The sequence below is a fragment of the Flavobacterium sp. genome, assembly GCF_028689845.1.
GTDB lineage: Bacteria > Bacteroidota > Bacteroidia > Flavobacteriales > Flavobacteriaceae > Flavobacterium.
The window spans coordinates 1-55,275 of record NZ_JAQVCH010000020.1; the positions used below are offsets into that span (position 1 = coordinate 1).

The 55,275-nt window shown below is 33.7% G+C and carries 50 protein-coding genes, 1 other RNA gene and 2 pseudogenes; 30 read left to right on the plus strand and 23 right to left on the minus strand.

Annotation, left to right across the window (positions count from 1 at the left end):
* The 3 genes from PHR76_RS08730 to PHR76_RS08740 all read right to left on the minus strand — a co-directional run.
* The coding region (locus PHR76_RS08730; RefSeq protein WP_300061108.1) for a S8 family serine peptidase at positions 1-1,003 on the minus strand (1,003 nt) is incomplete at its 3' end.
* A gap of 20 nt (positions 1,004-1,023) precedes the next feature.
* Positions 1,024-2,211 carry a tRNA 2-thiouridine(34) synthase MnmA gene (gene mnmA / locus PHR76_RS08735; RefSeq protein ID WP_300061111.1) on the minus strand — a complete coding sequence of 396 codons (1,188 nt, stop codon included), beginning with the start codon at positions 2,209-2,211 and terminating at the stop codon, positions 1,024-1,026.
* A gap of 43 nt (positions 2,212-2,254) precedes the next feature.
* Positions 2,255-2,992, minus strand: a complete 738-nt coding sequence (locus PHR76_RS08740) for a hypothetical protein (RefSeq protein ID WP_300061114.1) — start codon at positions 2,990-2,992, stop codon at positions 2,255-2,257.
* Positions 2,993-3,097: 105 nt separating this feature from the next.
* Here PHR76_RS08740 and PHR76_RS08745 point away from each other — a divergent pair, with 105 nt between their 5' ends.
* From PHR76_RS08745 to PHR76_RS08755, 3 genes are all read left to right on the plus strand, one after another.
* Positions 3,098-3,751 (plus strand): alpha/beta hydrolase-fold protein, encoded by a 654-nt coding sequence (locus tag PHR76_RS08745; protein ID WP_300061116.1) that lies wholly within the window; start codon positions 3,098-3,100, stop codon positions 3,749-3,751.
* Positions 3,726-4,469, plus strand: a complete 744-nt coding sequence (locus PHR76_RS08750) for an alpha/beta hydrolase-fold protein (RefSeq protein ID WP_300061119.1) — start codon at positions 3,726-3,728, stop codon at positions 4,467-4,469. Before PHR76_RS08745 ends, PHR76_RS08750 begins: the two co-directional genes overlap by 26 nt.
* Before the next feature lie 221 nt (positions 4,470-4,690).
* The gene (locus PHR76_RS08755; protein ID WP_300061122.1) at positions 4,691-5,647 is read left to right on the plus strand and encodes a fasciclin domain-containing protein; all 957 of its coding nucleotides are present in this window, start codon (positions 4,691-4,693) and stop codon (positions 5,645-5,647) included.
* Positions 5,648-5,868: 221 nt separating this feature from the next.
* Here PHR76_RS08755 and yidC read toward each other — a convergent pair whose 3' ends face one another.
* From yidC to PHR76_RS08795, 8 genes are all read right to left on the minus strand, one after another.
* Entirely contained in the window at positions 5,869-7,761 is a 1,893-nt protein-coding gene (yidC, locus tag PHR76_RS08760) for a membrane protein insertase YidC (RefSeq protein ID WP_300061125.1), read from the minus strand.
* A gap of 33 nt (positions 7,762-7,794) precedes the next feature.
* On the minus strand, positions 7,795-9,414 hold the full coding sequence (locus PHR76_RS08765) for a CTP synthase (protein ID WP_300061128.1): 1,620 nt from the start codon (positions 9,412-9,414) through the stop codon (positions 7,795-7,797).
* 151 nt (positions 9,415-9,565) lie between these two features.
* Positions 9,566-9,799, minus strand: a complete 234-nt coding sequence (locus PHR76_RS08770; protein WP_300061131.1) for a DUF3820 family protein — start codon at positions 9,797-9,799, stop codon at positions 9,566-9,568.
* A 24-nt stretch (positions 9,800-9,823) separates the two neighbouring features.
* Positions 9,824-10,225, minus strand: a complete 402-nt coding sequence (locus PHR76_RS08775) for an OsmC family protein (RefSeq protein ID WP_300061134.1) — start codon at positions 10,223-10,225, stop codon at positions 9,824-9,826.
* On the minus strand, positions 10,225-12,111 hold the full coding sequence (locus PHR76_RS08780) for a LysM peptidoglycan-binding domain-containing protein (RefSeq protein ID WP_300061137.1): 1,887 nt from the start codon (positions 12,109-12,111) through the stop codon (positions 10,225-10,227). The genes PHR76_RS08775 and PHR76_RS08780 overlap by 1 nt, the downstream gene beginning before the upstream one ends.
* A 25-nt stretch (positions 12,112-12,136) precedes the next feature.
* Complete coding sequence (locus PHR76_RS08785) at positions 12,137-12,883, minus strand: LysM peptidoglycan-binding domain-containing protein (protein WP_300061140.1); 747 nt, start codon at positions 12,881-12,883, stop codon at positions 12,137-12,139.
* Between the two features lie 15 nt (positions 12,884-12,898).
* Positions 12,899-14,428 (minus strand): glutamine-hydrolyzing GMP synthase, encoded by a 1,530-nt coding sequence (gene guaA, locus PHR76_RS08790; protein WP_300061142.1) that lies wholly within the window; start codon positions 14,426-14,428, stop codon positions 12,899-12,901.
* A gap of 260 nt (positions 14,429-14,688) precedes the next feature.
* Positions 14,689-15,906: a porin gene (locus PHR76_RS08795; protein ID WP_300061145.1), complete on the minus strand. Its 1,218-nt coding sequence runs from the start codon at positions 15,904-15,906 to the stop codon at positions 14,689-14,691.
* Between the two features lie 80 nt (positions 15,907-15,986).
* On the opposite strand from PHR76_RS08795, the gene prmA reads away from it, so the two are divergent.
* The 4 genes from prmA to PHR76_RS08815 all read left to right on the plus strand — a co-directional run bounded on the left by prmA (position 15,987) and on the right by PHR76_RS08815 (position 19,139).
* Positions 15,987-16,823, plus strand: a complete 837-nt coding sequence (gene prmA / locus PHR76_RS08800; protein ID WP_300061149.1) for a 50S ribosomal protein L11 methyltransferase — start codon at positions 15,987-15,989, stop codon at positions 16,821-16,823.
* Positions 16,824-16,833: 10 nt separating this feature from the next.
* Entirely contained in the window at positions 16,834-17,109 is a 276-nt protein-coding gene (locus tag PHR76_RS08805) for an ATP-dependent Clp protease adaptor ClpS (protein WP_300061151.1), read from the plus strand.
* Between the two features lie 98 nt (positions 17,110-17,207).
* Positions 17,208-18,479, plus strand: a complete 1,272-nt coding sequence (locus PHR76_RS08810; RefSeq protein WP_300061154.1) for a sterol desaturase family protein — start codon at positions 17,208-17,210, stop codon at positions 18,477-18,479.
* Entirely contained in the window at positions 18,480-19,139 is a 660-nt protein-coding gene (locus PHR76_RS08815) for a lysoplasmalogenase (RefSeq protein WP_300061157.1), read from the plus strand.
* A gap of 33 nt (positions 19,140-19,172) precedes the next feature.
* Here the strand turns inward: PHR76_RS08815 and PHR76_RS08820 are convergent, their stop codons facing one another.
* The 4 genes from PHR76_RS08820 to PHR76_RS08835 form a co-directional block, all read right to left on the minus strand.
* Positions 19,173-19,598, minus strand: a complete 426-nt coding sequence (locus PHR76_RS08820) for a lipocalin family protein (RefSeq protein WP_300061160.1) — start codon at positions 19,596-19,598, stop codon at positions 19,173-19,175.
* 46 nt (positions 19,599-19,644) lie between these two features.
* The gene (locus PHR76_RS08825; RefSeq protein WP_300061163.1) at positions 19,645-19,914 is read right to left on the minus strand and encodes a heavy metal-associated domain-containing protein; all 270 of its coding nucleotides are present in this window, start codon (positions 19,912-19,914) and stop codon (positions 19,645-19,647) included.
* Between the two features lie 191 nt (positions 19,915-20,105).
* On the minus strand, positions 20,106-20,519 hold the full coding sequence (locus PHR76_RS08830) for a DUF6691 family protein (RefSeq protein WP_300061166.1): 414 nt from the start codon (positions 20,517-20,519) through the stop codon (positions 20,106-20,108).
* Between the two features lie 3 nt (positions 20,520-20,522).
* On the minus strand, positions 20,523-21,071 hold the full coding sequence (locus PHR76_RS08835) for a YeeE/YedE thiosulfate transporter family protein (RefSeq protein WP_300061169.1): 549 nt from the start codon (positions 21,069-21,071) through the stop codon (positions 20,523-20,525).
* A 110-nt stretch (positions 21,072-21,181) separates the two neighbouring features.
* On the opposite strand from PHR76_RS08835, the gene PHR76_RS08840 reads away from it, so the two are divergent.
* From PHR76_RS08840 to PHR76_RS08905, 14 genes are all read left to right on the plus strand, one after another.
* Entirely contained in the window at positions 21,182-21,643 is a 462-nt protein-coding gene (locus PHR76_RS08840; protein WP_300061172.1) for a 2-dehydro-3-deoxyphosphooctonate aldolase, read from the plus strand.
* 58 nt (positions 21,644-21,701) lie between these two features.
* A complete protein-coding gene (gene kdsA / locus PHR76_RS08845) occupies positions 21,702-22,520 on the plus strand; it encodes a 3-deoxy-8-phosphooctulonate synthase (protein ID WP_300061175.1) in 819 nt (272 codons plus the stop codon).
* A 14-nt stretch (positions 22,521-22,534) separates the two neighbouring features.
* Positions 22,535-23,380, plus strand: a complete 846-nt coding sequence (locus tag PHR76_RS08850) for a hypothetical protein (protein ID WP_300061178.1) — start codon at positions 22,535-22,537, stop codon at positions 23,378-23,380.
* A gap of 353 nt (positions 23,381-23,733) precedes the next feature.
* Positions 23,734-23,907, plus strand: coding sequence for a hypothetical protein (locus PHR76_RS08855; RefSeq protein ID WP_300061180.1), 174 nt, complete (start codon positions 23,734-23,736; stop codon positions 23,905-23,907).
* A gap of 228 nt (positions 23,908-24,135) precedes the next feature.
* Positions 24,136-24,546 (plus strand): hypothetical protein, encoded by a 411-nt coding sequence (locus PHR76_RS08860; RefSeq protein ID WP_300061183.1) that lies wholly within the window; start codon positions 24,136-24,138, stop codon positions 24,544-24,546.
* A 243-nt stretch (positions 24,547-24,789) separates the two neighbouring features.
* On the plus strand, positions 24,790-25,053 hold the full coding sequence (locus tag PHR76_RS08865) for a DUF2024 family protein (RefSeq protein WP_300061186.1): 264 nt from the start codon (positions 24,790-24,792) through the stop codon (positions 25,051-25,053).
* Positions 25,053-25,661: a MarR family winged helix-turn-helix transcriptional regulator gene (locus PHR76_RS08870; RefSeq protein ID WP_300061189.1), complete on the plus strand. Its 609-nt coding sequence runs from the start codon at positions 25,053-25,055 to the stop codon at positions 25,659-25,661. Before PHR76_RS08865 ends, PHR76_RS08870 begins: the two co-directional genes overlap by 1 nt.
* 351 nt (positions 25,662-26,012) lie before the next feature.
* Positions 26,013-26,813, plus strand: coding sequence for a T9SS type A sorting domain-containing protein (locus PHR76_RS08875; protein ID WP_300061192.1), 801 nt, complete (start codon positions 26,013-26,015; stop codon positions 26,811-26,813).
* A 310-nt stretch (positions 26,814-27,123) separates the two neighbouring features.
* Positions 27,124-28,392 carry a T9SS type A sorting domain-containing protein gene (locus PHR76_RS08880; RefSeq protein ID WP_300061195.1) on the plus strand — a complete coding sequence of 423 codons (1,269 nt, stop codon included), beginning with the start codon at positions 27,124-27,126 and terminating at the stop codon, positions 28,390-28,392.
* A gap of 2 nt (positions 28,393-28,394) precedes the next feature.
* Positions 28,395-28,766, plus strand: a complete 372-nt coding sequence (locus PHR76_RS08885) for a PH domain-containing protein (RefSeq protein WP_300061198.1) — start codon at positions 28,395-28,397, stop codon at positions 28,764-28,766.
* 44 nt (positions 28,767-28,810) lie between these two features.
* The gene (locus tag PHR76_RS08890; protein WP_300061201.1) at positions 28,811-29,296 is read left to right on the plus strand and encodes a hypothetical protein; all 486 of its coding nucleotides are present in this window, start codon (positions 28,811-28,813) and stop codon (positions 29,294-29,296) included.
* A 26-nt stretch (positions 29,297-29,322) separates the two neighbouring features.
* On the plus strand, positions 29,323-29,889 hold the full coding sequence (locus PHR76_RS08895) for a GNAT family acetyltransferase (RefSeq protein WP_300061203.1): 567 nt from the start codon (positions 29,323-29,325) through the stop codon (positions 29,887-29,889).
* 82 nt (positions 29,890-29,971) lie between these two features.
* Positions 29,972-30,301, plus strand: a complete 330-nt coding sequence (locus PHR76_RS08900; RefSeq protein WP_300061206.1) for a metalloregulator ArsR/SmtB family transcription factor — start codon at positions 29,972-29,974, stop codon at positions 30,299-30,301.
* Positions 30,302-30,318: 17 nt separating this feature from the next.
* On the plus strand, positions 30,319-31,152 hold the full coding sequence (locus tag PHR76_RS08905; protein ID WP_300061209.1) for an arsenite methyltransferase: 834 nt from the start codon (positions 30,319-30,321) through the stop codon (positions 31,150-31,152).
* 180 nt (positions 31,153-31,332) lie between these two features.
* On the opposite strand, the gene PHR76_RS08910 is transcribed toward PHR76_RS08905, so the two are convergent.
* From PHR76_RS08910 to PHR76_RS08940, 7 genes and pseudogenes are all read right to left on the minus strand, one after another.
* On the minus strand, positions 31,333-31,683 hold the full coding sequence (locus PHR76_RS08910; RefSeq protein ID WP_300061212.1) for a DUF1801 domain-containing protein: 351 nt from the start codon (positions 31,681-31,683) through the stop codon (positions 31,333-31,335).
* Between the two features lie 294 nt (positions 31,684-31,977).
* Complete coding sequence (locus tag PHR76_RS08915) at positions 31,978-33,411, minus strand: MFS transporter (protein WP_300061216.1); 1,434 nt, start codon at positions 33,409-33,411, stop codon at positions 31,978-31,980.
* 231 nt (positions 33,412-33,642) lie between these two features.
* On the minus strand, positions 33,643-35,400 hold the full coding sequence (locus PHR76_RS08920) for a discoidin domain-containing protein (RefSeq protein ID WP_300061221.1): 1,758 nt from the start codon (positions 35,398-35,400) through the stop codon (positions 33,643-33,645).
* A gap of 68 nt (positions 35,401-35,468) precedes the next feature.
* Positions 35,469-36,113: pseudogene (locus PHR76_RS08925) on the minus strand (fibronectin type III-like domain-contianing protein); the annotation flags it as partial.
* Positions 36,082-36,684, minus strand: a complete 603-nt coding sequence (locus PHR76_RS08930; RefSeq protein WP_300061224.1) for a carboxypeptidase-like regulatory domain-containing protein — start codon at positions 36,682-36,684, stop codon at positions 36,082-36,084. The gene PHR76_RS08930 and the pseudogene PHR76_RS08925, both read right to left, overlap by 32 nt.
* 253 nt (positions 36,685-36,937) lie before the next feature.
* Positions 36,938-39,682: a histidine kinase gene (locus tag PHR76_RS08935; protein WP_300061227.1), complete on the minus strand. Its 2,745-nt coding sequence runs from the start codon at positions 39,680-39,682 to the stop codon at positions 36,938-36,940.
* 78 nt (positions 39,683-39,760) lie between these two features.
* On the minus strand, positions 39,761-40,966 hold the full coding sequence (locus tag PHR76_RS08940) for an NAD(P)-dependent oxidoreductase (protein ID WP_300061230.1): 1,206 nt from the start codon (positions 40,964-40,966) through the stop codon (positions 39,761-39,763).
* A 161-nt stretch (positions 40,967-41,127) separates the two neighbouring features.
* Between PHR76_RS08940 and ssrA the strand changes: the two genes are divergently transcribed.
* The 8 genes from ssrA (at position 41,128) to PHR76_RS08980 (ending at position 54,058) form a co-directional block, all read left to right on the plus strand.
* Positions 41,128-41,526: a transfer-messenger RNA gene (ssrA, locus tag PHR76_RS08945) on the plus strand.
* A 273-nt stretch (positions 41,527-41,799) separates the two neighbouring features.
* Positions 41,800-44,337, plus strand: coding sequence for a two-component regulator propeller domain-containing protein (locus PHR76_RS08950; RefSeq protein WP_300061233.1), 2,538 nt, complete (start codon positions 41,800-41,802; stop codon positions 44,335-44,337).
* Between the two features lie 8 nt (positions 44,338-44,345).
* Complete coding sequence (locus PHR76_RS08955; RefSeq protein WP_300061236.1) at positions 44,346-45,707, plus strand: response regulator; 1,362 nt, start codon at positions 44,346-44,348, stop codon at positions 45,705-45,707.
* Positions 45,708-45,908: 201 nt separating this feature from the next.
* Positions 45,909-46,124, plus strand: coding sequence for a hypothetical protein (locus tag PHR76_RS08960; protein WP_300061239.1), 216 nt, complete (start codon positions 45,909-45,911; stop codon positions 46,122-46,124).
* A gap of 104 nt (positions 46,125-46,228) precedes the next feature.
* Entirely contained in the window at positions 46,229-46,513 is a 285-nt protein-coding gene (locus tag PHR76_RS08965) for a hypothetical protein (protein WP_300061242.1), read from the plus strand.
* Positions 46,514-46,784: 271 nt separating this feature from the next.
* A complete protein-coding gene (locus PHR76_RS08970) occupies positions 46,785-52,184 on the plus strand; it encodes a MopE-related protein (protein WP_300061245.1) in 5,400 nt (1,799 codons plus the stop codon).
* A 201-nt stretch (positions 52,185-52,385) separates the two neighbouring features.
* Positions 52,386-52,856 carry an acyl-CoA thioesterase gene (locus PHR76_RS08975; protein WP_300061248.1) on the plus strand — a complete coding sequence of 157 codons (471 nt, stop codon included), beginning with the start codon at positions 52,386-52,388 and terminating at the stop codon, positions 52,854-52,856.
* 251 nt (positions 52,857-53,107) lie between these two features.
* The gene (locus tag PHR76_RS08980) at positions 53,108-54,058 is read left to right on the plus strand and encodes a tRNA-dihydrouridine synthase family protein (RefSeq protein ID WP_300061251.1); all 951 of its coding nucleotides are present in this window, start codon (positions 53,108-53,110) and stop codon (positions 54,056-54,058) included.
* A 30-nt stretch (positions 54,059-54,088) separates the two neighbouring features.
* On the opposite strand, the gene PHR76_RS08985 is transcribed toward PHR76_RS08980, so the two are convergent.
* Complete coding sequence (locus PHR76_RS08985; RefSeq protein ID WP_300061254.1) at positions 54,089-54,436, minus strand: hypothetical protein; 348 nt, start codon at positions 54,434-54,436, stop codon at positions 54,089-54,091.
* A 210-nt stretch (positions 54,437-54,646) separates the two neighbouring features.
* Between PHR76_RS08985 and PHR76_RS08990 the strand changes: the two are divergent.
* Positions 54,647-55,275, plus strand: a pseudogene (locus PHR76_RS08990) (hypothetical protein); the annotation flags it as partial.

The window sequence follows — 55,275 nt, forward strand, 5'->3', positions numbered from 1 at the left end:
GTGTTGTAATGTATTGCCAAGAATTATTACCCGAATTTCCAGCAGAAGTCACACAAATCATCCCACGGGTAAAAGCTAAATCAGCACCACGAGCACTAAAGGTTGTGGTTCCGTTCATATTGGCATACGTATAATTATAATTAGGATTATCAAAAACGGAATAGCCTAATGAAGTAGAAATAATGTCAACTCCTAAGCTATCTGCCAGTTCTGCAGCTTCCACCCAAAATGATTCTTCTAACGGATTTTCATAAGGAGCTTCCGTTTTAAATAAATAGTAGGATGCATCGGGAGCGGTTCCAACTAACTCCCCTTCTTTAAATCCGCCCATCGTAGAAAGCACTAAGGTGCCATGGCTACCTCCCTCATATACGTCTTCATCCCGATTCACAAAATCATATCCTCCTAAAATTTGGTTATTGTCTCGCAAACGCTGAAAAGCTTCGGTTGTATTAACGCCAGGAAACCCATTATCCATGACTGCGATTATTTTTCCGCTACCTGTAAAATTAGCTTGATGCAGTAAGTCGCCACCAATCATTTCTATTTGATTTGTCGAATTACCATACATAAAAGAAACTTGAATTTCTAAATTTTTGGTCACTTTAGCCTCACTGTTTGTTTGACTAAGCCTTCCGTTTTGATTTAAACTCGCATTAGCAAATTGTATAGAACTTACAAATGAAAATTCACTTAAAGCTTCGACCTCAGTTTGCAAACCTCGTACATGTAAACAATTCATCCACTTGGATTGAGCCAAAACTGTGATTCCAGGTTGAGCAGCAATTTGGGTTATATAGGCTTCATAAATAGGCACATCTAATAAATCCAAAGAAATATTTTGAACCATTCTTCTATCTAATGCCCGTTGAGAAAGCATCTCTAGCGGATTCTGAAAATAATATTCAGCATTTGGTTTGTCTGTCAAATAAATCCAAGCATCTTCTTGAGCAAAAACACCATTAGCTACAAAGAGAAAAAGTAAAAAGTAAATCTTTTGCATATTCTAAAATATAAAGCAAGTTATGAAATTACACCCGAACCAACTAATTCGTCACTATCATACCATGCGGCAAATTGTCCCGCAGTAATTGCCGATTGTGGCTGTTCAAAAACAAGGTAAAGGCCGCTTTCAAATTGATATAGCGTTGCTTTTTGAAGTGGTTGACGATAGCGAATTCGAGCTACTACTTCCCTATTTTCACCATTTTGAAGTTTTAAATCTTTGCGTATCCAATGTATTTCTTCGGGCTGAATTCGTAAGGTAGTTCGGAATAATCCTGGATGACTTTGTCCTTGTCCCGTATAGATTGTATTGGAATCAATAGCAGTAGCAATCACGAAAAGACCTTCTTTGGTTCCTCCAACATTCAACCCTTTTCGTTGGCCAATCGTAAAATAATGAGCTCCTTGGTGAACACCCACTTTTTTACCCATTGTGGTTTGATAGGGCAAGGCTTTCGATTCAAATTGTAATTTTTCTTCAAGCGAAGTAAATGAAGGTTTTGGCAAACTATAAATTGAATCTTCAGCTGAAATTTCAATAATTACACCTTCTTTTGGTTGTAATTTTTGTTGCAAAAATTCAGGTAAACGCACTTTTCCAATAAAACAAAGTCCTTGGGAGTCTTTTTTTTCTGCAGTGATTAAATCCATTTGCGAAGCAATTTCACGTACTTCTGGTTTGGTTAATTCGCCGATAGGAAATAACGCTTTAGCCAATTGATCTTGCGATAATTGACACAAAAAATAGGATTGGTCTTTATTGGTATCTACTCCGGCTAGTAATTGAAAAATTTCTTTACCGTCTTTTTCTATCATTCCTTTTCGGCAATAATGTCCCGTTGCCACAAAATCTGCTCCTAAAGAAAGAGCGATTTTCATAAAAACGTCAAATTTAATTTCGCGATTGCACAAAACATCTGGATTTGGCGTTCGTCCTTGCTCATATTCTTTGAACATATAATCAACGATACGTTCTTTATATTGTTCGCTCAAATCGACGGTTTGAAACGGAATACCTAATTTTTCGGCCACCAATAGGGCATCATTGGCATCTTCTAACCAAGGACATTCATTAGAAATAGTCACAGAATCATCGTGCCAGTTTTTCATAAACAGCCCGATAACTTCATATCCTTGTTCTTTTAGCAAATAGGCTGCCACACTAGAATCGACACCACCCGATAAGCCAACCACTACTCTTTTCATCAAAAAAACTTTTTACAAAGGTATTACTTCAAAAACAAAGCATTTAATTCTTTAACTTTTCTTTCGGTTTCAAATTTTTGCTTTTAGGTCGAGCTCGTTTATGCTCACTACGATTTTCGGTTTTAACTAATTTCCCGTTTTTATAAAAATACCATTTTCCTATTGATTTACCGTTTTTATATTGTCCTTTGGTATAGTTATCGCCTACGGCTTCTCTAAAAATGACAGGCCCATCATATTCCCCATTTTTATAAGTTGATTCTTCTAAAACAGTTCCGTTCTCAGCTACTTTTTGATAAGGCCCTTCTTTAATACCTTTATCATAAGTCGTTAATTCGGCCAATAAGCCCGTATTGTAAAACACTTTTTTTGTTCCGTGCAATTTTCCTTTTTTGTAATGCTCCAAAGTCATCAAGGTATCTGAACGCAAATGGTAAAATTTCCATTCTCCTTCATATATTTTATCAATCATTTTTCCTTCGCTTACTTTGAATTTTCCGTTATAAATAATGGTATAACAAGAGCCATCTTTTGCAGAAAAGTCACGTGTTGCAACTATTTTCTTTGTTTTGATATTGTCATAAAAAGTAAAAACACCAACTTCTTTTCCGTTTTCAAAAACACCTTCATATTTCAGGTTTTTAGTATCTTCATAATAGCCTTTCCATGGACCATATTTAGTACCGTTTTCATCTATTTGATTGGTCTTTTCTTGTGCAAAAAGGAAACATTGGCTAAATAAAAGAAAGAAGCCTATTTTTTTAATGTGAAACGTATTCATGAATATCTTTTTTAATAAAAACTGTATTGTTACAAAAATAGTATAAGTTGCCTGAAAAAAGTATAAAATACATTAAATTTGAAAAATATCAATTGGAAATCTATTATGAAAAATTTATTTTACACCTTGTTTCTCTTATCTTTTTTTATTGGAATGAGTCAGGTGACACTTCGAATCACTTCTATCCCCGGAAATACGCCACCAAGCTCTACTATTTATTTAGCTGGAAGTATCAATAATTGGAATGCCGGAGATGCTAATTATATTATGCAACCTGATGGATTAGGAGCGTATCAAATTATTATACCACAAGGAACTGGCAGTGTTGAGTATAAATTCACACGAGGAAGTTGGCCAACTGTTGAGGGAAATGCTTCAGGAGGCTTTTTGCCTAATCGAACGTTTACATTTACAGGTTCACCACAAACCATTTCGCTAACCATCCTATCGTGGGAAGACCTCACGGGCGGAGGTACCAGTACAGCTGCTTCCAATGTTCAAATTTTGAGTCCGAATTTTTATATCCCCCAATTGGATAGAAATAGAAGAATTTGGTTGTATTTACCACCCGATTATTTTACCTCTTCTAAAAATTATCCTGTTTTATATATGCAAGATGGGCAAAATTTATTTGATAATTTGACTTCTTTTTCTGGAGAATGGCAAGTTGATGAAACCTTAAACAACCTATTTAATCAGGGCGATTACGGAGCGATTGTTGTTGGAATTGACAATGGGTGGAGGCAATCGTTTAAATGAATATTCACCTTGGGTAAATGCCGAATATGGTGGCGGTGAAGGCGATGAATACATGGCGTTTTTGGCAGAAACCTTAAAGCCTTATATTGATGCTAATTTTAGAACCCGCACTGAACCGACAATGAATGCCTTAGTTGGCAGTTCAATGGGAGCATTGATTGCCACCTATGGAGCTGCAGAATACCCATCATTATTTGGAAAAATAGGTTCGTTTAGTCCCGCTTATTGGTTTGCCATGTCTGAGTTGAATACCTATTTGAATTCGGCAACAAGCTACACTAACCACCGTGTCTATTTTGTGGCAGGGCAAAATGAATCCACTACTATGGTTCCTAATATTAATGCCATTCGGAATACGATGCAAAACAATGGATTAACTTCATCCAACACTTTAACCAAATTTGATTCCTATGGAACGCATACAGAAACCTATTGGCGAGGCGAATTTGCAGCAGCCTATCAATGGTTGTTTCAAAATGAAAATTTATCGATAAACAATTCAGAACTAAGTCGCCCACATTTATTATCCTTAAAAAATGGCAAAATTTGGGCTGATGGATTTGATCACGACACTGTTTTTGATATATATAATGTAGCTGGGCAAAAAATAAATAGTCTTTTAATTCAAAACGGAATGAATACGCTATCACAAACTATCCCAATTGGTATATATTTTTTAAAATCAGGAGAACTAAATTTTAAAATAATTGTAAACTAAATCGCATTTTTTGAAATACTGTTTATTAAATTTTTGTTAAAGTTAAACAAGTTACTGACCTACATTTTTTTTTAAAAACAATCTAAACCCACTATAAATACTGATATTTTAATTTTTATTTGATTTCAAATAATTTTATATTGTTTATTCTTTATTAAAAATGTTTAAACAAAATTAAATAATTATTCTATATTTGCATAGAACAATTAAAAACTTATCAAATGAAAAAAATTAATGTATTAAAATCAATGCTTTTTGCATTTTTAGCATTTTCAACCTTATCATGTAGTGATGATGATGAAGTAGGTGTACCACAATCGAATACAATTGCTGCTATTGCTCAGCGTACAGATGACTTAAGCATCTTAGTACAAGCTTTAGTAAAAGCAGATTTAGTTACTGTTTTAGATGGAACAGATGATTATACTGTATTTGCACCTACAAACGCCGCTTTTACTGCTTTTTTAACAGCTAACAACATTCCAAATCTTGATGCAGTTCCGGTATCTGCTTTAAGAGAAATTTTATTAAATCACGTTGTTGTTGGTACTGTAACAGGTGATCAATTGCCAATGGCGGGTTATATTAAAACGTTAGGTAAAGGAGCCGCTTCTTCTTCAAACATGTTAAATATGTATGTAAACAAATCAAGTGGCGTTCGTTTAAACGGTGTATCAAGTGTTACTACTGCTAATATTGCAGCTTCAAATGGTGTAATTCATATTGTTGATGCGGTAATTGGTTTGCCAACAGTGGTAACTTTTGCAACGGCTGATCCTACGTTTTCAACTTTAGCTGGTGCATTAACGTCACAAGGATTAGTGCCAACTTTAAACGGAACTGCTGGTTCTCCATTTACTGTTTTCGCACCAAATAATGCTGCTTTTGCTGCATTAGACGCTGAAATTCCAGGGGTTTTATCAACATTATCTTCAGACCAGTTAACTTCAGTATTAACGTATCATGTTGTGGCTGGTGCTAACGTATTAGCTGGAAGTTTAGTAGACGGAATGGAAGTAACCACTTTTGAGTCTGGAATACTTACGGTTAATTTACAAGGTGGAGCAAATTTAATTGATGAAGCGGGAAGAACTACTGCTATCATTGCTACAGACGTTCAAGCTGCAAACGGAGTTATTCACGTTTTAGGAAACGTTTTGATTCCTGCTTTTGACTAAATAAAATTTAAATTGCTATGAAAAAGTAAGCCTCGACATGTCGGGGCTTTTTTTGCACTTCTAATTTTTTCATTACCACATTAGAAGCGAAATTTGGTTAATAGTAACTTCCACAAAGTTTGAAAATCCAAAAAGACATATCAGTAAGGATTAACAATGTAATCCATAAAAAAAAGCTCCAATATAATTGGAGCTTTTTAAGTAGTATAAAAAAGTTACTTTTATTTCTTAGCATTCTTTTGTTTTTCAGCCTCTTCCATCATTTCCTGCATTTTGCGTTGAAAACGATTCATTGTTTTTGGCTTTGTTTTATTTTCTTGAATTCGTGCATGAATTCTATTTTCATCAATGATATAATTTTTAATCACTAACATAATTCCAATGGTAATGGCATTCGAAATAAAATAATACAAACTCAAACCAGAAGCAAAATTATTAAAGAAAAACAACATCATTAAAGGAGAAATATAAATCATGATTTTCATGATTTTACCCATATCGGGCATTCCTTCTTGTGGTGGTGCACTCATAGCCTGATCTCCCGTTGTCATTTTCATATAAAAGAAAATTGCAATCGAAGCCAATATTGGGAATAGACTCACGTGATTTCCATAAAACGGAATGTAGAAAGGCAAATTAATAACCGAGTCAAAAGAAGATAAATCGTTTGCCCAAAGGAAACTTTTTTGTCTTAAATCAATAGCCGAGGGAAAGAAACTAAACAAGGCATAAAACACCGGAATTTGCATCACAGCAGGCAAACATCCCGCCATGGGGTTCACTCCTGCTTTAGAATACAACTTCATTGTTTCTTGTTGTTTCTTCATCGGATCTTTTCCAAACTTGGTGTTTAATTCTTGAATTTCCGGACGCAGCACTTTCATTTTTGCTTGAGACAAATACGATTTATAAGTAAAAGGCGACATCACAATTCGAACTAAAATTGTTAAGAAGATAATGGCTAATCCGTAAGGAAAAAACCCAATCAATAAGTCGAAGGTAGGAATAAATACATAGCGATTTATCCAACCAAAAATCCCCCAACCCAATGGCACAATTTCATCTAAATTTTTGTCATATGCATCTAAAATATGATAGTCCGTTGGTCCATAATACCAATTCATATTATAGTTCACTTCGCCGTTTTTAAACGCTAAAGGAAACGAAGCTTTAAATTGTTTAGTGAAAAGCGTATCTACTTTTTCATCTTTTACTAAATTTTCTGAAAGAATCGCTACTTTCTCAAAAGGCGTATCGGTTAATAAAACGGATGAGAAAAAATGTTGTTTAAAAGCAACATAGCTTACATCTTTAGGATCGTCAGAAGTAGAAGTTCCTTGACCTAGGTAGTCATCTTTTCCGCCTTCATATTCAAAAATTAATTCGGTATATCGATTTTCATAGGTAACACTTTTTTCATTTCGATATGATTTTAAACTCCAATCTAAATTTAATGGATTACTTGAATTTAAAACCGTATTTAACCCTTGGGAACGAATAGCAAAATCAAGCATGTATTCATTCGGTTTCATCACATATCGATATTCTAAATACTTATCATTTGCCGATTTTAATCGCAAGGTTAAGATTTGATTTGCTCCTTCTTTAGTTAGAACAGGTTCAAAAAATAAATCTTTCGTGTTTAAAGTTCGGTTATCAGCCGTTTTTAATTCGATATTAAAATCAGCATTTCCGTCTTTAATAATTTTTACTTTTTGACCAGAGCCTTTTTTGAATTGCTCAAACTGTTTTAATTCCGCTTCAACAATATATCCGCCTTTATTGGCAATTTTTAAACGAACTAATTCATTTTCTAGTGTTGTAAAAGCTGCTTTTGCGGATGGAAGAGAAGCTGAATAAGCAAATGAACCTAAACTACTTTGTAGTTGTGTCATTTGTAGCGAATCTGAAACTACCGCTTGTGGTGCAGAAGGTGTGGCAACCGCTGTTTCTGAAGGAGCAGCTTTTTGAGTCGTTTCAACTTGTTCTTGTTGGGGCTTTTTTAATTGCTCGGCAGCATCTTTCTGCTGGCTGTTATACATCACCCAAACCAGGATTATAAATATCAATCCGAATCCGATAAGGGAGTTAACGTCTAATTTTTTTTCTTCCATTTACGTTTTAATTTCTAGTTCTGAGTTTCAAAATTAGTTTGAAACTGATTTATGTAAAACAGCGGCCTTTACAAATCCAACAAAAAGCGGATGTGGATTGGCTACTGTACTTTTATATTCTGGGTGATATTGCACACCAATAAAAAAGGGATGATTAGAAATTTCAACAATTTCTACCAATCCTGTTTCAGGGTTTACACCACTTGCTTTTAGACCTGCCTTTTCAAATTCAGTTCGGAAACGATCATTGTATTCATAACGATGGCGATGACGTTCTGCAATTTGGCTTTTTCCATAAATAGAAAAAGCTTTAGAATTAGGTTCTATCGCACAAGCCCAACTTCCTAAACGCATGGTTCCACCTTTGTCTGTAATTGTTTTTTGCTCGTCCATTAAATCAATGACTGGATAAGGAGTTGCTGGATTCATTTCGGTAGAATTGGCCTCTTCATAACCCAAAACATTTCGTGCATATTCTATAACGGCCATTTGCATTCCCAAACAAATACCAAAAAAAGGCACTTGATTTTCTCGCACATAACGAACAGTTTCAATTTTTCCTTCGATGCCGCGTTCTCCAAAACCTGGAGCAACTAAAATACCGTCAAAAACTTTGAGTTTTTCGGCAACATTGTCCTTATCAATATATTCCGAATGCACGCTTACAATATTTACTTTGGTTTCATTGGCTGCACCGGCATGAATAAACGATTCTAAAATAGATTTATACGAATCTTGTAATTCTACATATTTACCGACCAAACCAATTGTAACCGTATGCTTTGGATTTTTTAATTTGAATAAAAACTCATTCCATTGTTTTAAATCTGGAGTAGCTTTTTCTGGCAAATTTAATTTCTTCAACGCTACTTTATCCAAGCCTTCTTCTAGCATTAAATTAGGCACATCATAAATGGTAGAAGCATCAATAGATTGTATAACCGCTTCGCGTTTTACATTACAAAATAAAGCTAATTTTTGACGCAATTCATCTGATAATTCATGTTCTGTACGACACACTAAAATGTCAGCTTGAATTCCGCTCTCCATTAATGTTTTAACAGAATGTTGCGTTGGTTTTGTTTTTAATTCACCCGCTGCGGCTAAATAAGGAATTAATGTTAAGTGAATGACAATTGCATTTTCATCGCCTAATTCCCACAATAATTGACGAACAGATTCTATATAAGGCAACGACTCAATATCGCCAACGGTTCCGCCAATTTCTGTTAAAACAATATCATATTCACCTGAATTGCCTAACAATTGCATGCGTTCTTTGATTTCATTGGTAATATGCGGCACGACTTGTACTGTTTTTCCTAAAAACTCCCCTCTTCGTTCTTTTTCTATCACAGAAAGATAAACTCTACCGGTAGTTACATTATTTGCTTGCGAAGTTGGCACATTTAAAAATCGTTCATAATGGCCTAAATCCAAATCGGTTTCTGCTCCATCATCTGTTACAAAACACTCGCCATGTTCATAAGGATTAAGCGTTCCGGGGTCGACGTTAATATACGGATCAAACTTTTGAATAGTCGTTCGATATCCTCGTGCTTGCAGCAATTTTGCTAGTGACGCAGCGATAATTCCTTTTCCTAAGGAAGAAGTCACACCGCCGGTAACAAAAATATACTTGGTTTGATTCATTGTGTTGTTGTTTGTAGTTGTAGTTGTGTGTGTTTTAAAATAAACCGAATTATTTCATTTCAAAACGGGGCAAAAATACGATTATAATTTGTCAATTTGACAATTAATCGTTGCGAAATTTTTATTTAAAAATGATGTTGAAATTGAAATACTAAGATGGTTTAGCAAATTTTTTACGGATATTTCGAACCAACTCTTCTAATCCATTTAGTTTTAACTCATAAACCAACTCCAGTTGCTTTCCTAGGGTTCCATTCGGAAAACCTTTTGTACGATACCAAACGACATAATATTCGGGTAAATCGATCAAATAATAACCCTCATATTTGCCAAATGGCATTTTGGCATGAGCCAATTGAATTAAAATTTTTTGTTGGTCATCCATAATTTTAAGTAAGAACAGAATGATTTATGACCACTGGAATTGAATCTTTTTTTCGATATCCGGATGCAAACTAAACCATACGGGACAAGTTAAAGCCGTTCGTTCTAAAATAGTCTTCGTTTTTTCATCTGGATGAATGGAAAACTTAAAATTGACTTCAATTGTAATAATCCGACGTGGCTCTATTCCCATAATCTTAGTAACTTCGGCCGTTGAACCAGAAAAATCCACCTCTAAATCGCGGGCTTTAATTCCCATCACGGTAAACATACAACTCGCTAATGCATTGGCAACGGTATCGGTTGGTGAGAAAGCTTCTCCTTTACCGTTATTATCTAAAGGAGCATCTGAAATGATTTCATTTCCTGATAAAACATGAATTGAAGAAGTGCGAAGCTCTCCTAAATAAGTTACTTTTGAAGTCATTATTCTACTGGTTTTATGGTTAAGTCTTCATCGTAATACAAGATATAAATTCCTTTATTGGAATAACCCGTAGCTAATTTTTTCTCGTAATCAAATTTATTTTCAACACCTGCTGTTGCCGTATTTTCGATGGTTTCTTCAAATGAACTGGTTTGTGATAAACGTAAAAGGGTATCAAAAACTAAATCAAAACCACGAATGGCATATTGATTTGGGTTCACGTTATTAATTTTTCTGTAATGACTTGCAAACAGAATAGATTCTGGTGTTTCTTTATAATTTGTTACCGATGGAAAGATGAGATTTTGTTTTAGTATTTTTTGAAAAACTTCCGTTGTTTCAAACGTGTCATTCATATCCAAGGCCACCAAAGCTACTTCATAGCCTTGTTCTTTAGCAATATTACATTGAGATAAGGCATTGAAAATCATACTTGTAGAAGCCGTTTCTAATAAAAAATAATTGGTTTTATTTCGAACTAATCTTGGCGTAATACTATCAGAAATTAATCCGCCTTTTTCATTTAAGGGAACAACATAAACATCCTTATGATTGGTTTCAATAAATTGTTTAGAAGAACTTTTCTTTTTATCAATCATCGCAATCATATTTCCTTTTTTGTTTCGAATAAAATCCAACATCGAATTCTTTACTAAATCACTTGAAGGCAACGATTGATATAAATTAGGATAGGTTCGAGAAGTTTCCCGTAAGGGAGAAATAACCGGAACATTTGCATTTTGTAATAATTCGGCTGTTTTTTCAACATATTGTGGATAAAACGGACCAATAATGGCATCAGCATCTTCTAAACCTTTGTTTCGAACGATTGCTTCTACCGCCGATGAGCTTTTGGTTTCCTGTGAGTCATAAATCTTAACTTTAAAATTTAATCCTATTGTTTTAGCTGAGTCGATGGCCATTAACGCACCAGAATAAAAATCTAAAGTCATATTTAAAAAACCATCACGTTTTAAACGAGCTTGTGTGGATAGTGTTGTGTCGCTTTCGATATTTGAAATATTAAAAGGCAATAACAGCACTAATTCTTTTTGTTCCGCCTTATAAATTGTTTTTTGCAAGTCTTTGATTTCTCTATTCTGACCTGTATTTAATGAGGCATTTAAAGGAACTCTTAAAACCATTCCTTCTTTCACTCCTTCTTTTAATTCGGGATTTAAACGAATTAATTCTTCTGCATTCACTCTAAAAAGTTTTGTTAAACCATAAAGTGTTTCTTTTGGCTTTACTTCATAGGTTAGAAAATCATTAGCCGTTTTGTTTTCTGAAGGAAACGATTGATTTTTGACCTTATTCCCTAAATTAATAATCAAAGGATAACCAATAGTTAAACCATTTTTAGTTTCTGGATTCAACATTTCCAATACTTCAACCGAAGTTTCATATTTTTTAGCAATACTAAACAAGGTTTCTTTTGGTTGAACTTCATGAATTAACGCTTGATTAGGTTTGACTGGTGTCGCAATTGAAATAGGCTTTGAGGCCGTCAATTGAATAATCTGACCTATTTTTAAACCATCTTTTAATTCTGGATTCAGCTTTTCTAATTCTTGTACAGAAATACTATATTGCTTAGAAATACCATACAACGTTTCTTTAGGCTGAACTTCATGCGTTTTTACAGAAGTGGTGCTGGTTGAAGCGATTATTGAAGACGGAATAATCAAGACCGCATTTTCTTGAATTCCATTTTGTGCGTCCGGGTTTAACCGATAAATATCATAGGGAGTGACTTTATACTTTTGAGCAATTTGTGTAATAGTCTCTCCTTTTTGAACGGTATGTTTCTTTAAATTGTTGGGTTGAGCAAATACTATTTGTCCAATACTTAAAAAAACAAGAGCAATTTTAAATCCTAAATTCATTTTTTGGGGCTGTTTTAAAAAACAGTTAGTTTGTTTTAATGGTGATTACTTGGCCAATTTGCAATCCGTTTTTTAATAGTTTTTCATTTTGTGACAGAATTTCATCCACGCTAACATTATACTTTTTAGACAAACCATATAAGGTTTCTTTTGGAGCAACTTTATGTTTAATTATTCCGCTAGTAGCTATTTCTTTGGTAACAGGAGGAACTTTATTAGGAATTGATTCCTTATTAACCTTATTATTTGGTATACCAATAAGTATGCCATCTGGGATTTTTAATTTTTGACCAGCTTGCAAATTATTTTTCATTAAAATGGTATTGGTACTTTTAAAATCATCTACCGTAACTTGATATAACTTTGACAATCCGTATAAAGTTTCACCAGGTTTTACTATATGAAATCCGCGGTTGGTCACTTTTTCTGGCTCTGGCATTTCACTTCTTTTTATTTCAGAAGAGGAAGCCACATGAACAACTTCTTTTGGTTCGCTATTCGTTACATATTTCTCAGGTTTGATTTCGATTTCAGTTCCTTTTTGAGGAGCATAAAAGGCAAGAACCATTCCTTCATTTATACCATCAATCGCAAAACGGTTTGCCCGATAAATCTCTGCAGGATCAACGGCATATTTTTGAGCAATCGACAAAACGGTTTCTCCAGAAGCAACGTGATGGTTAATCTCGTTCATTCCTGGTTTAATTGTGGTTTGGGAAAAAGTGATTGGGGCGGCTAGCAATAAAATTGCAATGGACAAAAACTTTCTCATTAAAAAAAACTTAAATTATTCCCATTCTATAGTTGCTGGCGGTTTTGAACTAATGTCATAAACCACTCGGTTTACTCCTTTTACTTTATTGATAATTTCATTCGATATTATCATTAAAAATTCATACGGCAAATGCACCCAATCTGCGGTCATTCCGTCCGTAGATTCTACGGCCCGCAAGGCAATTACTTTTTCATAGGTACGTTCATCTCCCATTACTCCTACGCTATTTACGGGTAGTAAGATGGCTCCTGCTTGCCACACTTTATCATAAAGGCCATGGGATTTTAAACCTTCAATAAAAATGGCATCAACTTCTTGCAATATACGAACTTTTTCTTTTGTGATATCACCTAAAATTCGAATCGATAATCCGGGTCCAGGGAAAGGGTGCCTACCCAATAATTCAGGATCAATTCCAAGGGTAGCTCCTACTCTACGCACTTCGTCCTTGAATAACATTCGAAGTGGTTCTACAATTTTTAACTTCATATAATCGGGTAAACCGCCCACATTGTGATGCGATTTAATGGTTGCCGATGGTCCTTTTACAGAAATAGATTCGATAACATCAGGATAAATTGTTCCTTGTGCCAACCATTTGACTTCTTCAATTTGATGAGCTTCATCGTCAAAAACTTCAATAAAAACACGACCGATGGCTTTTCGTTTTGCTTCAGGTTCTTCAATTCCGGCCAATTGATCTAAAAACCGGTCTTCGGCATTAACGCCTTTTACGTTTAAACCCATTCCTTTGTATTGATCTAAAACACTTTGAAATTCATTTTTACGCAACAAACCGTTATTGACAAAAATACAATACAAATTTTTTCCGATTGCTTGATGCAATAAAACAGCCGCAACAGTAGAATCTACTCCGCCTGAAAGTCCTAAAACGACTTTATCGTTTTGTAATTTTTCTTTTAATTCTGCTACAATTTCTTCGACAAAGGCATTGGGTGTAAAATTTTGAGGAACGGCTGCAATTTTAACTAAGAAATTTTCTAACATTTGTTTTCCATCCGTCGAATGATACACTTCGGGATGAAATTGAATGGCATAGGTTTTTTCACCGGCAATACGATACGCCGCATTTTCGACATCTTTGGTGCTCGCAATTCGCACCCCGTTCGTCGGCAATTTTTTGATAGTATCGCTATGACTCATCCAAACTTGACTATGCAAATTAACCGCTTCAAAAAAAGTATCATTGGTATCTATATAATTCAAATTGGTTCGACCATATTCTCTAATGGCAGAAGGAGCGACTTCGCCACCATCAAAATGTGCCAAATATTGAGCTCCATAACAAACAGCTAACAAAGGCATCTTTCCCCTAATTTGTGACAAATCAGGGTGTGGAGCATCCGCTGCACGAACAGAAAAAGGACTTCCCGAAAGGATAGTCGCTTTATAACTCGATAAATCGCTTGGAATATTATAATAAGGAAAAATTTCGCAAAAAATATTTAATTCGCGAACGCGGCGTGCAATAAGTTGTGTGTATTGCGAGCCAAAATCTAAAATAAGTACGTTGTGTTGCATGAGCAAAAATAGCGATATTCTTGAAAAGCAAAAAAGAAAAGCGGTAAAAAAAAATTAAATCGTTTCGTGTTCTAAAAAAGAGTGTCAGACTCTTCAGGAAATCCTAAATTCTTTCTCCATCGCGTTGAAAGTATTTTTAGCTATAGAACACCATTTAGCACGAAAAAACGTCATTAACTTTAGAGTTTATACTCCATAAATAAATTAGGCAACCTTATTAACCGATGCGATAAATCCAATCGTTTTGGCCAACTTGAAGACTAGATACCGATTTCAACTTGAAAACGAACAAGCCAGTTATTTTTGGTCGTGCCGTCAAAATAATTCAGTTGATCATAAGTCAATTCTGTTTGAATTTTAAAGGAATGTTCCCAAATATATTTAGTAAAACCTAATGTATAAGTTTGTACATCTGGCGTAAAAGCCTGAATCTCAGGATTGACATTTTGAGTAGAAAACCGTCCGACCACTTCCATATTGTTCAAGAAAATATAACTCAACTGATAATCTAAACCTTCGCCAACAAATACATAGTTAAATTCGGTGGTATCTAAAGGATTTCGGGCAATCGGATCATTTGCCATCCGATTCATATAGGCCGTCATAAAAGCCCAACCTTTGTATTTTAACATGGCATCGAGCAGAACCGATTCCATTGTTTTCTTTTCATATAGTTCAAATCCAAGCTGTCCTTGCGTTAATCGAGCATTGACATTTCTATGAAAAACACCAGAAACCATTAATTTTGGTTTGGGTTCCCGTACAATATCACCTTCAAAAAACGAACCATCTTTAGTAAAAGCACCTAGCGGATATAATTCTACTTTTCCCGTCACGGCAAACCCATTATCGGGTTCTTTGGTCACATTTCGGCCGTTTCCGGTACTTAACGCCGTTTTAATATTATAAGAAAATTGGTCATTTTGACTTTGCAAATAATATGCTTGCCAACCAAAATCACGGTCGATGTTAAATCGGGCGTTGTTAATAGAACGGTCGGTTAATTGCAATGCTCCAGAAGAGTTGATTCGCTGTCTATTTCCTGGTAATTTGGTTTGTCCGAATGCAAAACTCCAATTCCGATTAGGACGATAAAAAACTACTGCATCACGAATTATATTAACGTTATCACCTTCTTGGACAGTTCCTATATCGCCCGGAGCAAAGGAAAGCTGAATTGCATATAAAAATTTTGGATTTCCAACATAACCATCAAAACGGAGGCGTAAACGGCGAATTTGTCCGTCATAAATTTCATCTCCTGCATCATTTTGTAAATACGTCATTCTGTTTTGCATCCGAAAACGGATATTAAATTGAAATAAACTATCCGGAGCAGTGAGTCCTAAACCCCTTCCAAAATTATAGTACGGTAACGAAGCTAATTTTATGTCATTGTCTTTTGTGCTAAACTTAATGTCTTGTGCCCAAAAAGAAAAAGAGGATAAAATAAAAAGGAAAAGAAAATATTTTTTCATTGTTTTGGTCATGTTGTTTACAAAAATAAATTATTTTTTTGCAATCTGAAAGGATTACTACCTTTGTGAAAAAATAAATTATGTCGAATACCTATTTAGGATATCATTTTACGGTAGAACCCAAAGAGCTAGGATGTGAAATTTTAGTGGCCGAATTAGGACAAAAAGCGTTTGAAAGTTTTATCGAAACCGATTTTGGCGTATCCGCTTTTGTACAAAAAGCATTATGGGACGAAACTATTTTAGAAGACATTTATATTTTGACTTCAGACGAATTCAAAATATCCTATACGGTGGAAGAAATTGAACAAGTGAATTGGAATGAAGAATGGGAAAAAAACTTTGAACCCATTGAAGTGGATGGGAAATGCCATGTTAGAGCTCCCTTTCATCCCAAAACAACAGCTCCATTTGATATTGTTATTGAGCCAAAAATGAGTTTTGGAACGGGTCACCATGAAACAACACACATGATGATTCAGCATTTGCTAGAAACAGAGGTCACCAATAAAAAAACGCTTGACATGGGTTGCGGAACAGCCATTTTAGCCATTTTAGCAGAAATGAAAGGAGCAAAACCCATTGATGCCATTGATATTGACGAATGGTGTTATTTGAATTCAATTGAAAATGCAGCTCGTAATAATTGTCATGAAATTTCCGTTTATGAAGGAGATGCTTCGCTTTTAGAGGGAAGAAAATATGACCTTATTATTGCGAATATTAACCGAAACATCCTTTTAAATGACTTGGCTATTTATGTGAGTTGCTTAAATGAAAAAGGTTTGTTATTTTTGAGTGGCTTTTATCGCGAAGATATTCCGGCTATCGATGCTTGTTGTGTTGAGTTAGGATTGAAATTAGAAAAAACCTTAGAACGAAATAATTGGGTTAGTTTAAAATATTCGAATAATTAGTTTAAAAATTATGAGTACGATTGAAAAAGTAAAAGAAGCAGTTGCTGTAGAAGAACAAGTTGGAATTAACAATGAAATTCTATTGTATAATGACGATGTGAATACGTTTGACCATGTTATTGACACCCTAATTCGCGTTTGTAATCACACGAGTGAACAAGCGGAACAATGTGCTATTCTTGTTCATTACAAAGGAAAATGCACTGTTAAAACTGGTGTTTTTGACGAATTAAAACCACAATGCACCCAGCTTTTAGAAGCAGGTTTGAGTGCTGAAATCATATAAAATAGCTTCAATTTTTAACCCGTTGTCAAGGATAAAAATGTAACTAATTGTAAAAAACAACCTAATTTAATACTATTGAAAAAAATTAAGAGTCACTGATGGAAGAATACGGGAAAATACTTGTCATTGCTATGCCGATTTTTCTGCTCTTTATTATTATTGAAAAAATTTACGGGTATACAAAAGGCAATGATACGGTACCATTAATGGATACCGTTTCTAGTTTAAGTTCGGGTTTAACCAATTCGGTTAAAGATGTCTTAGGCATTAGTATTTCAATTTTAACCTACGAATGGATGGTTTCCAAATGGGCTTTTTTTACCATTGAAAACACAATTCTCACCTATTTCATCGCTTTTTTTGTCATTGATTTTTATGGATATTGGTCGCATCGATGGGCTCATCAAATTAATTTTTTTTGGAATAAACACGCTATTCACCACAGCAGTGAAGAATTCAATTTGCCTTGTGCTTTGCGGCAATCGATATCGTCCTTTGTAAATTTGTTTACGTTTTTATTATTGCCAGCTGCTCTGCTTGGCGTTCCAGCCACGGTGATTGCTATTGTACTACCGTTGCATTTGTTTTTGCAATTTTGGTACCATACGCAACACATTAAAAAGTTAGGTTTTTTAGAAAAAATAATTGTAACGCCTTCCCATCATCGGGTGCATCACGCTATTAATCCAGCTTATCTTGACAAAAATCACGGTCAGATATTTATTTTTTGGGATAAATGGTTCGGAACATTCCAAGAAGAATTGCCCGAAGTTCCTGCCGTTTATGGCATTACAAGACCAGCTCAAACGTGGAATCCTATAAAAATAAATTTCCAGCATTTATGGCTGCTCATGCAAGATGCTTGGCGAGCACCAAGTTGGAAAGACAAACTCCGCATTTGGTTTATGCCAACGGGTTGGCGACCTGAGGGTTTTGAAGAAAAATATCCCATTTTAAAAATTGAAGATGTTTACAATTTTGAAAAATACAATCCGTATATGTCCAAAAAACGCCAAAATTGGGCTATTTTTCAACTGTTTGTCACGTTGGGATTTGTAAGTTTACTATTTGCCAATATTGCTACAATTGGCCTACCTAATCTCTTTCTTTATGGTTTGTTTATCTACCTAAGTATTTATAGTTTATCAGAATTAATGGACGGCAATTTAAATGTGCTTTATTGGGAAGGAATTCGAGTGCTTTTTGCAGTCGGACTCTTATATTATTTTCAAAATTGGTTTGGATTATTTTCTAGTTCAAACGTGTTTGCTTTTCTTTTGATTGTTTATTTGATTGTCTCTTTTGGGATGACCTTCTATTTTGTTAATCGTGAAATTGCTAAAAACAAATCCATTCAATTTTCAAAATAAATGCCAAACAAATCCTATTTTCCATTTCTTAGTTTTGCGTTTCTCTATTTGATTTTTACATTATTTCAATGGGAAATATTGACGAGTTGGTTAAAGCCATTTTTGATACCGTTATTAGCCTTTGTCTTAATTAAAACAGCCACTTTTGAAGTAAAAAAAGCCTTGTGGTTCGCTTTATTATTCTCGTGGTTTGGAGATGTTTTGCTCCTATTTGTGACTAAAAACAGTCTGTTCTTCATCTTAGGATTAGTTTCATTTTTACTAGCTCACTTGGCTTATATTTATTTGTTTTTAAAACTTCAACCTCAAAAATCGAATCCTTTTAATCGTTATTTGGTTTTGATTGTGCTTTATCTTTTTAGTTTTCTCTACCTCTTATGGGATTCGTTACACGAGATGAAAATCCCCGTAATTGTTTATGCTTTAGTTATTTCAATAATGCTTTATGTCGTTATTCAATTGCATTTATCTACCAAACAAAAAGCGACACGAATTTTAGTTTGGGGAGCAATTTTCTTTGTTTTATCAGATAGTATTCTGGCTATAAACAAATTCTACACACCCATAAATTGGAGTTCCTTTTGGATTATGAGCACGTATTTAACCGCTCAGTTTTTACTCGTTTATGGAATTCTAGCACAAAAAAAAGACGCCAGTTAGCGTCTTTAAATTTTTATTTATTCTGAAATGCTTTTATCTTCTAAAGACATATATATAATCGATGGGTTGACCATTATCAATTAACGTCACTTTTATCTTAAGTGTAGAACTGTTTAAAGTCATGATGGTATACACATTGCTTTGGCCATTTAGAGAGACAAGCAAGTTATTATCCGATTTTGTATAAGTGCCTAACACAATATCCGACTCACAAGTAGAACCGTCTTTATTAAAACTCACCTCTTTTAAAACGCCACCCGTATTAAATTCCCAGTAATCTTTTTCACAACCTTCGGTATGCACATAAGGGTCTAACGCTTCTTGTCCACCCACAGAAAGTCCTGTTTGTGAAAAAAACCATTTCCCTTCGATTGAGGCATTCTCATCATCGTTACTACAACCCGTTGTTGTCAAGCCGATTGCAAGCAGACCTAGACATAAAAACAGTACTTTTTTCATTTAATTATTGTTTAAGTTTTTTGCAAATGTAAACTAATTTTTGAATTTACAAATCCATTTTTCCAATAGCACAACTCACATACGATTTTGCTTTATTGCCCAATGTATTGGATTCATTTTCCTCAGGATAACCCATTGTTTTTAAGGCCGAAACAACCTGAGCATAGGTCTCTTCTTTAGAATAAGAGATAAAAACGGTATTATCTTCTACATTAATATTCACGTTGGAAACATCTTCCATCGTTTGTAGTTTTTTGGTGATGGTGTTGGCACATCCACCGCATTTTAAATTTTGAACTGTTATTAAAGTATTCATTTTTTTAAATTTTATTATTTTACAAAGTTACATAATCAACTTAAAGTGCGTAAAACATTTAACTAATTGTGTTTTTGTTAGGAGTTCATTTCTATTTTAATGAAAGTAATACAAGCAGGAAAAATTATAAAATTAACATTAGCTCCTTTTTTATTTTTATCGAAGAAAATTAACATGGATAGCTTTCCATATTAATGAGGCAATTTATTTTTGATTAATCCATATAAAAACGTGCCTACTAAAGCTCCAAATAGGATAAACGCCACGTTGTAAAACCCAGCACCTAAAAGAATAAAAACGGGCCCCGGACACGCTCCAACTAATGCCCAACCTAAACCAAACAAAATACCGCCAATCCAATATCGCACATTTCCAGGTTCTTTGTCGATGATGTCAATTGATTCACCATAAATATCTTTTAAATTAGATCGTTTGATCCATTGAATTCCGATAATTCCTGTTACAATCGCAGTTCCAATGATTCCATACATGTGAAATGATTGAAAGTGAAACATCTCATAAATTCGGTACCAAGAAACGGCTTCCGTTTTGGTTAGTACAATTCCGAATAAAAAACCAACTACTAAATATTTTAGAAATTTCATAACTTAAAAAAGGTAAGGTAAAATAAAATGAGCCATCACTAATCCGCCAATAAAAAACCCAATCACTGCTTTTAGTGAGGGGATTTGCAAATTACTCAATCCAGAAATGGCATGGCCAGACGTACAACCGCCAGCATACCGACTTCCGAATCCGATGAGTAAACCACCAACTATTAAAATAAAAATGGTTTTTGGCGAGGAGTTTTCAAATAATACATCGGGGACTAATTTTCCTTGCGGAGCATCAATATGCAAAAGAGCTAATTGTTCGATTGTTTTCGGATTTAAATCCACATTCGAATCGTCATGCAAAAAGTGAACGGCTACAAATCCGCCTAACATCGCTCCTGCTACTACAACTAAATTCCATCGTTGCGATTTCCAATCCCAATCAAAAAAAGGCAATAACCGTCCTAAACCGCTCATCGCACAAAGCGAACGCAAATTAGAAGACATGCCAAATGTTTTTCCGAAATAGGTTAAAGTAAGCATGATAATCCCGATTAAAAATCCGGAAATAGACCAATGCCAAGTCTGAGAAAGAAACTCCATAGAAAAAAAATTTTTACAAAAATACATTTTGAAAAGCGTTATTACAAATCGAATGATGGTCGTGTAATAGAAAAAACTTTTACCTTTGACTATTATTTGAAATTAATTGTATGAAATTTTTAAAATATCTCTTTCTCGGATTCCTTTTCTTGGCTATTTTTTCGTGTGGCGGCATCAAAAACACCATTAAAAATATTGACAACACGGCTCCTACACCACTGTTAAAAAAAGACAATTCGTTTGTGATAACCCAAATGAGTCCCGATGCCAAATATGGGTATAATCAAGATTATCCGATTAATATTTTCTTTCGCAGTACGAGCAATGACTCGATCAACCAAGAACGTTTTTTAAATGCGTTGGCGGGGCCAAAAGGAGAAAAGCTCTTCTATAAAAAAGTGGAAAGTTGCTGTCCGTTTCCAACAAAACAAAGTGCAATTGGTGCGGGATTACTTGATGTTTATCAAGTCAATTGGCTGGGTTGTCCAAAACCGCTTCTCCTCTATTTCAATATTTATGAAAAAGGAATCTTGTACATTCCACAAGGCTTAACGGCCAAAAAAGCAGAGTAACAATTGTTACCTAATGATTGTCAAAATAATCGTACTTTTGCACTTTAATTCAAGATAAATGAAAATTACCAATATACCACAAATTAAACATACCGATAGCGGAAACTTCTTTGTTTTAGCAGGGCCTTGTGCCATAGAAGGAGAAGAAATGGCATTGCGAATAGCAGAAAAATTAGTTCAAATTACCGATAAATTAGCGATTCCTTATGTTTTTAAAGGGTCGTTTAAAAAAGCGAATCGTTCTAGAATAGATAGTTTTTCGGGTATTGGTGATGAAAAAGCTTTAAAAATCTTACAAAAAGTATCACAAACTTTTGGCATTCCAACCGTGACCGATATTCACACCAATGAAGATGCTGCGATGGCTGCTGAATATGTTGATATTTTACAAATTCCTGCCTTTTTGGTTCGGCAAACCGATTTAGTAGTCGCTGCTGCCAAAACAGGCAAAACGGTCAACTTGAAAAAAGGCCAATTTATGAGTCCAGAAAGCATGAAACATGCCGTTCAAAAAGTATTGGATTGCCAAAACGAAAATGTGATGGTCACTGATAGAGGTTCGATGTTTGGTTATCAAGATATGATTGTAGATTTTAGAGGAATTCCCACCATGAAAGAATTTGCTACTACGGTTTTAGATGTCACACATTCGTTGCAACAACCCAATCAAATGTCGGGTGTAACGGGCGGTCGTCCGGATATGATAGAAACCATAGCCAAAGCTGGAATTGTTACGGGTGTAGATGGTATTTTTATCGAAACGCACTTTGACCCAGCCAATGCCAAAAGTGATGGAGCCAACATGCTTCACTTGGATTATTTTGAATCCTTGATGACGAAATTGGTGGCAATCCGCAAAACAATTAATCAATTCTAAATTTATATTACACCGTGAAAAATCAATCATTTCTGATTGCGTTCTTTTTTTGTGTTTTTTTTCAACAGCTTTCAGCCCAAGATACTTTGGTTTCGCCAGAAAAATACACTGCTCATAACAAAGGTAAATTTTATGTTTTTTGGGGTGGAAACCGCGGTTATTTTACCAATTCTGATATTCATTTTACGGGAGACAATCATGATTTCACGCTGTCTGATGTTCCCGCACATGACAAACCCAAAGGCTGGCATGTTGATTATATTTCGCCAGGTCGAATGACGATTCCGCAAACTAATTTTAGAATGGGTTATTTTATTACCGATAAATATAACATTTCGGTTGGTGTAGACCACATGAAATATGTGATGTACCAAGACCGCACGGTTGGTATTGATGGTTATTATCCGAATGAAGGAACCTATGGCGAACAGTTGCCCAACAACCAAGTTTATTTAACCGAAGAGTTTTTAACGTTTGAACATACCGATGGTTTGAATTATGTAAACAGTGAAATTTCACGCGTGGATGATATTTCAAAATTATTTCGTTTACCTAATACCGATAAGTTTCAAATAAATTTAACCGAAGGAGTTGGAGCTGGAGTTTTATATCCAAAATCTAATGTACAACTATTTGGAGCCAATCGGTATGATGAATTTCATATTGCGGGATTTGGAATGAGTGCCAAAGCCGGATTGAATTTTACGTTTTTTAAACACTTTTTTATTCAAACCGAATTAAAAGGCGGTTATATTAATATGAGCGACATTCGAACTTCTCCGAACTCAAACGACAGAGCTTCACAAGATTTTTGGTTTATGGAAACCGTGATTGCTTTTGGTGGAATTTTTAGGATTTAGCCAACCCTTTCTTTATAAAATTAAAACACAACCGTCATGGTTGTGTTTTTTTTTATGTCAAATAGTGAAATAAAATGAATCGACAACCGCTTACTTTTGAAAGTTAAAATACAACTTCGAACACTAAAGAGAAGCGTTCCGACATCAAAGTCTTAGCTCTTTTTAAAGTTAGTTTAAATCTAAAAATATGATTTATCCAATTTTTCATATTCTTTTATTTACTATATTCGTGTTGAAGTAATAAAAAAGTGTATCAAGTTGATAAGGATTAGGAGTTAAACGACACGCTAAACAACACCTGCAAAATTGAACATTCAGAAGAACAAAACTTTGAATTGTACATTTAGACAAATATGGAATTAACAGAGAAACTAGTATCAGAATTACAAACGCAGCTGAAAATTGGAAGCTTTAGAAGTATTCATTTTAACGGTGAATTTATTGGACATGAAGAAGATGAACTTTCTGAAGATGTTGCTGATAACAAAATATTTAGAGGAGTGTTTTCATCGTTTAGAAACTTTTGAAAAATTCTTTTATGTACCAAGTCATCCAAAAATAGCAATTAGTCCAATTGGAATTTATAGAGAAGTACTATTTGAATGAAAACGTTGCTAAATACCGTATATAAGCTATGGCTTGTTGAGTCCCAGCTTGGAAAATCATCACGAATTTTCTATCTGTGATTTATTTGCTAACTTTATTACTTAAGCACACAACTAATTCTATACAAACCGCCAACTAAAACTCAAACTATGCCACGATATGATCCTATTTCTGAATCTAATGTGTTATCAAAGAAGGAGAAACGAATTCAAAAATCTACCAATTTCTTTTTAATTATAGGTTTGATAGATCTTGTTTTATTGATTTTTAAACCAATTAGAGCGTACCATTTTGTTAATTTTCCAAATACTCATTTCATTGGAGTTGTACTTCTATTCGTTATAGTATTCTTTAGAATAAACCAAGCTATGAATGAGGGTAAAAACCCTGAAATGGAAGCTTCAAGAGCATGGAGACAAGGTCACGATATGATGGGAGCTTATGATTTTATTGGCCCAGGACCAGATTATTCTAACAAAAAATATAACATTATGTATTATGTTGGGGTAATTATATCCTTTGGTTTAATGTTGATTTCACTGTTTAAAACCTTTAGTTAAGAAATCCTAAACTACAATAAACTTTAGTAAATCAACTAGACATCCTCACGACACCAACATCAGAAATAGTCAACTAATTTGAAAAAAAATAAATTGTTTAAACATTTTAATTGATATTGTTAGTAATCCTAACTATATTTGTAGTAATATTAATGTCAAACAATTAAGATAGTATAAACTTTGTTTTGCAACAAATCTTGTTTCAAGAGGACGGAGCAACGCAACTTAAAACAACCAATAGCCATGAAAGTAACAGTTTGGGACACCTACGTAACAAAAAAAGATGGAACAATAATGCATTTTGACATTGTTGCTCCTGAAACAGAAAAAGAGACCATAGTAATCCATAACTACGGAAAAGAATATTTAAAAAGCAAAGGTCAAAGCGGACAACCTTTAACGGCAACTGAATGTAGAAGGTGTCATGTTAGAGAAGTTGAACCGCAATGGGAAGCAGACATTAAGAATCAAGGCTATTTTATTATAGAAATGGAAAATTGTAATTAATGAAAAAATCAGTTTTTGATTTAAACCATCAGAACTCGAGCATTGAAAGTAAGATTGTTGCGTCATTAGAAAGAATTTCACAAGCGTTTAGAGTGCTGCTTTGGAATGAAAGTAAAGAATTTTCATTAAGTCCAATCCAAGTGCAAGTGCTTATCTTTTTATTACATCATTCAGACCAAAAGAGGAAAGTAAGCTATTTGGCAAGTGAATTTAATATGACAAAGGCAACTATCAGCGACACCATTAAAACACTTGAACAAAAACTACTCATCAAAAAAGAATTCGAGCCACACGACACCAGAAGTTACATAATCCAATTAACAGAAAAAGGAAAAGATTTTGCCGAGCAGACCGCTTTGTTTGCCAAACAAATCGAGGTTCCAATTGATCAATTACAGTCCAAAGACAAAGAAAATTTATTACTAAGTTTGCTAGACATTATTCATTATTTGAATAAATCGGGAATTATTACCATTCAAAGAATGTGCTTTACTTGCCGTTATTATGAGGCAAACAAAAACGGACAAGAACACTTTTGTGGACTTTTAAACACTAAACTCACAGACTCCGAATTACGCATTGATTGTGCAGAACATTTCCAAAAATAAACAAGAACAAATCGAGTAAAACAATGGCCTCTTCAATAATCAAAGTAAAAATCTATCGGCCTACTATTTGAAATTTAGCAAAGAAATCTTTCATTCTTACCTCAACTTTGCCTATTGTACTGTGTTGACTTTAAAGCATTACCTCACCAAAAAAAAGTGATCTAATTTTATATTAAAATGAATACGACTCGTTAAATCTTCATTTTAAAACCAATTATTAAAGTCTGTATCCAAAAAAAAACAACAGTCTAAAAATAGTGAAAAATTCAAATTTCAGTAGTTTAAAGTAATTTTCTTACGATTCAATTGATTTTTTTAATAACTTGCTTTTTAATTAAAAAATAGAAACCTATGAAAAAAATTACTTTAGCACTTGTTTTACTAACTTTTAGTGTACAAGCACAAGATTTTCCGAGTCCGTATTGCGATATTGAAGATACTTCCGTTGAAGAAATTTCCTTAATTACATTTGGCGAAACTACCATCAGTAATTCAGATTACGATAACATTTTAGTCGATAAAACGTCTACAATTGTAGCTATTACACAAGGTGAAACGCTCACAATGGTAGTCAAAGGAAATACGTATGGCGAATTTGATACTAATATTGTGGCCTTTATCGATTGGAATCAAAACAATACCTTAGATGATGAAGGTGAAGTTTACGAAATTGGTACCATTTCAAATTCTACTGGAGAAGATGAAATTTCGGTGAGTATGGCTATTACCGCTCCAACAGATGCCGTTTCTGGACAAACGCGTATCCGAATTACAAAAGTATATACTGATCCCGAATCAGTTGCCACTATAAATCCGTGTGAAATCGCCATGGATATCGAAGGTTATGGTGTTTTTCCGGGTTACGGACAAGCCATTGATTTCACTTTAGATGTCGCAGTTTTAGGAGTAGAAAAGTTTGATGTCAGTGCTTTATCGGTATATCCAGTGCCAACGCGAGATTGGTTGAACATCAACTACAAATCGGAGCTAAATGCGGTAACGATTTATAACCTTTTAGGTCAACCCGTTTATGCTCAAGATACCGCTTCTACTGATGTTCATGTAGATTTATCAAGCCTTAGTTCAGGAGTTTATATTGTGAAATTGCTTTCTGAAGACGGACAACACAGCTTCCGAATTTTAAAGGAATAAATTTAATACAGATTTTAATAGTTAATTTAAGAGGAGTAATGATTTTCATTATTCCTCTTTTTATTATAAGGAATTTCAAGATGAATACCTTTCGAACCATCTAAAATAGCATGCTAATTATTAAAAAAATGCTCCTTTTTATGTGGTCGAAAGTTCGTTTTTAAAAGCATTTCAACAAATACGCTAAAACCAATCGCTTGTACTTATTACTGAAAATACAAGTTCAATAATAAATTAATCTTCCTGCTTTTAGTTTTGCAAAAAAACAAAAAGTTTAGATTATCTTAGTTCCCTAAAATAATTCCTCGCAATGAAACATTATTTCTTTACTTTTTTAGTTTTGCTCTTTTCCGTTTTTTCAATTAATGGACAAACGAGTAAAAAAGTATTGTTTATAGGAAATAGTTATACTTCAGTTAACAACTTGCCCTCTCTAGTGAAAAATATGGCGTTAAGTACAGGTGATGACTTGATTTATGATTCCAATACGCCAGGAGGTGCTCGTTTTTTGAATCATGCTTCAAATGCGACAACGCTTGCTAAAATCAATGCGAATTCTTGGGATTATGTGGTATTACAAGCTCAAAGTCAGGAAACCTCCTTAAGCCAAACACAAATGGAGAACGAAGTTTATCCATATGCGGCTACTTTAAGCAATGCGATTCGAGCAAATAATGAATGCTCACAACCGCTTTTTTATATGACTTGGGGACGAGAAAATGGAGATACCAGTAACTGTCCTTATATTCCTTGGGTCTGCACCTATGAAGGAATGGATGATGCCATTCGTACTGCTTATCTTTATATGACAGCAGAAAACAACGCAGAAATTACTCCTGTTGCAGCGGTTTGGCGATATCTTAGAGCTAATCATCCTAGTATTAATTTGTATGCCACTGATGGCTCGCACCCTTCCTTAGAAGGTTCGTATGCCGCTGCTTGTGCCTTTTATGCGGTGATTTATAAAAAAGACCCCACTTTAATTACATGGAATTCCACCTTAACGGAATCGGTTGCAAACACGATTAAAATAGCAGCAAAGTCCATTGTTTATGATGCTTTAGCTGAATGGGATTTTACCATTAATCCAGCTGTAGCTGATTTTACAGAAGTTATTCAAGTTGCTGAAGTTTCATTTACAAATACGAGTGAAAATTTTGATGCTTTGCTATGGGATTTTGGTGACGGAACTAGTTCAACCGAAATAAATCCAACACACACTTATGCTGAAAGTGGTTCCTATACCGTTAGCTTAACCGTTATTAAATGTGGGAAATCAGATAGTATTACGAAAATAGTTCAAATTGATACTACTTTAAGTACGACAACTTTTCAGACAACAAGGGAGATGAAGGTTTATCCAAATCCGACTTCAAGCCAATTCTATATCACGTTACCCAAGCATTACGAAAAACTTAATTTAGTTATTTTTGATGTTTTAGGAAACGAAATAATCAAGAAAGAGCATAACAATTCATCACATGTAGCCATTGACATTTCCACTCTGGCTAGTGGAGCGTATTTCATAAAAATTGAAGCAGAACAAACTATTTTCACCACTAAAATACTAAAAAAATAAAAATGGGACATTACGTAGACAACAATTTGATCAAAGATGAACAAGTGGAATTAGAAACTACTTACCATTGGATAATCTTCATTAGTTTAAGAGCTTTATTCACTTTATTTATTGCTCCAATGATTGACCGTTATACGGATGAATTTGCGATTACAAACAAACGAGTCATCATTAAAACCGGATTAATCAGTAGAAAAACTTTTGAAATGAATCATTCCAAAATTGAAAGTGTCAATGTTGACCAAAGTATTATGGGTCGGATATTGGGTTACGGCACCATTGGAATTGTGGGTTCGGGCGGTACTCGCGAAGTTTTTCCGAATATTAAAAATCCATTAGCATTCCGAAAAAAATTCCAAGAAATGTCTTTTTAATACTGAATAGACTGTTTAAAATTTCATAAAATAAAAAAGCATTCATGAAAAAAGTTCTTCTACTTATAATTTTACTGAGTTTTGGTGCATTTCAGCTTAGCTCTTGTTCAAAAGACGAGGATGCCACTCCCCCATGTCGGCAAACGCGAATTACCATGTATGTCAACGGTGAATTTCAAGCATACCAAGCTTTGGGCCGCGGCATTGATTTAAAAGCAAATGGATATGAAATGTTTGTTCAAGCTACTCGTTTAATCAACAATACAGCTCGATATGAAACATTTACTTTTATTTTACCTTATAAAAAAACAGGACCAAATAGTATTGAAAAATGTTTATTTACTTATGAATTTCCCAATTCTTCGTTTACTGCCGATTTGTTAGATTATGAATTTAAAAGTAATGTAATCACCAACACTCGCTTTTGTTTTTATGCCACATTTTCTGCAAAATTTAATAATGGAATAGAAGATATTGTCATTACTGATGGTGAATTTAGTTATTTATATGAAGAACCTTATGACAATTAAGCTTCTAATTTTGAAAAATTTATCAAATGATGACCACTCGATTAGCAACTAAAAATGATATTGAAAAGGTTTTACTTCTACAGGAAAAAAATCTTTATCACAATCTGACTGAACTAGAACGCAAAAAAGGTTTTGTGACCACACCATTTACGGTCAGTCAACTTGAAACTGTCATTCAAGAAAACGGTTTATTTATTGCCGAAGATGAGCAGCAAAACTTAATTGCTTACGCCTTTGCAGCAAGTTGGGATTATTTTAAGCAATGGGAAATTTTTAATTATATGGTTTCTCGTTTCCCAAAATTGACCTTCCGCGGGAATGAAATTACCACGGCGAATAGTTTTCAATATGGTCCAGTTTGCATCGACGAAAAACATAGAGGAAAAAACATATTGCCTCTTATTTTTGAAGAAATGCGTCTCGAATTAGTTAAAAAATTGCCCCTTTCGCTCACCTTTATCAATAAAGTCAATATTATTTCAGAAAAAGCCCACACCCAAAAACTTGGATGGGAAATCATCGACGAATTTGAATTTAATAACAATTCTTATATTGGTTTGGCCTTTGACATGAAACAATCCGTATTGAAATAGAATAAAAAATAGAAAAATAGTTCTAAAAAATAGTTTTATTTATTTTAATATCGTAATATTGCAATATTAAATTATAAGAATAATGGGAGCTTCTAAAACAGCACATTTTACCGACAATCAAAACGAAATAGCCACACTGGCAAAAGCGTTAGGACATCCAGCTAGAATTGCAATTCTCGACTATTTAATCAGTGTAGAGCGTTGTATTTGCGGTGACATCGTCAATGAATTACCGCTTGCTCAACCCACCGTTTCGCAACACCTTAAAGAATTGAAAAATGCAGGTCTTATTAAAGGAACGATTGAAGGAAACGCGATTTGTTATTGCGTAGACGAAAATACCTTACAAAAATTAACCAACTACCTCAATAAAATTTCTGAATCCATCCTGAAAAGAACAAATTGTTGTTAATTAAAAAATTAAATACCATGAATACGAACGAAGAAATTAAAGAAATGGTAAAGCAAAAATATAGCGAAATTGCTTTACAAGACCAAGAAACCAATGCTTCTTCTTGTTGCGGAAGTGGTGGTTGCAGCACTGAAGTATACAATATTATGAATGACGAATACAGTCATTTAGACGGTTATAATCCAGAAGCCGATTTAAAATTGGGTTGCGGTTTACCTACTGAATTTGCCAAAATAAAATTAGGTGACGTCGTCGTCGATTTGGGAAGTGGTGCAGGAAATGATTGTTTTGTGGCGAGACATGAAACAGGAGAAAATGGTAAAGTAATTGGCATCGATTTTACCGAAGCTATGATTGAAAAAGCGAGAACTAACGCAGAGAGATTGGGATTTAACAATGTGGAATTCCGATTAGGAGATATTGAAAAACTGCCAATTACTGCTAATGTAGCCGATGTCGTGGTGAGTAATTGCGTTATGAATTTGGTTCCCGACAAACCCAAAGCATTTAGTGAAGTCTATCGGGTTTTAAAAACAGGCGGTCATTTTAGTATTTCTGATATTGTATTAACCGGTGAATTACCCGAAAAAATTAAAAATGCTGCCGAAATGTATGCCGGATGTGTCGCCAGTGCAATTCAAAAAGAAGATTATTTACAAATCATAAAAGCGGCTGGTTTTAAAAATCTTGTGCTTCAAAAAGAAAAACCAATCATCATTCCAACTGATATTTTAAAAGACTATCTGAATGAAGAGGAAATTAAAACGTATAACGCAAACAAAACTAGTATTTTTAGTATAACGGTATATGCCGAAAAAGAAGAAAACTGTTGCGGACCAACTTGTTGTTAATTTTAGTAAAGTGTAATAAAGACTTACTTTTTAATTGAAATTAAGTTGGAAAAGTTACTATAAATACTACTAACATTGCTAACAGAATTTTAGCTGTAGATTATAAATATTGTAAGAATATTTAGGTTTTAAACCTCGCTAAGATCCTATCAAAATGCTTTTTTAATCGAAAGCATTTTTTTATTTAATAAAATCAAATTGTTCTTTAATTAAAGCAACTAAAACCTCGTTATCAATTTCTTCCAAGGTTTTATATTGAAGTGATTTTACTTGAGACCTGCCCTCGCCTATCAACTTATCCTGATGTAAAGTTAAATGATATCCTTTAAAAAAAGCAACATCTACAAACGCTCGCTTATTGCTGACATTAAGGTAGATAAATGGCTTCTTTCCATAATAATAAAACGGAATTTTATATTTATACAACAACTGTAAATCAGGAATTGTTAATTCAATTATGGCTTGTACATGTAATAAAATGGAACGATACGGTTCGGGTTGATTTAATATATATTCCGCTGCTGGTTTCATTTGTCAAAAAAAAATTAAAAATTGGTTGGTTGTAAAAAATAGTTATGCTGTCTTTTAGAATCGAATAATTAATGAAACAGTTAATCCTCTCTAATTGAAAATTAAATTTACTTTAGATTCATTTGTGATGCTAACTTCATCGGACAATTATATGATTTTTTTATATCCTTCTGACACCTTGATAATTGATAAATGGCTGGTGTATTATGAAATAGTAAAATAAGTAAAGAACCATTAAAAAACACAAAACCCGATAATCACTTAACGGGTTTTGTGTTTAAGTTAAGATTGTCCTTAATGTCCGCTACTCACTTTTTTATCAAAATCAATTCCTTGACTTCGTAAAATACCACTTACTCTCCAAGCATAGAAAGCCAAATAGGCAAAACAAATCACCCCTACGATATAACTAAAATGAATATTAGTAACATCAGAAACAGCTCCTTGTAACCAACTTACAATTCCGCCACCCATAATCATCATGATTAAGAAGTTACTTCCCTGATTGGTGTTTTTTCCTAATCCGCTAATTGCTAATGTAAAAATACAAGGCCAAAGCGTACTACAAAATAAACCTACACTCGTAAAGGCGTATACACTAACCATTCCCGTTGTTGACATTCCCGTCAACAAGGCGGTAATTCCTAAAAATGAAAAAATCAATAACATCCGAGCTGGATTTCCTTTACTGGCAATGTCGGCTGCAATCAATACAATAATCACTAAGGCATAAATATAAAAGGGAGTCAAATCATGTTGAGCAATGGCATTTACAGCCAAGAAAACACCAAATGCTAAATAGGGAGCTATAAATTTTAATTTCTTTTGTAGACTTGCGGTTACACTAAACGCTTCCACCGCTCCAGTCCATCGTCCAATCATTAAACTCGCCCAATAGAGCGAAATATAGGGAGCAATATCTTTAGTTGCAAAACCTAAATCAGTTTCCATATAGGCAGGTAAGTTACTCGCCGTTGAAACTTCTACACCTACATACACAAAAATAGCAATCATTCCCAAAATTAACTGTGGATATTGCAAAGCCGATTTTTTAGAAGGTCGAGCCTCATCTTCAATTTCAATTACCGCTTCTACTTTATCAGGAATTGATGAAAACTTTAAAAAAATTGCCACTAAAATAAAAGCAGCTCCAAGTATTAAATATGGTATTTTAACACTTTCAATACTGACATCGGTATTGGCAGAAGCTGCAGATCCAAAAATAGCAAAACTAACAATAAGTGGACCGATAGTAGTTCCGAAATTATTAATTCCACCCGCCATCGTGAGTCGCTGTGAGCCTGTTGAAATCGGTCCCAGCGAAATTGCTAACGGATTGGCAACGGTTTGTTGTAATGAAAAACCAAGTCCAACAATAAATAATCCCGATAACATTAACGGAAAAGAACCTGAATTGGCTGCTGGATAAAACAACAGGGTTCCTAAAGCCGAAATAAATAAACCGAGTGCTAAAGCATTTTTATAGCCAATTCGGTTTATGATATCACCTTTTGTTAAATAAGAAATGCCCATATATATTAAGGAGCCAACAGTATAGGCGACATAAAAAGCAACAGATACCAACTGACTTTGTCCTTGGGTTAAGTCAAATGCTTTTTTAAATACAGGAATTAAAATATCGTTGCTTGCTGCAACAAATCCCCAAAAGAAGAAAACGGTTACTAAAGGAATGAACTGTCCCCACTTGGTTTGTTGTTCTGAACTCATCTGATGATAGTTAAAAGGTTAGTGATAAGATTGGTTTAAAAAATTAATTAGATAAATCTTTAAAAAAAATTGGTTTAAATAGAAACCAAAACATTTTATTAAGAAATAATGTTTAAATATACATTTAAGTCAAAATAAATTACCAATTAACGTAAATAGTTATCAACGAAAACGTTTTCATGAGGTCATTTTTATCAAAACTACAACGTTTGAGTCCCCAATTTTCGACTTCTATTCTGCTTTTTTAATTTCGCTTCTAGGTCCAATTCCGTTATTATTAAAAGCTTCGATTTGAAAATAATAAACCTCCGAACGATCTAAACCGTTAAAATAATATTCATTTTTACCATAAACCATAATAGAGCCGTATAATTTATCAGGCGATTTTCCAAAATAAATCACATAGCCATCGGCTTGAGGTTCTTGTTGCCATTTAAACCAAACATTTCTGCGTTCACCTTTTACTTTTGGACCTGAACGTAAGGGAATAAAATTTTGGACTTCATTGGGTTTTAGACCATTTCCTTTTCCGAAAACTCTAAATCCGCTTAACGCAAATTTACCCGTCGGCATTCCTAAATTGATTAATTTTAGAAATCTCGCTTCAATTGGATTAGCCAGTTCAATATATTCATGCGGAACATCTTTGGTACTATTTTTTTTATCAATAACTTCTTTCCATTTTTTACCATCGTTGGATGCTAAAATTTGGTATTGATGACCTGGAGATTTTTCAGGTTTACCCATCAATTCCACATCTTGGTCGGCATAATTGATTTGAATGGCATTGACAGTAGAGATTTCACCTAAATCGGTTTGAAACCATTCGTTTGCCTTTTCAGTTTTGGCACTCCAATAGGTTTTGATATCTTCATCAACCGCTAAATTTGCTTGAAATCCGCCCAAAGTAGAAGAAACCTGAACGGGTTTATTATAATTTAAGAGCATCCAACCTGCAAATTGTTCGGTTAAATGATTTTTCTTTTCAGAAGGTAAAAAAGTGGGGTAATCGCCATAAGCAGTATTGGAATATAAAACATCCTCTGCATCAAAACCAGCAGGCCAAATACCGATTCGGCGTTCAAAATTATTTTTTACAGAAATTCCAATAGTTGATGTATGCCAATAATTTCCATGAACATCTTGAAAAGTTGCTCCATGCCCTGCTCCTCTTGCAAATCCGCCTGGTTTATAGGAGAATGGGTTATGCGATTGGTATTCAAATGGGCCAAACGGATTTTTACCGACATAAACGCCATCAGCATAGCCGCTAAACTCTGTTCCTGGAGCTCCATATTGCAAATAATAGTTGTCTTTGTATTTGGTCATAAAGGCACCTTCGGTAAACGGCTGTAAAAAAGTATTGTCATTGTGTTCGCCAAATCGCTCCCAACCGTGGTCGTGGTCGTTTAATGCTAAAACGGGAACGGGTTCGCCTTCGGGTTGAAAAGTTTTCCGATTTAATTTTAAACCATATAAAGGATATAAATTGCTCGAACCGTAATACATATATAATTCATCTTTTTGTTCATCCCAAAAAATTTGTGGATCCCAAGCTCCTGCTAATTGTTTATGAACCAGTTCTTTCCAATCATCCACTTCTGGATTCTTACTCATCCAAATTGGAAATTCTTTAGTATGGGTTGAGCCGATAACCAAAAGTGTATCATTGACAAAGGATAATGACGGAGCACACAATTCATCCCAGACTTTATGTTCTGGACGGAGGAATTTTCGGGAAACAAATTGCCAATTTAGCATATCCGGACTGTGCCAATATCCCCATTGATTGGTGGAAAAAAGATAATATTTTCCTTTAAAAAAAGTAATGACTGGGTCGGCTGTAGCCCGATGTTTCCCTTGTGTTACAAAGGGTTCGATTGGACAGTAGCCATAATCAATGTTTATGGGATTACAATAGGTTTTTTGTTGAGCGAAAGCGGTGGTGCTTCCCCATAAAATCATCCAAAATAGTACTGCTTTTTTCATTCGCTTTCATTTTTTAAAAAAACCCTTTGAATTTACTCAAAGGGCCTTTTAGAACAACTAAACTCAATCTATTTAATTAACTCAAATGATACTTTTTCGTGCGAATCAGAATTAGTTCCTATAAAAACATCAAATATTCCTGGTTCTGCAACAAATTCTAAATCAGCATTATAAAATTTTAAATCATCGACTGAAATTTCAAATCGAACGGTTTTCGTTTCTCCTTTATTGAGATAGATTTTTTGAAATCCTTTTAATTCTTTTATTGGTCTTGTAACCGAACCTACTACATCACGAATATACAATTGAACGACTTCTTTTCCGTTAAAATTTCCAGTATTAGTTATGTCTACAGAAGCGATTACTTTTCCGTTAGCCGACATTTTGTCTGATGTTAATTTTAAATTAGTATATAAAAAAGTAGTATAATTCAAACCATAACCAAAAGGGAACAAAGGTTCATTGCGTTCGTCTATATAATTAGAACGGAATTTTTCAAATGTTCCTTCTTTATTTGCCAGCGGTCTTCCCGTATTTTTAGCACTGTAGTATATTGGAATTTGTCCAACGCTTCTCGGAAAAGTAGCGGTTAATTTTCCGGAAGGGTTTTCATCGCCAAAAAGCACATCCGAAATAGCATAGCCTGCTTCAGTACCTGGAAACCATACATTTAAAATAGCTTTAACATTTTGATATTCCTCCACCAATAGCAATTTCATTAGGACTTAATCCATTTAAACTAGTCGATTCAATTCCGTCTATAATATATAAAGGATCACGACCACCAAGTAAAGTTCCCAAACCACGAATACGTACAGAGGGACTTGCCCCAGGTTCGTCGTTAGAAACAACATTTACTCCGGCCATTTTACCTTGAACCGCTTGGATGGCTGACTGAGAGGGCGTTTTTAAGATTTCTGCTGATTTTATCTGTGAGATTGAACTAGTAATAGACCCTAATTTTTTTGTTCCATATCCAATTAAGACTACTTCTTCAAGTTTTTTAGAAGTATCATCAGCTAAAACAACTACCATTCCAGCAGAAGCCTTAACAGTTTTCTTTTCAAAACTCAACATAGAAAATTGTATTTCATCTCCAATGGAAGCTTTGACTTTAAAATTACCGTCAAAATCTGTGACTGTATTTTCTTTAGTTTCTAAAACCAAAACAATCACATCAGGAAGCGGCATTCCGTTTGAATCACTTACTTTTCCGGAAATTTCCTGAGCTTGTACTAACGAATGAGATACTAAAACAACCAACAATACTATATACCTTATCATAGAAATAACTTTTATTTTTATTTGGTATTGTAAATATACTACTAAAACGTTGTAGTTGCATATATATTATTCACTACACTACCACATCAAATTTATATAAAAAAATAATAATTAATTAATTATCAATGTATTACATAACAAAAAATAAGCTCATAACACATCATTTAAAATCAAATTGATGTGTTTTTGATGTGTTATAATAATGAAAGGAAATAACTTAAAAAATGATTTATTAATAAAATCGATTTGATTCTTATAAATTAATCATAAAAGTTGCGAGATTATCTTCTGCCTGAAGTTCCAATTTTTTACGAAGTCGGTACCGATGTAATTCTACACCGCGATAAGAAATATTCATCAAAGGAGCTATTTCTTTTGAGGATAAATTCATTTTAAGATAAATGCAGAGTTTTATATCTTTAGAAGTGAGTTGTGGAAATTTTTTACTCAAGCGATACACAAATTCTTCATGGCTCTGTAGGATATTTTTTTCAAAATTTTCCCATTCTTTTTTATTAATGGCATTCACTTTAATGGAATTACTGATTTTATTTTTTATCTGGTTTAAATCTGTTTCACTTTCTAGAATTTTTTGAATACTTTCAATCATTTCTGATTGTTTGGCAATAGAAAGCGATTTTCCAGCTACTTCAGACGCTTTTGTTTGTACTTGAATTTCCAAAATATGTTTTTCATAATTCTGCAATTTCAATTTGTTTTCTGCTTCCAATTCTATTTGAATAATTTCTTTTTGGTGTTTTAATTCTTCCTCTTTCAATTTTAATTTTTCTTGATATCGAATCTTATTCCATTTATAATACAAGTAAAACAAAACACTTAGAGCCAATAAATATATCAAAATCATCCAAAAAGACAAATACCAAGGATTTGAAACGTTGAATTCAAAGCTATTAACTTTATTAAAATGTTCACCGTCAAATTGAAAAACAGTCAGCTTTTGTTGACCACTTGAGAGATTATTCAACACCAAATTACCATTTTGAAAAGCAAAATAATCATTCTTGCCATTTAGTTGATAAAATAATCCTGCTCGATTGTATCCAAAATATTCGGGAATAACATTAATCTCAATAGAGTTATTATATTTTACAGTTGAATTTTCAGCCACTTTTAGACCTTGACAAAAAGCTTCAACCGTTACGTTTTGCTTTTTAAGAAGCCTGTTATTTAAGGGGAAAAGAAGAAATCCGTCATCTAAATTTAAAATGAGTTGGTTCTCTTTTTTAAATATCTTAGTGTCTTGATTAACAATTTTACCTTCATAATATTTTGAAGGAATTAAATTCCATATAAATTTTCCGTCTTGTTGATTAATGAGATAAAGCAATTTTTCTTTTATAACAATAAAATGAAAATCGTCTATGGGAATGATATCTGAAATATTTTTAAAATTATGATTAAACAAAATATCTTTCTCCAATTTTGATGTGAACGAATTATGATGATACCACGTATTATCAATTAAAAATAAAATTTCATTTTTAAATTGAAAAAGTTTGACTTCAAAATCATTTGCAATTTTATTTTTTTGAGTACTATTTTCAATTTTATCTAATTCGAAATTTGATTTAAAATTAATCTTATATAAACTACGGTAATTATCAACGGCCCATAATTCATGTGATTTATTTTGAGCAATATTTTTAATGGGTTTAGTAAGATTTTGAATAATTTTATATGAAGATAACTGCAAAGGGTTTAAATACATTACAATACCAGAATAATTAGCTTGATACAATTTGTTGTCCAACGGGCTTTTCAATAGTTTCCAACCACCGCTGACAGAATTCATTTTTTTTAAAGTAGTTCCATCATATAAAAATGTTCCATCATTGTGTCCGATAATAAATTCATTACCCATTTGTTGAATGTCCCAAACTTGTCCTTGTGAATTTGGCAGAACTTGTAGCTTTTTATCTTGGTATTTAAAAACACCATGATTAGAACCCAATAAATAGCCATTAGGAAGAAAAGCTACCGAATAAACAGAACCTAATTCACCTGAATTATCAGAAAAAATAGAATAAGGCGAATTGATTTCGATGTGTGAAATTCCGTTATCCATGCCCAACCACAAATCGTTTTCTTTGTCAAATCCGATACTTAAAACTGAATTATTTTGGAGTGAATTGTTCCGATTGATATTTTGATATGTTTCTGCTTTTAAATCGACTACATATAAGCCCCTAAAAGCAGTACCGATTGCTAATCTATTGGAATCTATGAATTTAGCGGTAATAATGATTTCTTTTTTCAAGGCTTCATTAAGTCCGTTTTGCCATGCTGTTAACTGACCATTTTTTTCAATGAAAACACCGTTTTTTTGAGTAAAAATAAAGAGTTTATTCTGATAATTTTCGATGGCATGGATGATATTTCCTTTTAAAATATTCCATTGATAAAGCGGCTCAAACTTCTTATTTTTATATTCGTAAACGCCATTTTTCACAGAGGCAACCAACAATTTTTCGTCTACAACAAAACAATATGAAATTTGGAACGGAAACCTTATTTTTTCAATTTTATTTCCATCATAACTAAATAAATCATTAAACGATTGAAAAAATATTTTATCATGAAATTTAAAAATCTTCCATATTTCTTCGTTATTAGAAAAGTCTTTAAATAATTCTTTTCCTTTACTCAACGAATGGTAAATCATTTCGCCTTGTTGACGTGTCCAATAACCAAATTCAGTATAAGAACCACTATAAATCCGATCACCATCAGCAAAAACTGAACGAATGATGGTTTTATTGGGCATGATATACTTATCCCATTTTACACCATTATAACGTAATAAATATTGATTATTCGCAAAATAGAGGGCGTTGTCTTGTCCTTGAGTCACACCCCAAACCTGGTTATCTCCGTTATAATTTGACTTCGTAAAATTTTCGACAAAAGGAAGTAATTCTTGCGAAAAAGTATTCCAAGAAATAAGGAGGCAAAGCCAAAAATGAAACTTAAATTTCATGAAACGAAAGATTATTCTCCAAATGTAAAAAACTATTCGGACTTCCTAAGAAACAAGTGACATCTATTTGGAAACGGATTACTCTTTTCCGTCTACATAATCTTGCAAATAAGCAAAACGGGGAGTTAACTTTCCGTTTTCTGTCATTTTAGCACGTTGTAGAATTCCTTGTTGATCTCCATTAAAAAAAGCGGGAATAACATGTTCCATAAACATTTCACCAAAACCTTCGCTGGCATCTTTGGGTAATTCACAAGGTAAATTATCCACACTCATGACTAAAATAGATCCAGGATGCGTATAACTCACTTCTTTATTTTCATAAGGCAAATAACCAAAAAACGGGTCGGCGATTGTAGATGCTTTAATCGTACAAGCAATTGGTCCGTTGACATCACATGAAATATCAGCTACTACTTTTAGCTTACAATCAGCAGCTTTCAGCATCTCTTGCGTTAAAATAAAAGGCGAATTATTTCCATAAAAATGACCGGCCATAAAGATATCGCTTACTTTAGTAAAGCGTTTAAAATCGGACACATAATCTGTAGGATTATTATAAAAATCTTGCTTTGATAACTGTTGCCCGTCTTTTCTTTTATTATAATCTAAAACATCCAATTGAACATAAACGGGTTCAGAATAATTTTTTGTTAAAAATTGTTCTACCGTAATTTCTTTAATTTTAATAGCGTCTAAAATCTCTTTGGCTCCCATTCCAACTTTACCCTTTCCGGTTAAAACAATTTTAATTGGAGGCAGCGTTTGTCTTTTTAATTTGGCAATTAAATCCTCTCTACTATTCAACGTTTCTGCTTTAGGAAGGTTGAATAGTTCATATTTCATTCCGAAACCTCGAAGACCATTATAAGAACCTACTATTCCTGCGTAGCGTCCAAATCCGATTAATCGTCGGTTATTGGCATCGACTATCGTTTCGTGGTCATACAATTCTATATTTTTATCTAAAACCGCTTGAAGCAATTTCCGATTATAAGGTTGTTTTTTGATGGTATGTGAAAAGAAAAAATATTTTTTATTTGGAATTAAAGCGTCCACTGGAACTTCTTTCACACCTAGCAACACGTCACAAGTTGACATGTCTGTCGTTACTTCCAGACCTAAAGTAGCATATTCTTCGTCTTTAAAAAAACGAATCGGTGAGGTTTCCACTTTAATTTTAGCTTGCGGAAATTCTTCTTGCAAACGAACTAATTCTTCAGGGGTGAATACGACTCTTCTGTCTGGCGGGGTTTTACGTTCTTGAATTATTCCGAATGTCATTTGTTATATTATTTGTAATGTGATTAATATTTGTTTCAAATGTAACATTAATGGCTAAGTCAGACAAATTTTATTTATACCATTTTTTTGATTATCTTTGTGGTCTAGTTTTTGATTGATAGGTTGAGGCGACGAAAACTGCCAATTACAACTAGAAAAATGGGGTCGACCGGTTTTGACAGCGGGTGGAACTAAACGGTAAGCACGTCGAGCATTGGACATTTGGCTCGTAAATATCAAGGTTCACAACTTATAAACGGCGAAAATAATTACGCTCTAGCTGCATAATCTGAATTAAAGTAAGATTTGCCTCGCTCCTACTAGGTAGGAAAGCTGGATTCTCCTCGAAAGCCTTGGTTTGTGGCGTTTGATTAAGGAGAACTGTAAAAATAAACCTAGAAACGGTGAAGCTTTAAATCCGTTTTGACATTTATAAAGCTAAGCAAGAAGTGGCTGCCTTTGGCCTTGCTTTTTGTCGAAAATTCAATCGAAGGATAAACGCGTAGAAAGCTCTTTGGTTGCTTGTTTGGACGAGAGTTCGATTCTCTCCGATTCCACAAAAACCCTTGTAAGTCATTGATTTACAAGGGTTTTTATTTTTAGGGGACGTTTTAGAGTATTTTTAATTTATGATTAGAAGTCTATTTAAATTAATTGATTAATTCTAATTTTGCTTCCATTGTTGATTAAATTTTAGTTGAATTAATATCAATCATTTTTTCTGTCTTGGTTTTTTACACTTGAAGCTAAATTAGTATCTCCAACTCAAGCGAAATACAATTATATATTCTTAAAAACTTTTTTTTGTAACTTACGCTAGTTAAGTAACACTAATGACAAAATTTAATTCGCTATTTTTTTTCTTTTTTTGCTTCGGTTTATACAGTCAAACCACGATTTCTTTTAGGCAATTATCTGTAAAAAACGGATTATCGCAGAATAGTGCCATTTCTATTGCTCAAGATAAAGAAGGCTTTTTATGGATTGCCACTCAAGATGGTTTAAATCGTTATGACGGAAATAATTTTACTACTTATCCTTTTCAATATGAAGACATTACCAAACCTAATTACAGTTATTTAGGCAAAGTTTATAGTTTTTCTGATGACAGTCTATGGACAATCCCAATAAACAAAAAACTATATCATTTCAATAGTAAGAAAAACGCTTTCGAAGAAAAACCACTGTCTTTTGCTCTGTCTAGTTTTTTGATAGACAACAAACAAACAAAGTGGTTTGGCTCCTTTGAATCGGGTTTATACTATCAATTAAAAGCAAGTCAGGAATGTATTCCGATACGTCTCCCTTTTTCTGAAACTTCCACAATTTTTGATATAAAACAAATTTCAACAAAAGATATTCTTATTGCGGGTTCGGGAGTAATTGGCAAAGTTGATTCTAAAACCAAAATCTTTAACTCTTTTCTAAAAAATTCGACTACCTTAAATTACAGTTCTATAACCGAAGATAAAGACGGGGTAATTTGGATTGGTTCTTATGGCCAAGGTGTTTGGATTAAATCTCCGCAATCAGATTTTATAGAATCTTTATCTAAAATCTTCATCAATTTAGACATACCAGAAAATTTAAATACACAAGCCGTTTTTGCAGATTCTCAGAACAGAATTTGGATTGCAACGTATGGAAACGGTTTATTCCTTATTGCTGCTGATCGAAAAAAAGTAACCCATTTTAAACATAGCAAACAAAATCCGAGGACAATTCATTATGATGACATCTTGAGCATTTATCAAGATTATTCAAACACTATTTGGTTTGGAACCGATGGCGGGGGACTGAGTTATTATGATGTTTTTTTAGAAAAATTCATTCCATATATGAACTCTCAAACACCAGAAGCGATTAATATCGATGTGGTGCGAGCCATCACCAAAGATCAAAATAATTCGCTCTGGATTGGCACGAGCGGAAAAGGTTTAACCCAATTCAATCTAACCACTTCCGAATGGAAAACTTATACGAAGTCAAACCTCAACGGATTAAAATCGGATAGAATAATGAGCTTATTCTCCGCAGAAAATGGCGATTTATGGATTGGCACGCAAGAAGGCGGGTTGTATCTCTTGCATCCCAACGGAAAACTCACCTCTCTTTTAGCAAACAATCCCGCACATCCAAGTACAATTTGGCGAATTTTTCAAGATAGCAAATCAAGAATGTGGCTCGCAACACGCGATAAAGGTTTAGTTAAAGTCGATCAAAATGGGCGTTTTATAAAATCTTATGAACACATTAGTCGGATTGGCTCAAACAAAAAATGTTCAATGAGAACCATTTGTGAAGGCGGAGGTTATCTATGGTTAGGCACCGATTATGATGGTTTAATTCGGTTTAATCCTGAACTCGGCGAAGCAAAATATTATACGTATTCAAATTCAAAAAATGCGTTGTCGTCCAACCAAATTAAATCGTTATACTATCAAAAAGATAATGATTTTTTATGGATTGGCACCAATGGAAAAGGTTTAGATTTGTTTGAGGTTGCCACACAAAAATTTCGAAATTTTTCTGAAAAAGAAGGATTAGCAAATAACGTAATTTATGGAATTCTAAAAGATTCAGCTGCTAATCTTTGGTTGAGTTCCAATAAAGGAATTACAAAATTCTCAATACCAAAAGATTTTTCAGGAGAAACAACTATCATTAATTATTCTAATTATGACGGTTTGGCGACAGAATTTAATACTGGAGCTTATTATCAAAGTGATTCAGGCGAATTATTCTTTGGAAATTTAGATGGATTTTATGCTTTTACTCCTGAATTAATAAAAAGCAACACCATTTTACCTAAAACTAAAATCACAAAATTAGATGTATTTAACACGCCCGCCACTTTAACAGATTCCTTACAGCTAACGCACAAAGAAAACACTTTAACTTTTCATTTTGCCTCCCTACAGTTTTCTTCACCAGGACAAAATCAGTTTAAATATCGGCTAATTCCTCATGATGACGATTGGATTTCGAGCGGTTCAGTACCTTTTGCTCGTTATACCAATTTGGCACCAGGCTCCTATTCCTTTGAAGTAATATCAGCAAATTATGATGGTTATTGGAATCCAACAGGGGATTTTTTAAACTTTGACATTCTAAAGCCCTGGTATGCAACTCATACTGCAAATTTTGTTTACTTTATATTGGTTTTACTTTTTGTGTTTTGGCTTTATATTTTCTTTTTAGGAAGAATAAATTACAGGTTGAAACAAAAAGAAGCCTTGCAATTGAAAAACATCAATGATTATAAGAGTAAACTTTTTTCTGATTTATCACACGAAATTAGAACCCCTTTAACCTTAATGAGTATTCCGTTAGAACAACAAATGGCTAATAAGCACATTCTGATAAGCTAAAAAATGATTTGGAAGCAGTATCAGAAAACAAAGACCGCATTCTTAAAATAGTTGATCAACTTCAAGAGTTAACATTAGTTGAATTAGATAAGTATCCGCTTTTAGTAAAAGAAGGCAATTTGGAATTGTTAATTTCCTCGTTACTCCATTCGTATAATTATTTGGCTCAGGAAAAAGGAATTCAACTCACTTCTTCCATTAAAATCAACAATAAGGCTTGGTTTAATGATGACATCCTCTATAAAATATTTACTAATTTACTTTCGAATGTGATAAAGTTTTGTCCGACAAATGGTTTATTTCACTTTACAGCCATTTTAGATTCGGATTTAAATTTACAGATTATAGTCAAAAATGAAATTGAAAAACCAATTGAGAATCCAAGTCAATTATTTGATCGATTTTATCGTGAGAACTTTGCAACCGAAGGTTCGGGCATTGGTTTAGCCTTAGCAAAAGAACTAGCTGAATTACACAAAGGAAGTTTAACTTTTGAAGACAGTCAAAAAAACGTTGCCATTTTTATTTTGCAAATTCCCTTACATAAAAGCAATTATATTTCTTTAGAAATTGAACAAACAACACCAAATACAGAAATAACTTCGTTGCAATCAGAATCAGATTTATCTACTATTTTAATCGTAGAAGATCATCGAGAACTTCGAAAGGTTTTAGTCGAATTGTTTAGTCCAACTTTTCAAGTCGTTGAGAGTTCTAATGGTCAAGATGCCCTTGAAATTGCAAAAAGAGAACTTCCTAACATCATTTTATCTGATGTAATGATGCCTAAAATGAATGGTTTTGAGCTGTGTCACGAATTGAAAACAAACGTATTGACTTCTCATATTCCCATTATTTTATTAACGGCGAAGACAGATAATGAAGCAGAATGGCACGGAATTTCAGAAGGAGCAGATGCCTATATTAAAAAACCATTTCGAGCAGATTTATTACAATTAAAAGTCAAAAAACTACTTGAAAACCGTAAATTATTAACTGACCGGTATAAAAATTCAACGAATTTCAAACCTACAGAATTTGAAATTCCCTCAACCGAAATGTTATTTATGGAAAAACTCCAAACGATTATAGATGAAAAACTAAGTGACTGTGCCTTTGGTGTTTCTCAATTTTGTGAATTTATGGAAATGAGTCGTATGCAGTTACATCGAAAATTAAAAGCCGTTACAGGACTATCAACAACAGACTTCATGAGAATCAATCGGCTTAAAACAGCGGATGCTCTACTTCAGAATTCCGATTTACAAATTGCTGAAATAGGTTATCTATGTGGATTTAACTCTCCTTCCTATTTTATCAAATTATATAAAGAAGCATATCAAATCACTCCATCAGAACGCAGAAAATAAGAGAAAACCATATTTTATCACACGAATTATTAATTAAATTCTAATTTTTACTGTTTTCAAATAGCAACCCTTTATTTATAATTTTAGCCAAACTGTCTCTATTCAATTTCAAATAATATGGAAATTCAATAACTTTACTTAAAAAAGGTGTAATGGCGTTTGTTTGAATCATACTACTTTTACTAAACTAAATTAATAAATATGAAACCAACTAAAATCATCGGAATCGTTTTAATTCTTGCTGCCTTATATGTGGGCTACATCGGAATTACAAAAGTGTCAGACAACACCAAAGAAATCAAATTTTTAGGATTAGAAATTAATGCTTCCAACGAATCTGGAAAAGAAAAAGGATATTTTTTCTTAGGTGGTGCAATACTTTTACTTGGCGTTGGAGCTTATACGTTAAAAAAATAACGCTTTTGATAATTTCATTTGTAAAAGGTTTAATGTTTTTTTTTAAAGCAATTACTAAGCTATCAACAAAATAACATTAAAGTAACCTTGTTTTTTATTTGATTATGGAACTCGTAGAAAAAATTTCAGAAAAATTAGGCTTAACTTTCATCAACGAAGAAGAGTCTAGTGGAAATGTTTGTCTGGCAAACAGCGACGAACTGCGTCCAGAATTTAAAGAAACCTTCACTTTATCGGACATGCTTTATTATGAACTTGCAATATTAAACCCGCTTAATATAGAAGATAAAAACAAATCACTTTTAGCATTAGATTTAGTCCCAAAAGACAGAAATTCTTTTTGGGACTTAGTCTCATTGGGTAAAAAAATAAATCAAATTCAACTATAACAAAGCGTTATTAGTACAATATTTAAGTGATTGTTATAAAACCATGCTGATAAAACTCCTATGTAATTGTACAAATAATTTATTTCTACATATTTGATTACTCCTTCTTTATTTTTCAAATTTTGAAAATAATACACTCAAATAAAAAATTTATATAAAAAACCAGTATAAATAAGCATTTGTTACAATAGTTATATCAATTGTTACCATCCTTATATTTCATTCTACTTGTATGTGCGTACTTTACTATTCAATTTTAAAAGGAGTAGTTATGCGTAAAATTTTATTCTTTCTCAGTATATTAATGGGAGTTACCGCTTTCTCACAACCACCAACCAATCCCTCGACAGCGGTCAACATTTACGGCATCGAAGGTGATCGTGCAAGTTTGAGTATTACAAGAGGAAATGGAGCTGCTAGAATAGTTATCATTAAAAAAGATAGCCCAGTAACCTTCTCGCCCGTAGATGGCACTTCCTATTTAGCCAATACTACTTTTGGGGATGGTCAAGAAGTAGCTCCAGGCGAATTTGTCATCATGTCTAGTGCTTCAAACAATGTAACTGTAGCTAATTTAATTCCCTCTTCAACCTATCACATTGCAATTTTTGAATTTAATGGTTCTGGAATAACAAGTTTCTACTTAGTTTCGCCAAATTTAATAAGTAGTTTTACAACCTTGTCTCCTCCTTCTGTTCAGGCTACAAGTTCAGTAATCTCAAACTTAAATTCCAATACGCTTTCTTTATCTTGGACACCCGGAAATGGAGCGTATTCAATTGTATTAGCAAAAGAAGGCTCACCCGTTAATGCCAACCCCGTAGACTTAACTTCTTACTATGCTCAGAATACCTTTTATCAGGTAAATAATGGACCCGCACAAATTGGAGTGGGCAACTTTGTTTTATATAAAGGCACGGGAAATACAGTGAATATTGATAATTTAAACCCAAACACTACCTATCATTTTGCCGTGTTTTCTTTCAACGGATCTAATGCACCGGTATATTTAACCACTAATCCAACAACTACCTCAGCAATAACTTTATCCTATCCAACAGTACAAGTTAGTAATTTATTATTTGATACGCTCGAGGGCGATAGTTTTAGAGCAAACTGGACAGCGGGGAATGGTGCTGGTAGAATTGCAATTATTCGTGAAGAACAACCTGTAACCGTTTTTCCTCAAGATGGTACAGCTTATATTGGAAACCAAAATTTTTTAACCGCCACAGACATTGGTGGTGGACATAAAGTTATTTATAGTGGAGCTGGTAATAACGTAAATATTTCAAATTTAACCTCTGGTGTTAACTATTATATTGCTGTTTTTGAATATGCTGGAGCTGGAATATCACGCACTTATAATATCATCGGATATCAAACTGCAATGCAAGGCCCAATCATTGCTCCTACTCAAAATGTCATTAGTATAACCGCTAGTTTAGTAACAGATAATAAAGCAACCTTAACAATGCAACCAGGAAATGGCAGTGGCAGGTTTGTAGTGGTAAGAGCAAATGAACCAACTAGTTATGAACCAATTGATTTAAACAGTTATTACGCTAACAACACTCCCAACTTAAACGATAATTCGGGAAATGTTGGAAATGGAAATGAAGTGGTCTACAAAGGAACTGGTAATGTAGTTAATATAACAAATGCAATCCCTAATACGACTTATTATGTTACAGCATATGAATTTAATGGTAACAGTAAGCCTATTTATAATAAAACTAGTCCAGCCATAACAACTTTTACCACTTTACTACCTCCTGCTCCTACACTACCGTCTACAAATCTGACTTTTTCCAAAGAAGGAAATTCACTACGCCTTCAGTGGTCTAATGGAAATGGGCAACGTCGAATAGTGGTGATGAGTAAAACACCAATAACTGCTGTTCCTCAAAATGGTATTCAATATGTTCCAAACTCCGATTTTTCTCTAGCTACAGAAATTACTCTTGGCGAAAAAATTGTTTTTGACGGAACTACTTATAGTACTACCATTACTGCATTAGAAATTGGAACCACCTATTATGTTAGGATTTATGAATATAACGGAACCGAATTACTTACTAATTATTTAACAACCACAAGTTTAAATGGCTCAGAATCAACAGCTTTTGCACCAACAATAAGTTCATCAAATCTTTATGTTGAACAAATAAACCAAGACCAAATACGGGTATATTGGACCAATGGAAATGGCCAAAGAAAATTAATCATTGGTCGTTTAAATGAAGCAGTAGATGCCATTCCCGAAGATTTAACTGCCTATAGTGCTAGCTCTTATTTTAATAGCGGTGCTGAGATTGCTCCGGGACAAAGAGCTAAATATTATTACACTGGTGGACCTCTAGGAATAGAGACGAATGCTATTATTTACTCCATCAGCCCTGGTAATACTTATCATTTTAAGATATTTGAAGCCAATGGTGTTAATGCACCTGTTTATAATACGACAGACCCTGCATCAGCGAGTTATACTGTTGGCTATGAACCCTTAACACCCTCAACAAACTTACATACCCAATCTTTTGATGGTGGTGCCATGACGGTTTATATTTCAAATACTGGTGGAGGTCAAAAAAGGATTATAGTAGCTAAAGAAGGTAGTCCGGTTACTTTTTTACCTCAAGATGGAGTGGATTATGCTGCGAATAATGATTTTTCGTTAGGGTTAGATTTAGGAGATGGCCAGAAAGTAATATCTAATAATGCTAGCTACTTTGCTAATGTAACAGGCTTAGAACATTCTAAAACCTACCATTTTGCTGTTTTTGAATATGGTGGTACAGGCTCAAATATTGACTATTTGACTTCTTCGTTTGGTATTACAAGTGGAAACACATTATTGTTGCCAACGCAACAAGCATCTTCTATCAGTTTTAATGGAACTACTTCTTTAAGCAGTAATGTTTCCTGGACCAACGGAGATGGTACAAATCGTTTAGTAATTGCAAAAAAGAGTAGCCCTGTAGATGTAGAACCTCAAGATTACACCAATTATTCTTCCTATTCCTCTAGTTTTGGAACTTCAGGTAGTTTGGGCAATGGAAATTATATTGTTTACAAAGGAAATAGCAACAATTTTAATTTGACTAATTTACTAAGTGGTACTAATTATGAGGTAGCTGTTTTTGAATTTAATGGTACTGGAACACCCATATTCAAAAAACCGGCCTTAACCGGTTCCTTTACAACTTTGGGCCCACCACAAGAACAAGCTCAATTACAAGCATTTACCAATATAACAACCAATTCAGGTCAAATTAATTGTATCTCAGGTAGTGGACAAAAACGTTTAATAGTGATGAAGGCAGGTAGTCCAATTTCTGCATTTCCAAGCGAAAACACAACTTATATACCAAATAGTTACTTAGGCTCTGGCAGTTCTATAGGAGATGACACTTTTGTAGTGTATAATGGATTTGATAGTCAAGTAACCGTTACTGGTTTGGCTCAAGGCGTTACGTATTATGTAGCTGTATTTGAGTTTAATTCTTTTTCTGGCGGGATTGTAAATTACTTAACACCCTCAACAGCCATAGGCAATTTTACAACAATTTATGATCTTTGTTTCGGTATTACTTGTCCCCCGGGGTTTGCTTGTGATCAAGGGGGGTGTTTTCCTATTGCCTTTGAAATATCTGGTATTGTTCGAGACGCTACCTCTTTATTACCATTAGAAAATGTTAGCATCAGCTCAGGCTCAGAAATTGCTATTACAGATGCTCAAGGTTTTTATACAATAATAGTTCTTGGCGGAGATACATTAACCCTATCATTAGCAGGTTATCAAACACTTACATCCGACCCAATTACTAGTTCGTCCTCTTCCTTAGATTTATATCTACAAATAAACAATCCTTGTGAAGGTGTAGTGTGCCCGACAGGATATAGCTGTTTACTAGGAGGATGTTTTATAGACCTGTATAACGTTTCGGGTATCGTTCGTGATGCAACAACCCTACTCCCGTTAGAAAATGTAATCGTTAGTAATGGTATAGATACCGTGTTTAGCGATGACCAAGGAAATTATTCCATTAATGTTGAGTATGGTCTTACTCTATCTTTAACATTATTAGGCTATCAAACACTAATTACTGACCCAATTTATTCTACTACTCCTTCACTTGATTTATACTTAAGTGATTTGTGCGTGGGTGTAACATGTCCGCCAGGATTTTATTGTGACGAAGGCTTATGTATAGAAATTACTAATCCATGTGATATGATTCCCCCTGTTTTATCTACCTGGTATCCAGATGTAGATGAAGATGGTTTTGGTGATGAAAACAACTCCATTGAAGCTTGTGAAGCTCCTATTGGTTATATCGACATTGGTGGCGATTGTGATGATGTCGTAACTTCTATTAATCCAGGAGCAACCGAGATTTGTTATGATGGTATTGACCAAAACTGTAATGGAATTATAACGGATGGGTGTGCAATTATTACTGCAACACTACGACCGGAAAATTGTGGTCAACAGTTAACCTCAATTAATCAAGTAGTTAGAGGAAACTCCTATTCACAATCAATTCCAAATGGAGTTACTGTTACAGGTTACCGATTTAGAGTAACGAATTTAATTACCAATGCGGTTCGTATTGTGGAACGGTCTAACTATATTTTCCAATTAACTTATACTGATTTTGCAGAATACGATACGCCATATTCAGTAGAAGTAGCTCTTCGATTAAACCAAGAGTGGATGGAAGTTTATGGTGCTCCTTGTACAATTACTACACCTGGAGTTCCAAATACGATTTTAGCGGCAACTTCATGTGGAGCAACAGTAGTACAATTGAATAACATCATTCGTGCAGTTGTGGTACCATCAGCGTTAAACTACGAGTATAATGTAGCTTTAATAGAGGGTGGTTTCCCAGTAGCAACGACAACATTAGTTCGTTCAGGAGCATCATTCAACTTGTTACAATTAACAGGTATTCCAATTAAATTTGGAGCGGAATATAGTGTAACTATCCGAGTGGAAGTACCCACTTCTTCAGGACCACAATGGTCTACGGTAGCCGGAGCAACTTGTTCTGTATTTACTCCATTTGCTCCAGAAGTTACTATTGAAGGTTGTGATGAAGAAACCGGAATTACACCCGCCAACTTAAACACAGTAGCATATGCTGATCCAATTGGTGGAGCGACACAATACCGTTTTACGTTAACAAATGGATTGGCTTATAACCAAGTGTATGTTGCCTCTTCTCGTTTCTTTAGATTGAGTAATTTTAATGCTTTATCACCATTAACAGCAGGCGAAACTTATTCTGTATATGTTGAAGCGGAGATTTATGGCTACTATTACGCTGGTAAAGACTGTAATATTTTAGTTCCGGGTGGAATCTTAATTAAACCCGAAACAGAAATTGAACAAGAATTAACAAGAACTTTAGCTGTCGAGTTTAAAGCAACGATTCATCCAAATCCATTTGCAGAAAGCTTTTCATTAGAACTGCAAACCAAAAGCCAAGAACTCATCACCCTAACAATTTATGATATGACAGGGCGTTTAATAGAAACTAAAACCTTAGCGGTAGATCAAATCAAAGAGTTGCAAATTGGAAATAAATATCCAACAGGCATTTATAACGCATTAGTTAAGCAAGGTGAAACAACAACAACCATTCGAGTTGTAAAAATGTAATCCATTATTAGTTCTTTTTCTAAAAACTCCTCAACTTTTTGGGGAGTTTTTTTGTAATCTATAAATTCAATAAAAAGTGAAATTTAGTAGAACTGTGCAATTCACTCAAAAAAAGCGTTATTTTTGAAACAATACAAGATTCACTTAACCATTAGGTTACTATGTTAAGTTGAATCCAAACCTAATTTAATGATATTAAATATGAATAATAAAATCTCTTTTCAGTTTATTAGTGAACCTACAGACGTGAATTTTGGCGGAAAAGTACACGGCGGCGTAGTAATGAAATGGATTGACCAAACCGCATACACTTGTGCAAGAAGCTGGGCAGAAACCTATTGTGTCACTGTTTATGTGGGTGGAATACGATTTTATAAACCCATAAGTATCGGCGAAGTTATCAAAATTGAAGCTACTGTAGTCTATACTCGAAAAACAAGTATTCATATTGCTGTTGATGTGTTTTCAAGAGATTTTTCAAACGAAGGTTTTGAGAAAAAAACCCACTGTATTATCGTTTTTGTATCGGTAGATGAAAATGGAAAACCAATTGCTGTAAAAAAATGGATACCAAATTCAAAAGCGGAGAAAAGCATGGAAGAATATGCTATTAAATTAAATCAGCTTCGAAAACAAATTAGTGAAGAAATGATGCCGTTTATAAAATTATAAAAATTGAATAACACTATTATTTAGTGTTTACCGCTAAGCATGAGGATTTTTTGGCTGCTTACTTACGATAGCAGTCTCACTATTTAATTAAACCAAATAAAAACGCTTGCCGATTTGGAATTAAGAGATAAAGAAAGTGATCTTTCATTACAAAACAAATCTATTATTTAGACATTTTCTATGTAACTCTTTAAGTTTTCTCACTTGTCAGCATGACTGTTTTTAATCCATTTCTACTATCTTTGCTCACTATGAATACAACCTTATTGTCCTCACCGTTGCAAGGATTTACCGATTTTAGATTTAGAAATGCCTTCCATAACTTCTTCGGAGGCATCGACACGTTTTATTCGCCTTACATCAGACTCAACGGAAAATTAATCATCAAAGGTTCGTACGAAAGAGATATTCTTCCCGAAAACAATACTACCTTAGAAGTAATTCCACAAATCATTACCAATGACGCAGAAGAATTTTTATTTGTAGCAAAGTATGTACAAGAAATGGGGTACAACGAATTAAATTGGAATTTAGGTTGTCCCTATCCGATGGTTGCCAAATGCGGAATGGGTTCTGGATTAATTAGTAATACTGCTCAAATTGAACACATTTTAAAACGTGTTCACAACGAAACAGACATTATTGTTTCGATGAAAATGCGAATGGGTTATGAAAATCCAACTGAAATTTTAGATGTCTTTCCGATTTTAGACCAATATCCAATTAAAAATATTGCCATTCATGCCCGAATTGGAAAACAATTATATAAAGGCGGAGTTGATTTAGATTCTTTTCAAAACTGTTTAGACCATACTAAACATAAAATTTATTACAACGGCGATATTACCTCGGTAGCAAAATTTAAAGAAATGCAAGAGCGTTTCCCTTCTATAACACATTTTATGATTGGAAGAGGTTTGATTGCCGACCCATTTTTACCGTCGATGATTAAAAATGATATAATGGAATATCCTAAAAATAGATTTCAACTTTTTGAGGAATTTCACGATACAATTTACCAACAATATGACGCTTATTTAACTGGACCAACACCTATTCGCATGAAAATGTTGGGCTTTTGGGAATACTTTTCGGAATCATTTTCTAATCCTCAAAAAACATTGAAAAAAATAAAAAAAGCAGGAAATAGTAAAAACTATGAAAGTGCCGTAAAAGAGATTTTTAAAAGTGAAATGCATTAATCATTTATAAAAATACTCCTTCACAAAAATCTAAATTTTAAATCGGTCTCCTATTTTTTTACCGATAAGATAAGCAACGGCAACACTAAGAATGATAATCCAACCATTCATAAAAATATAAAAAATGAAGGCAATTGGATTTTCATCCGAATTAAAGCAATAACTGTCTAATAAAAAACAAAAATCAACCACTTCTACCGTAAACAACGTTAAAACAAAGCTGAGCAAAAACGTAATTCCCAAGGCTGACAAAACATAAACCAAATTTCTATTCATTGGTTTTTTTCCAGTCGGTTCAAAAACTTTTCGTTCCTCCGCTGTCCGTTTATTATTTTGAAGTGACCAAATTACTTTTTTGGCATCGTCATCTATATCCATTTTGTATTTAATTAACTGCAAAGTTACTTACGTTTTTTTTAGCATACTGTAACGAAATAATAAATAGTTTTAAAAAACTAAGTATCAAAAATTGATTCATTAGGTGATAAAGACATTCCAATAGGCCAAAAATCAAGCTAAATATACAAATTTACATCGCTAATTTAAAGTCAAAAATTATTTCTATATTTAGGGTTCTCATAAAATCGGATGAATAAAATCAAAAAAATCATTTTAATAAGTATTGGTATAGTAATTTTTATTAGCGTTCTAAACGTCGCTATTAATTATTGGGTAGAACTAAAATTACCTCAATTACTTAACAATAAAAACAATACTGTCCATCAAATTGACTATGAAGCTATTGATTTGTCGCTATGGAATTTTAAAATCACCGTTAATCATCTCAAGATAAGTCCAAAAACAACTCTAGAAAATTCTGATAAAAAATTTGGTGCCTACGGTACGATTGAATTGTTAGAGGTAAATGGATTTGATTTATGGAGTATTTTGTTTGGCGAAAAAATTAAAGCATCCAGTTTGCTGATATCAAAACCAATCCTACTACTCTATAAAAAGGAAGAAAATACCTTAAATGATTACAAGAATTTCAATTCAAAAGTAATGGAACCTTTTGAAAAAACAATTGTGGTTTCTGACCTAATTCTAAACGAAGGCGATTTAACAATCCTCAGTTATGAAGATGAAAACATCCTCTTAAAAGCCCATAACGTCAATTTTAAAGTAGAAGGAATTGTTTTAAACGAAAAAACAATCAATAAAAAAATACCTTTCTCTTATCACAAATATTTTTTAAATTGTGATAGTCTTTATTATGG

Bases quoted from the DNA above. Each gene is read 5' to 3' on its own strand.
- PHR76_RS08765 (WP_300061128.1), bottom strand. From the start codon at position 9,414: ATGAATCAAACCAAGTATATTTTTGTTACCGGCGGTGTGACTTCTTCC.
- PHR76_RS08975 (WP_300061248.1), top strand. From the start codon at position 52,386: ATGAATAATAAAATCTCTTTTCAGTTTATTAGTGAACCTACAGACGTG.
- PHR76_RS08940 (WP_300061230.1), bottom strand. From the start codon at position 40,966: ATGACATTCGGAATAATTCAAGAACGTAAAACCCCGCCAGACAGAAGA.
- PHR76_RS08805 (WP_300061151.1), top strand. From the start codon at position 16,834: ATGAGTACGATTGAAAAAGTAAAAGAAGCAGTTGCTGTAGAAGAACAA.
- PHR76_RS08820 (WP_300061160.1), bottom strand. From the start codon at position 19,598: ATGAAAAAAGTACTGTTTTTATGTCTAGGTCTGCTTGCAATCGGCTTG.
- PHR76_RS08775 (WP_300061134.1), bottom strand. From the start codon at position 10,225: ATGACTTCAAAAGTAACTTATTTAGGAGAGCTTCGCACTTCTTCAATT.
- PHR76_RS08745 (WP_300061116.1), top strand. From the start codon at position 3,098: ATGAAAAATTTATTTTACACCTTGTTTCTCTTATCTTTTTTTATTGGA.
- PHR76_RS08865 (WP_300061186.1), top strand. From the start codon at position 24,790: ATGAAAGTAACAGTTTGGGACACCTACGTAACAAAAAAAGATGGAACA.
- PHR76_RS08780 (WP_300061137.1), bottom strand. From the start codon at position 12,111: ATGAATTTAGGATTTAAAATTGCTCTTGTTTTTTTAAGTATTGGACAA.
- PHR76_RS08875 (WP_300061192.1), top strand. From the start codon at position 26,013: ATGAAAAAAATTACTTTAGCACTTGTTTTACTAACTTTTAGTGTACAA.
- prmA (WP_300061149.1), top strand. From the start codon at position 15,987: ATGTCGAATACCTATTTAGGATATCATTTTACGGTAGAACCCAAAGAG.
- PHR76_RS08830 (WP_300061166.1), bottom strand. From the start codon at position 20,519: ATGAAATTTCTAAAATATTTAGTAGTTGGTTTTTTATTCGGAATTGTA.
- PHR76_RS08895 (WP_300061203.1), top strand. From the start codon at position 29,323: ATGATGACCACTCGATTAGCAACTAAAAATGATATTGAAAAGGTTTTA.
- PHR76_RS08900 (WP_300061206.1), top strand. From the start codon at position 29,972: ATGGGAGCTTCTAAAACAGCACATTTTACCGACAATCAAAACGAAATA.
- PHR76_RS08985 (WP_300061254.1), bottom strand. From the start codon at position 54,436: ATGGATATAGATGACGATGCCAAAAAAGTAATTTGGTCACTTCAAAAT.
- PHR76_RS08770 (WP_300061131.1), bottom strand. From the start codon at position 9,799: ATGGATGACCAACAAAAAATTTTAATTCAATTGGCTCATGCCAAAATG.
- PHR76_RS08970 (WP_300061245.1), top strand. From the start codon at position 46,785: ATGCGTAAAATTTTATTCTTTCTCAGTATATTAATGGGAGTTACCGCT.
- guaA (WP_300061142.1), bottom strand. From the start codon at position 14,428: ATGCAACACAACGTACTTATTTTAGATTTTGGCTCGCAATACACACAA.
- PHR76_RS08885 (WP_300061198.1), top strand. From the start codon at position 28,395: ATGGGACATTACGTAGACAACAATTTGATCAAAGATGAACAAGTGGAA.
- PHR76_RS08740 (WP_300061114.1), bottom strand. From the start codon at position 2,992: ATGAATACGTTTCACATTAAAAAAATAGGCTTCTTTCTTTTATTTAGC.
- PHR76_RS08785 (WP_300061140.1), bottom strand. From the start codon at position 12,883: ATGAGAAAGTTTTTGTCCATTGCAATTTTATTGCTAGCCGCCCCAATC.
- PHR76_RS08890 (WP_300061201.1), top strand. From the start codon at position 28,811: ATGAAAAAAGTTCTTCTACTTATAATTTTACTGAGTTTTGGTGCATTT.
- PHR76_RS08980 (WP_300061251.1), top strand. From the start codon at position 53,108: ATGAATACAACCTTATTGTCCTCACCGTTGCAAGGATTTACCGATTTT.
- PHR76_RS08750 (WP_300061119.1), top strand. From the start codon at position 3,726: ATGGGTGGAGGCAATCGTTTAAATGAATATTCACCTTGGGTAAATGCC.
- PHR76_RS08880 (WP_300061195.1), top strand. From the start codon at position 27,124: ATGAAACATTATTTCTTTACTTTTTTAGTTTTGCTCTTTTCCGTTTTT.
- PHR76_RS08915 (WP_300061216.1), bottom strand. From the start codon at position 33,411: ATGAGTTCAGAACAACAAACCAAGTGGGGACAGTTCATTCCTTTAGTA.
- yidC (WP_300061125.1), bottom strand. From the start codon at position 7,761: ATGGAAGAAAAAAAATTAGACGTTAACTCCCTTATCGGATTCGGATTG.
- PHR76_RS08950 (WP_300061233.1), top strand. From the start codon at position 41,800: ATGACAAAATTTAATTCGCTATTTTTTTTCTTTTTTTGCTTCGGTTTA.
- PHR76_RS08835 (WP_300061169.1), bottom strand. From the start codon at position 21,071: ATGGAGTTTCTTTCTCAGACTTGGCATTGGTCTATTTCCGGATTTTTA.
- PHR76_RS08855 (WP_300061180.1), top strand. From the start codon at position 23,734: ATGGAATTAACAGAGAAACTAGTATCAGAATTACAAACGCAGCTGAAA.
- PHR76_RS08930 (WP_300061224.1), bottom strand. From the start codon at position 36,684: ATGATAAGGTATATAGTATTGTTGGTTGTTTTAGTATCTCATTCGTTA.
- PHR76_RS08910 (WP_300061212.1), bottom strand. From the start codon at position 31,683: ATGAAACCAGCAGCGGAATATATATTAAATCAACCCGAACCGTATCGT.
- PHR76_RS08815 (WP_300061157.1), top strand. From the start codon at position 18,480: ATGCCAAACAAATCCTATTTTCCATTTCTTAGTTTTGCGTTTCTCTAT.
- PHR76_RS08860 (WP_300061183.1), top strand. From the start codon at position 24,136: ATGCCACGATATGATCCTATTTCTGAATCTAATGTGTTATCAAAGAAG.
- kdsA (WP_300061175.1), top strand. From the start codon at position 21,702: ATGAAAATTACCAATATACCACAAATTAAACATACCGATAGCGGAAAC.
- PHR76_RS08965 (WP_300061242.1), top strand. From the start codon at position 46,229: ATGGAACTCGTAGAAAAAATTTCAGAAAAATTAGGCTTAACTTTCATC.
- PHR76_RS08810 (WP_300061154.1), top strand. From the start codon at position 17,208: ATGGAAGAATACGGGAAAATACTTGTCATTGCTATGCCGATTTTTCTG.
- PHR76_RS08825 (WP_300061163.1), bottom strand. From the start codon at position 19,914: ATGAATACTTTAATAACAGTTCAAAATTTAAAATGCGGTGGATGTGCC.
- PHR76_RS08920 (WP_300061221.1), bottom strand. From the start codon at position 35,400: ATGAAAAAAGCAGTACTATTTTGGATGATTTTATGGGGAAGCACCACC.
- PHR76_RS08935 (WP_300061227.1), bottom strand. From the start codon at position 39,682: ATGAAATTTAAGTTTCATTTTTGGCTTTGCCTCCTTATTTCTTGGAAT.
- PHR76_RS08840 (WP_300061172.1), top strand. From the start codon at position 21,182: ATGAAATTTTTAAAATATCTCTTTCTCGGATTCCTTTTCTTGGCTATT.
- PHR76_RS08795 (WP_300061145.1), bottom strand. From the start codon at position 15,906: ATGAAAAAATATTTTCTTTTCCTTTTTATTTTATCCTCTTTTTCTTTT.
- PHR76_RS08870 (WP_300061189.1), top strand. From the start codon at position 25,053: ATGAAAAAATCAGTTTTTGATTTAAACCATCAGAACTCGAGCATTGAA.
- PHR76_RS08960 (WP_300061239.1), top strand. From the start codon at position 45,909: ATGAAACCAACTAAAATCATCGGAATCGTTTTAATTCTTGCTGCCTTA.
- mnmA (WP_300061111.1), bottom strand. From the start codon at position 2,211: ATGAAAAGAGTAGTGGTTGGCTTATCGGGTGGTGTCGATTCTAGTGTG.
- PHR76_RS08905 (WP_300061209.1), top strand. From the start codon at position 30,319: ATGAATACGAACGAAGAAATTAAAGAAATGGTAAAGCAAAAATATAGC.
- PHR76_RS08755 (WP_300061122.1), top strand. From the start codon at position 4,691: ATGAAAAAAATTAATGTATTAAAATCAATGCTTTTTGCATTTTTAGCA.